Source organism: Propionibacterium sp. (assembly GCF_047719395.1).
Lineage (GTDB): Bacteria > Actinomycetota > Actinomycetes > Propionibacteriales > Propionibacteriaceae > Propionibacterium.
In genome coordinates this window covers 1-46,999 of sequence record NZ_JBDNTB010000016.1, presented here as the reverse complement: position 1 = coordinate 46,999, position 46,999 = coordinate 1, and the positions used below count along the sequence as shown (strand labels likewise).

The following is a 46,999-nucleotide window of genomic DNA, read 5'->3' as shown; positions in this document are numbered from 1 at the left end:
GGGGGTGCGCCCGGGCCCCTGTTGTGTGGGTGGGGGCGACGGAGCTGTGCGCGGGGCCCCTCAACCACGCGGGGGGGGCCCGCCCCCCCCCCCCCCCCCACCTCTTTGTCCGGCTCAACCATGTGACGGATGGTGCACACGCCTGGCGGCCGCCGGATCCGGTTCTGCGTACCGCTGACGCAGAGGTGGCCGCAACCCGCTCAACAGCTAGAATCTTCATGCAAGAGCCCATTTGCATGGCGCATCTCCAGATGCCCGCAACGGGCTTGATGTCTGTTCGGGCCCCTGTCGCCCGGCCAGCAGATCAGGGAGAGGTACATGCCAGGCATCGTCGTTGTTGGCGCCCAGTGGGGCGACGAGGGCAAGGGCAAGGTGACCGACCAGATCGGGGAGCAGGTTGATTATTGCGTCCGGTATTCCGGCGGCAACAATGCCGGCCACACAGTGGTGGTCAACGGCGACAAGTTCGTGCTGCACCTGCTGCCGTCCGGCATCCTGAACCCGAACTGCACCACGGTGATCGGCAATGGCGTGGTCGTCGACCTGGAGGTGCTCAGCCAGGAGCTCTCCGAGTTGGATGCCCGCGATGTGCAGGTGCCGCACCCGCTGCTGTCGGCCAACGCGCACATCATCACCCCTTACCACCGGGTCCTTGACAAGGTGACCGAGCGCTTCGCCGGCAAGCGCCGGATCGGCACCACCGGCCGCGGCATCGGCCCCGCCTACTCCGACAAGGTGAATCGCATCGGTCTGCGCATGCAGGACCTGCTCGACCCGACCGGGCTGCGCGAGAAGGTCGAGGCCAGCCTCGACCAGAAGAACCAGATCCTCATCAAGATCTACAACCATCGCCCGATCGACGCCGAGCAGGTCGCCGATCAACTGCTCAGCTACGCCGATCAGTTCAAGCCCTACATCGTCGACACCGCGCGCAAGCTCAACGAGGCGCTGGACGACAACAAGGTGGTGCTCTTCGAGGGCGCCCAGGCCAACCACCTCGACGTGGACCACGGCACTTACCCCTATGTGACGAGCTCGAATCCCACCTCCGGCGGCGCTTGCACCGGTTCCGGGGTGGGCCCCACCCGCATCGACCGGGTGGTCGGCATCGCGAAGGCCTACACCACACGAGTCGGAGAGGGCCCCTTCCCGACCGAGCTGCTGGACGCTGATGGCGAGCGGCTGCGCACCGACGGCGGCGAGTTCGGCGCCACCACCGGGCGTCCGCGTCGCTGCGGCTGGTTCGACACCCTCTCGGTGGAGGAGTCCACCCAGATCAACGGTCTCACCGACATCTTCCTCACCAAGCTCGACGTGCTCACCGGCTGGGATCGCATCCCGGTGTGCACCGCCTACGACGTGGACGGGGAGCGCACCTCGGTGTGGCCGATGACCGCCGAGCAGCTGGCTGTAGCCAAGCCCGTTTACGAGTACTTGCCTGGCTGGACCGAGGACCTCTCGGCGGCCCGCAGCTTCGACGAGCTGCCCGCCACCTGCCAGGCCTATGTGCACTTCCTCGAGGAGCGGGTGCGCTGCCAGATCAGCGGCATCGGGGTGGGCCCGGGTCGCGAGCAGACGATCGTGATCAACGAGTTGGTCTGAGGCAGAGCCGTCCGCACCGAGCCACTTTGTGGATGCCCGACAGGGCTGCTGTGAAGCTCCCTGCCGGGCTGATGGCTGGCCGGGGGGAGTTCTCTGTCGTTTCGGTGTCACAAGGGACGATGGGAGGTCCGCCGCCACCGGTGCTCAACAAGACCTGGGTCGATAGACTTCAGCCGTGACTTTTCACGCTCCTGAGGGCATGACCGTTCTCGTCCTCGGCGGTGGCGGGCGCGAGAACGCTCTCGCGCTGGCCATCTCCCATGATCCCGCCGTCAATGCCGTGCATGCGGCCCCTGGGAACCCGGGCACCGCGGGCTTCGCCACCAATCATTCGGTCGACATCAACGACGGCGCAGCCGTGACGGCGCTCGCCCGCGAGATCGGTGCTCACCTTGTGGTCATCGGACCGGAAGCACCACTGGTCGGTGGGGTTGCCGACGTCGTACGCCAGGCCGGAATCGCCTGCTTTGGTCCCAGTCGCGGGGCCGCACAGCTGGAGGGTTCCAAGGCTTTCGCGAAGTCGGTGATGGCCGCCGCTGGGGTACCCACTGCGCGGTTCCGGGCGTGCAGGAGCATCGCGCAAGCTGCCGCTGCCCTTGACGAGTTCGGCGCGCCCTATGTGGTCAAGGCGGACGGGCTGGCCGCTGGTAAGGGAGTTGTCGTCACCAACGACCGCGAGGCAGCGCTCGCCCATGCCGCACAGTGCGAGCGCGTGGTCATTGAGGAGTACCTCGACGGGCCGGAGATGAGCCTGTTCGTGGTGACCGACGGAACCGCCGCCGTGCCATTGATGCCGGCTCAGGACTTCAAGCGGGTCGGCGAGGGCGACGAGGGCCCCAACACCGGTGGCATGGGATCCTATGCACCGCTGCCGTGGCTGCCCGAGGGCACCGTCGACACCGTGATGGAACAGGTTGTGCACCCGACGCTGGCACGGATGCGCACACTGGACATCCCCTTTGCGGGGCTGCTCTACGTGGGTCTGGCGCTCACCTCCGCAGGCCCTCGCGTGGTCGAGTTCAACGCCCGTTTCGGTGACCCCGAGACCGAAGTGGTGCTGCCCTTGTCGGATGGGCCGATGGGCCAGCTGCTGTACGCCGCGGCCACAGGGCACCTGGACGAGATGCCGTCCTTCGGGCGGCTCCCCGGGGCCTGCGTCTGCGTGGTGATGGCCTCGGACGGCTATCCGGGCTCGCCGAAGAAGGGCTGTCCGATCGTGCTGCCGCCCGAGCCGGAATCGGTGCACGTGATCCATGCCGGGACCGCCCTCGATGACAAGGGCCAATTGGTTTCCGCCGGTGGCCGGGTGCTGGTCGTCGTCGCCCGTGGGGACGACCTGGAACAGGCTCGGGCAAGGGCATATGCCTACATCGACGAGGTTGACTTCGCTGACGGATTCTGCCGTCGCGACATCGCATCGCCGGATCGGTTGAAGATGATTTCTGCACGGCTGGGCTGAACTGGTCGTGCAGGTGCGCTACGTGACCTGAGACGAGGCCGCAGCGTGCCAGGACCGGTGCCACCACGAAGAACTACGAGGAGAACTCTCGATGACAGTGCCCAATGTGCTCGCCACCCGCTACGCCAGTGACCAGATGAAGCACATCTGGTCACCCGAACACAAGGTCGTGCAGGAGCGAAAACTGTGGATCGCCGTGCTGGAGGCCCAGCGCGATCTGGGCGTCGACTTCGGCGGGGACGATCCTGACAAGGTCATCGAGGACTACCGCCGGGTCATCGACAATGTCGACCTGGAGTCCATCGCAGCGCGCGAGCGGATCACCCGCCACGATGTGAAGGCCCGTATCGAGGAGTTCAACGCGCTGGCCGGGCACGAGCACATCCACAAGGGCATGACCAGCCGCGACCTCACCGAGAACATCGAGCAGCTGCAGGTGCTGCACTCCTTGCAGCTGGTGCGCGTCCGTACCGTGACGGCGTTGGCCAGGCTCACCGAGCTGGCCGCGCAGTACTCCGACCAGCCGATCGCCGGACGCTCGCACAATGTGGCCGCCCAGGTGACCACGCTCGGCAAGCGCTTCGCCACCTGCGCCGACGAGCTGCTCATCGCGCACGCGCGGCTCGACGATCTCATCGGGCGCTATCCGGCGCGCGGCATCAAGGGACCGATGGGCACCGCCCAGGACATGCTCGACCTGCTCGGCGGCGACGAGTCCAGGCTTGCCGTGTTCGAGAAGCGCATCGCCACTGGGCTGGGATTCCGGCATGTGCTGCGATCCACCGGCCAGGTGTATCCGCGCAGCCTCGACTTCGACGCGCTGAGCGCGCTCGTCCAGACCGCCGCGGCGCCCTCGAATATGGCCACCTCGATCCGGCTGATGGCCGGAAACGAGCTTGTCACCGAGGGCTTCAAGCCCGGCCAGGTGGGTTCCTCTGCGATGCCGCACAAGATGAACACCCGGTCCTGCGAGCGCATCAACGGGCTCTCGGTGGTGGTGCGCGGATATCTGTCGATGATCAGCGAGCTCGCCGGCGACCAGTGGAACGAGGGGGACGTGTCCTGCTCGGTGGTGCGTCGCGTGGCGTTGCCCGACGCCTTCTTCGCCATCGACGGGCTCTTCGAGACCTTCCTCACCGTGCTCGCCGACTTCGGTGCCTTCCCCGCGATGATCCAGGCCGAGCTCGATCACTACCTGCCCTTCCTCACCACCACCAAGATCCTCATGGCGGCGGTCCGCAAGGGCGTCGGACGCGAGGATGCCCACGAGGCGATCAAGGAGAACGCGGTGGCCGTGGCCCTGGAGCTGCGCGAGACCGGCGCCAAGGTCAATCCGTTGTTCGACCGGCTGGCCGCCGATTCCCGGCTGCCGCTGTCGCGCGACGAACTCGCGCATCTTGTCAGCGCACCCCTGGAATTGACCGGTGCCGCCCGCCATCAGGTGCAGCAGGTCATCGATGCAGTGGCACCACTGGTCGAGGCTGACCCGCAGGCAGCCGCCTACCGGCCGGGCGCGTTGCTCTGAGCCCGGAGACCCCGCGGACGCCGGGCATCCGGGCTGGCACTAGTTCCGGTTGAGCCCGAATTTCCTCTTCATGGCGACATTGCCGCCATGACCGTCGTGGGCATAGCTGGTCCAGCGGCCGAGGATCCTTTCGCCACCGTCCGCCTTGCCCACGTAGAGTTCCCCTTCCTCTGCGTCGGCGATCAGGTAGATGCCCTGCACGGCGCTGAGCGCGGTCTGCCAGCGGATCCAGCGGGAGTCGACGACCATCTTCTGGAGCTGACCGTAGCTGAGCAGCACGTTGTCGTAGCCCGGGAAATCGACGATCTGCGGGTCGGCGATTTCGATGACCGGGAAGTGCGTGGCCCTTGCGCCTCGCTTCGCCCAGTTCACCGTGTCCTGCGACCACTCGATGAGCAGCCGGCCCTGCAGGGGACCGATCAGGTCTGTCGGGTGCAGGTCGAAGTAGCGTTTTTCTGCTGTCCGGCTGGCGAGTATCTCTCCCCGGTTCTCGTACACCGTGAGCAGACGACAGCGTCGGCCGGACTCGGCCATGAAGATCAGCCACCAGCGAGGAGGCTTTGCGGGGATCTTGCTGCCGTGGACTCTCTGTTCCCGGGTGGGAATTGGGGCAGTACAGCCATCCGGTTCGCGTCAGGACAACTCGGGGGAGAAGTGTGCCCGATGACCTTGCGGTCCCGATCCGGCTGGCTCGCGTAGTCTGTGGCCGTGGTCGACGCACAGTACGCATCCCTGGGACTTCCGCTCATCAATGCCGGGAAGGTGCGCGAGATGTATGCGCTGCCCGACGACGACTCGAAGCTTCTCATGGTGGCCACCGACAACATCTCGGCCTTCGACCACGTGCTCGACTCGACGATTCCTGAGAAGGGCATCGTGCTCACCCAGCTGTCGTTGTGGTGGTTCGACAGGCTCGCCGGCATCGTTGAGAACCATGTCGTCGGCACCGAAGTTCCCGAAGCCGTGCGGGGCCGCGCGATCATCGCGGAGAAACTGGACATGCTCCCGGTCGAATGCGTGGCGCGTGGCTACCTCACAGGTTCGGGATGGGTCGAATACCAGGAGTCCGGCACGATCTGCGGCATCCCGCTGCCCGAGGGCCTGCACGACGGCTCACAGCTGCCCGAGCCGATCTTCACCCCGGCCACGAAGGCGCCGATGGGCGAGCACGACGAGAACGTGTCCTTCGAGACCATGTGCGAAACGACCGGCAAGCACGACGGCATCACCATCCGAGACCTCACGCTGCGCATCTATGCCGACGCGGAGCGGATCGCCCGCCGGCGCGGCATCGTGCTCGCCGACACCAAGTTCGAGTTCGGCAAGCGCGCCGACGGCACGGTGGTGCTGGCCGACGAGGTGCTCACCCCCGATTCCTCGCGCTTCTGGGACGCCAAGGCCTACGGCGAGGGCCGTCTGGAGAGCTTCGACAAGCAGTACTTGCGCAACTGGCTGCTCAACGACTCCGGCTGGGACCGAGCCTCGGGCGAGCGTCCCCCAGCGCTTCCACCGGAGATCGTGGACGCCACTCGCGCCCGATACCTGGAAGCCTTCGAGAAGATCACCGGGGCAACCCTCACGATCTGAGGGGAGGCAGCCAGCTCCGGTCCGGTGGCATGGGATGGGTGTGAACGCGCGAAAGCTGCGCCCTGCGAACAGCAGTTCTGCTCTGCACCAGCTGGCGGTATGGCTTGGGTCGTGCCGGCCCGATCGCGGGCACGAGCCCGGTTGTGCATGGCGCTCAGTATCACAGTGATCGGCGGTGTCAGAGCCCGCTGGGCCCATCTGAATGTGTGAGGAAGTCCCTATTGTTGGGCCCGTGAGCAGCAGCGAAACACCGGACGATCCACCTGAAGAAGGCCATGGCAAGGGGCCTCACCCTGAGCCTGCGGAGCGGGCAGAGTCCCGGATCCGCACCTTCACGCTGGTGGCCATGTGCCTCGCCCAGTTCATGATCATGCTCGACGTGACGATCGTGAACATCGCCCTGCCCTCGATGCAGCGCGAGCTGCACCTCGACAACAGCGGTTTGGAATGGATCATCTCCGCCTATGCGCTGAGCCTTGCCGCGCTCATCCCCTTCGGCGGTGCACTGGGTGACCGCTATGGCCGCAAGCGATGGTTTCTCATCGGCCTGGTGGTCTTCACCATCGGTTCCATCGGCTGCGCACTGTCCACCAGTTCCACCGCGCTGGTGCTGTGCCGGGCTGTGCAAGGCCTCGGTGGCGCGCTCATGGTCACGCTGACCCTGTCCATCGTCACGCTGGCGTTTCCTCCCACCCGGCGCGCCAAGGCCATTGGCGTCTGGGGCTCACTCGGCGGGTTGGGCTTCGGCATGGGGCCGCTGGCCGGCGGCCTGCTGCTCTCGCGCTTCAGCTGGGAGGCCGTGTTCTGGGTGAACGTGCCGATAGGCCTGGTGACGCTGTACTTCACGCTCCGCTTCGTCAGGGAGTCGCCGCGGGTCTTCGAGGGGTCCCTCGATGTGCCAGGCCTGGTGCTGACCGGGCTCGGCCTTGTGGGTATCGCCTACGGCCTCATCACTGCGTCCTCGCACTCGTGGACCTACCCTGTCGTGCTTCCCTCGCTGATCGTCGGAATACTCCTGCTTTTCGTCTTCGTGCGCTGGGAACGAGTCGCGCCATCCCCGATGATGCCGCTGGGACTGTTCAGATCACTGGGCTTCGTCACCGGCATCTTCGCCTATTTCTTCAACTTCCTGGCGCTCACCGGCGGCATGTTCTACATGACGCTGATGTATCAGAACGTCAAGGGCTGGGCCGTGCTGCCCACCGGTCTCACCTGGCTGTTCATGAACATCCCCTTCGTGGTCAGCGCGCAGTACGCCGATTGGCTGAACCGGCGTCTGCCCGCAGCCGGGATCATCACCATCGGCGCGGTCATCGAGGCGCTGGGCACGTTGCTGCTCAGCATGGTCACCGCCGGCACGCCGCTTCCCCTCACTTTGGCGGGTTTCTTCTGCCTTGGCCTGGGGCCCGGCATCATGATCCCCACTGCCACCCATCTGGCCATGTCGGATGCTCCTGCCGCCTTCGCGGGTTCGGCGTCCAGTGTGCTCAATGCCAGCCGGCAGATCGGCTCGTCGGTGGGCCTGGCCGTGCTCGGAGCCATCGGAGCGTTGGTGACCGGTCGGCACTGGGCCAGTACCGTGGGCGGCATGCCTGACGAGGTGCAGGCCGAGGCAAGTTCGCTGCTGCCCTCGGTGGTGGGCGGACGCATCTCGAACGTGGGGTCGGTCCTTGGTGATTCCGCACGCGGCGCCGCGGTGGATGCCTTCACCGCCGGCTCGCACGTGGCACTGCTGGTCGCCACCGCCTGCATGGTGGTCTGCACGCTCATTGCGCTGCACGCCCTGCGCCGCCGGAGGGTCTGAGGGTTCCGGGCCCGGATCCATTCCGCACCGAAAACGCTTGCCTCGGTGGTGGGCTCTGCCTCGTCCCTTGCCACGTGTCGCCCGGTCAGAGCGAGTTGTTGGTGCCCAGCCAAGACCAGGCGTCTTCGAGCGCCTGCACGAGTAGGGCCTCGTCGGGCCACACCGAGTGGTCGAGCCGTACGCTGATCCGCAGCTGCCCGGCGTAACTCAGCGCGGCGAAGACCAGGCAGACATTGCCGAGTGCCGGGCTGATCGGGGTGAGCGATGTGATCCGGAGCCCATCCACCGAGAGGGGTCCTGCAGGGCCGCGCAGATTCGTCACCAGCGTGGTGATCGCGTGCTGGCGCTCGAACAGCGGGCGGTACAGGCCGAGCCCGCCGAGGGCCGCCAGGCCCAGCGAGAACACCGGAGTTGCCCAGAAGCCGTGCACCAGTGCCTTGCGGCGCCTGGTCAGCTTGGCCAGCCGCGCCAGATATTGGGCGCTCGCCTCGCCCGGCTGCAGTTCCGGTACGGCAATGGCGAATGCGCCAACAGCATTGCGGGTGCCCTGCGAATCCAGGGGTGCCGGACGTGTCACTGGCACGCTCATCACCACCCTCCTCAAGTGCTCGCCCCGCGAGGCGGCGAGCTGGCGGATGGCCATGCCCACCATCGCGAGCAGCACGTCGTTCACCGTCGCACCTGCCCGGTGACCCACGTCGTGCACCTCCGCCAGCGGCAGGCCGAGAGTCACCAGGTGGAAACCCTGGCTGATGGGGGACAGCAGCGAGCTGGCCGATGCCCGGTGCGTGATCCCGGCCAGCAAACCCAGGGGCAGTCGAGGCAGGGGGAGCCGGCGGGGCGGTGCGGCTGCCGTGGAGCCGGGAGTTTCCGCCGGGGTGGGCAGCGGCGGCAACTCACCCGGTGCCACCGGATCGGTGAGCAGCCGCCCGAGCACTGGCTGGGCCACCGTCCCGTCCAGCAGCACGTGGTGCGCCAGGAAGAGCAGGTGGTCGCGCCGGGTGCCATGCAGTACCGTCACCCGCCACATCGGCCGGTCCTCGGGAAGACCCTCGGCGTAGAGCCGTTCGCAGGCCCGCAGCGCGGCAACCCCGTCCTCGGCCGCGTGCCCATCCGGCTCATGCAGATCCAGTTCGAGCACATGCTCCTCGACCGGGCAGTCCATGGTCTCCCAGCGGGCGGCCAGGGTGTTGCGCCCGCGCTGGACGAACCGGCGGCGCAGCACGGGCAGATCCACCAGCGCCGCGGCGAACCGGGCACGCAGCCGCTCGGTGTCGACCCGCCCGGCGGTTTCGGCGAGCACCCCGATGAGGCGCGGGTCGGGACCGACATCTCCGGCCAGCTCGGCGGCATCGCCGATGGTGAATCTCTCCACACTCACAGTCTGGTCCCCAACAGCCGGCCACGCAGCGCACCGCATGCTTTCGGCAGGGCCCCAGCGCCAATCCGAGTCGTTGCCGACGCGCGGTGCCCGATTCGGCATGGACAAGTGGCCAGCGGGCCATCGAGCTCCGAGAACTGCTCGGCATGGATGGCGGGACCCCCTGCCAGGGCGTCGCAGCCCCATGGACGGGAGCCCCTGACACGAGTTGACGCCGACACTTCTGACTCGCCTCCCCAGTCAACGCCGAACAGTCCTCGGTCACCGCGAACGGCCACCACCGACCGCTCCGATAAGCTGTCGCCCATGGCGCGTGTTGTAGTGGATGTCATGCCGAAGCCCGAGATCCTCGATCCCCAGGGCAAGGCCATCACCGGATCACTCATCCGGATGGGTTTCGGGGGGCTGAGCGTCCGCCAGGGCAAGCGCTTCGAGATCGAGGTGGAGGGCGGCGTCACCGACGAGCGCCTCGCCGAGATCAAGCAGGCAGCGGAGAAACTGCTTGCCAACACCGTCATCGAGAGTTTCTCCGTGCACATCGAGGAGAACTGAGGTGGCGCGAATCGGCGTCGTCACCTTCCCCGGCACCCTCGACGATCAAGACGCGCTGCGCGCCGTCAGACTGTGCGGCGCCGAGCCGGTGAGCCTGTGGCACGCCAGCGACTCGCTGGACGGCGTGGACGCCGTCATCCTGCCGGGCGGCTTCTCCTACGGCGACTATCTGCGCTGCGGTGCCATCGCCCGCTTCGCCCCCGTCATGGACGAGGTCATCGCCGCGGCCGGCAAGGGCATGCCCGTGCTCGGCATCTGCAACGGCTTCCAGGTGCTGTGCGAGTCCCACCTGCTGCCCGGTGCCCTTACCCGCAACGAGCACATGCGCTTCGTCTGTCGCGAGCAGCGTCTGCGGGTGGAGACGAACGACACCACGTGGACCTGCTCCTTCACCCGTGGGGCCGAGATCTCGATCATGGTGAAGCACGGTGAAGGCAACTACGTCTGCGACGACGAGACACTCCAGAAGCTCAACGACAACCAGCAGATCGTGTTCCGCTACGTGGGCAATCCCAATGGCTCGTGCGACGACATCGCCGGTATCACCAACGAGCGCGGCAATGTGGTCGGCCTCATGCCGCACCCCGAGCACAATGTCGATCCGCTGGTCTCCGGCTCCACCGATGGACGTCTGTTCTTCGAGTCGGTGAAGTCCTTCCTGTCCGCCCGGGTCTGAGAAACACGAACGGCCTGGGGCTTCGCAGGCTGACCACCGGGCTGGCGAGCCGGGGGAACAACCACCACGGCATTCCCACCACCAAGGCAGAGCCACCTACACGGTGGCCGTGGACACCCGCTGGTTCAGCGCTGATTTCGGTGACAGCTGGGTCATCGCATAGCAGCCGTCCAGTCCGTCGCCACGGCCCTCGGTGAGCTTCACCTGGGGGAAGCGTTCGGTGAGCAGTTTCTCGAAGTGCTTCTCGAGCACTGTGTTGCGGAAGACCTTGCCTACCACCCCGACCGTGGGGTCCGGCTTGTCCGCCTCATCGACCCTGGTGAGCCCGGAGGTCACCGAATGCACGAGCTCGGTCGCGGCATCCTGGCTGATCCGCAGCGCCGTCGCGTCAGATCCAGCGAGCGCCGAGACGATCTTGGCGTAGGAGGCGATCCGGCTGACCTTCATCTTGTCCGACTGGAGGTCCAGGTAGGCCGTTTCGATGTCGTCGAAGTCCTGCTCGATGTGCTCGCTGAGCTGGGTCGGTTCGCCACGTCCGTCGTGGGCGCGCATGACGGCATCCAGCGCGGCCCTGCCGATCCAGTAGCCCGAGCCGGCATCGCCGATGAGATATCCCCAGCCGTCGACGCGGGCCACCTTGGTGCGCCCGACCGCGAGGATGACCACGCCTGTGCCGGCGGCCACCACCACGCCGGGCTGGTCGCCAACGGTTGCCAGATAGCTCGTGGTGGAGTCGTGGGCGAGCAACACCTTGTGCACATCGGTGCCCTCGAGCAGCGTGAGCAGTTCGTTCGGGTCGGCATCATCCTTCAGCCCGGACGAACCGATGGACACCACAGGGCAGTCGACCTCGGTCTGGCGCAGCGCCTTCTTCACGTGCTCTGCGAGCTGCGGCACAGTGGGGCGGTCGTTGAACACTCCGACGTATTCGAACAGATCCACCTGCACACCGTCGACGCGTGGCTGGGCGCGGGTGCCGGTCTGGCCTGCGTCGACGCACAGCACAGGTCCACTGGAAGCACCATTGGTATCCATGGGGGCAAGAATACCGGGCGCATCTGCCGCGAAACGTCGCTCCAACGACATCCACCGCGGCAGAAACACCCGGCATCTCAGATGCAATTACTGCTGTGCCAATTCCTCGGCGTCCTCGGGAATCAGTCCGTCCAAGTGCTCGAGCACGAAGTCCGGCCGGGCAGACGGCTCGCACGTCTCCAGATCACCGAGCGTGCTGTCACCTGTCAGGACCATCGCCGTGGCCATGCCGGCCTGCTTGCCCATCGCGATGTCGGTGTGTAGGCGGTCCCCGACCATTATGACCCGGGAAGGGTCGACATTGATGCCGCGCATGGCCTCCTCGGCCATGATGGCGCTCGGCTTCCCGAAGTTCACCGAGCACTTGACACCGGTGCAAGCCTCGATGGCCGCAGTGATCGCAGCACAGTCTGGCTCACCTCGACCATTGGGGAATGGGCAGTAGCGGTCCGGATTCGTCTGGACGAGGATGGCCTTCTCGTTGTGCTGCAGCGTGTCGAAGGCAATCTGTAACTTAGCGTAGGTGAAGGTGCGGTCATAGGAGGCAATGACAATGTCGATCTCGTCGGCATTGTTACTGATCCGAAAACCCGCCTCGACCAGGGCCGAGATGAGCGGCTGCTCCGCGATCGGGAACAACACGGCATCCGGACGATGTTTCTTCAACCAACTCACGGTCGTGACGACGGTGTTCGCAATGTCGCCGAGAGGCGTGGTCAGCCCGAGCGCATCCAACTTGTCTGCATACTGCTGAGGATCCTTGGTCGGATTGTTCGACAGGAAGCGAGTGGCAAGGCCCCTCGCCCGCAGGGTGTTGATCGTGCGTTCGACTCTCGGGAGCAGATTCCTCCCGAGATAAATGGTGCCATCCTGGTCGAAGATGTAGGCATCGTAGAAGCCGCTGGGACGCCGGAGTTGAGCCGGTGCTTTGCTCACGTCCACAGACCCCCGGCCTCGAAGACCTCGCCGACGAGTGAGTCGAACCAGCCGGCCTCACGGGCAACGTCGAGGACGGTGTAGCGCGAGCGATAGTACATGGCCAGGGGGAAGGTCTCCTGGACTCGCTTCGCGTCGATGCCGATGTCCTCGGGCACCGCCGGGGCGCCGGCCTCCCGCAGCATAGACTGCAGCTCGCGTGCGGGCAGCAGCTGGGCCTCGACCTTGGTGCGTAGCTCCGGCCAGACCCCGATGAAGGTCTCGAGGCGCTTGCGCAGGCCCTCGGGATCCACGTACTTGACCTTGGTCTGCTTCACCGCGTTGTCGGCGAGCGCGCCGCTGAAGCGGTTGCGGATGTCGGTCTCCACGACGTCCCAGGGAGCCCACTTCGAAACAGCCTCGTCGACGTCGAGGGTGGTCAGGTCACGAGCCAGGAAGCGCTCATAGAAGGCGCTCATGGCCAGCGTGCCGATCGCCACCTTGAAGCCGTGCGACAGCGGCGGATCGAGCTCCACGCCGAGGTGGGACAGCTCCCAGATGTGGCTGAAGTAGTGCTCCGCACCACTGGCCGGACGAGTGCCGCGGTAGACCTGCATCGCAAGACCCGAGCGCAGCAACCCGGAGACCAAGCCCCGGTAGGCGTCGGGTTGGCCGGCCGCGAGCTCCTTGGGGTTCGACAGTGCGTCACGAACACCGCCCTGGACGAGTTCCCAGGCGAGCGGATCGATGGGATCGATGCCAATGGCATCGGAGAGTATCCAGTCGGCTCCACCGGGGATCTTGGCGGACAGGTCACCGTAGCCCGAGGCGGTCATGACCTTGGGTGCCTTGGCGGCCACGTCCAGATCGAAGACAACCGCAGCAGGTGCCGGACACGGCATGGTGGTCTTCACGCCGTTCTGGCTCATCGGGGCGCCGAAGCCGGTGTAACCGTCCATCGAGGCGGCCGTGCCGACGACGGCGTAGGGACGCTTGAGCTCGCCCGAGGCGAGCTTGGTCAGGTCGTTGAGTGTGCCGGAACCGATGGCCACCCCGCGTGCTCCGTTGGTGGTGAGAGTCTCGCGGATCGCCACGCAGTGTTCGTAGGAGGCGTAGAGGGCGGGGGTGCCCGGGAAGATCATCGGATCGAGCACAGTGACACCGGCCGTCGCGAGTTCCTTGTTGACCCGCTCGCCCGCAGCCGCCCAGGTGCGCTCGTCGGCGACGAGCATGGCTGGGGTCCCGTCGGAGAACAAGGCGTCCTTCAGGAGCTGGCCAGTGTGGGCGAGAACTCCTCGTCCCACCTCGACCATCTTTGTGTCGGAGGCTTTTGCAAGTCCCTGTTCAATTGCATCATTTGACATCGTTGATATGCCTTACTGTTCAATGGAATTGGTGAATTTTCGAATCGAGCCGTCAATCAGAGGGTCGGCTGATTCTGGTCGTGACGGACGCAAGGGCGATTCGCTCATCGACCCCGTCCGCCCAGACTTCGATCTCTGCACCACTCGGGATCCCCATGGCCAGCAGGTCGATGGGGTGCCGCAGGCTGCAGGTGCGGAGCTCGTGGCGCAGGTAGAGGCTGCTGGAGAAGCTAGCCGCCAGCGCCGCGAGCTCCTGCGCGAGCAGGGCATGTAGCCCGAGCGGGTCATTGACCACGGCCCTCTGATGGATCACGGTTCCTCAATGGAGAACTGACTGCCCACCTCGGGTGCAGGCGGATTGTCGGTGACTTCAATGTGGATGTTCCCCTCCATCTTCGGAGCCGTGGCACCGTCGAAAGCGATCGTCACGTGACCCAGCGAATTCAGGTTTCGCTTGGCCACGTCACCCACTGCTGTGATGGGGTAGGCGTTACCGTCGATGGTCAGGGTCTGGCCGGCCTTGATGTCGCCGGTCACAGGCTTGACGTCGACAATGAAGCAGAACTCCACCAACGATGCTGGAGCCTCGGGACCGAATGTCACGAACATGCGCTCGCTGAGGAAATCCTCGGCGCCAGCGCCCGCCTTGGTGACCGTGGTGTGGTAGATCTCGGACACAATGTTTCCTGCTTTCGGTTGGGGACGGAGTATTGCGTGGTTCAGCTGTACAGGCCGATGCTGGCCAGCCAGGCAACGGCCACGCGCGGAACACCGTTGATGAAGCGCGAGTAGAGCACCGACGGAACACCGACCTCGACCGTTTCGGCTTCGGCTTCGGCCAAGCCGAGGCCGACGGGGATGAAGTCACAGCCGTTCTGGGTGTTGATGGCGAACAGTGCCGGGAGTGCCAGGTGCGGCGGGATGTGCCCCTGGCCGATCTGCACGCCGATGAGAGTACCGATGATCTGACCGATGACGGCTCCCGGCCCCAGCAGCGGGGACAGCAGCGGCAGCGAGCAGATGAGGCCGAGACCCATCAGGCCCCAGCCATTGCCGGCCAGTGGGCTGAGGATCTGGGAGAACCACTTGCCGAAGCCGGAGGCGTTGATGATGCCGATGAGCATGGCCACGAAGGCCATGAACGGAATGACCGTGTTCAGCATCGTCTGCACACCGTCGCGACCGGCCTGGAAGAAGATCGACACGACGCGACCGGCGCCCAGGCCGATCTTCTCCAGGATCGTCTTCTGCCTCTTGGCAGCAATGGTCTCGGAGATCTTTTTGTCTGTACTCCAGTCGCCCTGTGCCGAGGAGGCCTCGTCGGTCTTGTCCTGGGCGACCGTGGTCGGGGCGGTGGCCGACTCGGCGCCGCCGACAGATGCCATCTGGGCCACAGCCGGAGCGGCGGATCCGTCGGCAAGGTGCACCTGTGGAGAGTCCACGGCGGAGACGTAGATGCTCTCATGGATGTATTTGGCGAGCGGTCCGGTCTTGCCGGTGGGCATCACGTTGATCGTCGGGATGCCCTTCTTCGGGTAGATGCCGCAGCGTAAGGTTCCGCCACAGTCGATCACCACAGCGAAGGTCTGGTCGTCAGGCACCGTGGTGGCGAAGCCGTTCACGGGTTCGGCGCCTGACAGCTGGGCGATCTCGTCGATGACATCGGGGCGCATTCCGCCGCCCACGATGTAGACCAGCTTGTTCTTCTCGGGAGTGGGGGTGATGGTCAATGGGCCACCGTAACCGCCAGATCCGTGTTCCACGGTGATGGTATGGAATTCAGCCATGTGTTATCAGCCCTTGAGTGTTGAGACTTTGCTCAGGGTCACGTTCTGCTGCTTACTGACCCATGCGGTGGTGAGGTCGGTGGTCCAGCCACCGAGGCAGTTCATGATCAGGCCGACGAGGAAGTATCGAATAGCCAGCGGACCGGTGTTTAGTCCGAGCGCGGTGATTCCCTGTGCGATACCGAGCCAGATGAACAACTCGGCGGGGTTGATGTGCGGGAAGATTCCGTTGCTGGTGTGGCAGAACTGTGCGGCACTCGCGTAATAGCTTGGCTTGTAGCGCTCGGGCAGGAACCGGCCGAGGCTGTGCACCATGGGATTGGCCAGCATGAACGAGCCGAGGAAGGGGAGCAAGAGATAGCGGCTGATCGGGTTTCCGGCAGCCTTGCCAGCGAATGAGTTGATGCGGTCTTCGCCGATCAACTGGATGAGTGAATTCATCGCGATGATCAGCATCAGGACGAGCGGGACGATGCTGGTCATCCAACCCATGAAGGTTGTGCCGCCTGCTTTGAACAGTCCTATGAACCATTCAGCGGCATGGACAAGGATGTCCATGTGATTTCCTTTCGAAAATACTTCTGATATTGCGGATGAGATGAAGCGGGTTTATTTCATCTCATTGGTCTGGGTGTTTCCGGCCACCGGGGTCATGCCGCCGCGACATTGCGGTGGAACAAGCCCTTGATGCGGTGGCCGATCTGATTCAGCGGCGCGGCGGGCTCAGTGGGAACTCCACCCGCGTGGACCACTGCGTAGTTCTCGCGGGCATTGGCCACCGCTTGGCGCAGCGCCTTGGTGAAGCGCTTGTCGGTGAGCGGGTTGATGTTGACGATGCTCTGGTGGTCATAGGCATCGAACTCACGGAAGCGTGCCAGCACGGTCACTCCGCTGAGCCGGGCGCCTTCGCGGATGTTGCCCTCATCGTCGAGCAGGAAGAGGACGATGGCGCCGGCGGTGAACAGCCCCTTCTTCTTCCCGATCGCAACCGGACCCAGGCGACGGAGCCTGGTGAAGTTGGCCATGAAGTTCTTCGCTTGGAAGAGGGCAGTCACGGTTTGAACTGCATAGATGACGGCGAAGCCGATGGCAATGGTCCAGAACATGGTGTCCCCTAATTGACTGACTCTTGGGAAGCGCTTTCCATCAGGTAGAAAAGCTGTTCGTAACTGGTACAGCGGGAGATCTTGTTGAGGATGGCCGGCTTGTCGGAGAGCCGGATCACCTCGTCGTAGACGCGGATGAGGATTGAGTCGTCGTAGTTCTGCTTATCCGGCACCGCCATCAGGAAGATGAGACGCAGCCCTGGCTCCTCGTCACCGCGGGGCACGAGCCCCAGTGCACAGACGAGCTCAGTGGCATCCGGGGCGACACAGTGGGGGAAGGCAACACCGTCCGCGATGATCATGCTGGAGCGCTGCTCGCGTTCGGCGAGAGCCTTTCGGAAGCTCGGGGCCACCAGGCCGCGGTCCTCAAGTTCGGAGACGAGCAGGTCCACGGCATCGGAGTAGCGGGTGTCCGCGGGCAGCGTGACGAGACGATCATCGTCGATGAATGACAACAGGGTGCTCGCCGGAGATGCGGTGGGGCGCGACAGCGCGCTGGGGGAGGTCAGGCGCATGGCGTCGAGCTTGCGGAGCAGACCTTCTTGGGCGAAGACCTCGGACAATTCGATGGACGGGGCAGTGGTGACGACATGCAGCCCCGGAGTGCTCACGACGAGGTCGTAATGGTCTAGTTCGGGGGAGTGCCCCATCGAAGGCCACAGAGTGAAGCGCGTCCCCACCGGCAGCACCTTGCTCAGTTGGAGGTGGAGCAGGTGGGCCGCGCCGGGGCCACGGTCGGTGACGATCGCGACCCGCAGGTCCTCGTGACGACGCTCCGCGAGATCCTCGAGGAAGACCTGGAAATAGGTGCTGGCGAGGGCCAGCTCGGTGTCGTCCATGACCAGACCGGTCTCTTCGGCGATGACTGCGGCAGCGATGCGGGCCATTCGGAAGGCAACTGGGAATTGTTCCTTGATCTGGTCGGTGGCGACGGCATTGTCGATGTGCAGTGAGTAGCGCATTCGATTGATCATGAATGCGACGTGGTGGGTGAATTCCTCGACCAGGTCAGAGGGATCGATCTGGACATCCATGGTCTGCCGGATCCGCTCGAACAAGTGCTCGACCAATTCGTTGGTGCCCGCTGTTGACGGCAGATCCGGAGTGGCTTCCTCGCTAGTGGGAGTGCGCATTCCTGACACCGGGACGGCGAGGAACAGGATTTCCGAATCCGGGAGCTTCTCACCGATGAAGGGCTCAATGCTTTGGGCGATCGCGAGGGCCACTTCGTGGGCATGGCCACCGGTCAGGGAATGGTACTGGACTGGCAGCTCGCCGAGCGGATGTTCGTTGAGATATCGATCGAGCATGATCGTGGTCCAGCGGTGCAGGGTTCCCTGGAGCTCATGACTGAGCTGGTAGGAGTTCAGTGCCTGCAGAATTGCACGCTCGAGTTCGGCGCCCAGCTGGTAGTGCTGATAGGCGTGCGCAAAGGCGAAGCGCAGGACCGCCATCCGGATGCCGAGTTCAGGGCCGGTCAGCTGCAGCCCGACATGGGTACGCCCCTCGATATGGACGTCGTACTCGGTCAGCCGTTTGCGCAGTCTGCTGAGGTCGGAGACCGCGGTGGTGCGTCCGACATTCATGCTGAGTGCAAACTGCTCGATCGAGATCGGCTCCTCCGAGCGCATGAGGCGGGCGAGTATGTATACCTCACGAAGATCCCTGTCGCTCAGGGTTGGCGTGTCGTTGACAATCCTGTCGCGGATCGTGAGGAAAGCGTCAGCATCGAGCACCAGGAGCCGGTACCGATCACGCTGCAGCCTTATTGATGCGGCGCTTCCCAGGGTCCGGTTGAGCTGGGCAATGTTGGTGGCGATTGTCTTGATGCTCACTCCGAAGCGCTGGGCAAGGGCCTGGGGGTCTGCGGACAAAGAGGTCTCGAGCTGAGTCAAGATGATTGCAGACCTGTTCACTTGCCCTCCCCCCATGGGATCGCGTTGATCCACGCCGATCTTCGATGAACTCTAGAGGGGGCGTCCGGTCGGGTGTAGGCATGAATAGGTCGGCCTTGGGGCGGCAGATTGCTGAGGTCCGGCCTAATGGGCGTGTCGTGCCCAATGGTGTACGGCGCCCTACTGGCCCGCGGTTCGGTGAGTGTCCACTCTGCCCGCTCCGGGGGTTTCCCAGGCGTGGAAACGAAGGGTTCGTGGCGTACATCTCACCACCTGTGTGTCGTCACGGACCTGTGGATGTTGACTGGAGGGCGGCGTCGGGCAAGCCCTGGACGCGGTTCAGTCCTCGCCGTGGAACTCGTGATAGGCGCGCAGGGACCCGCCCCAGCGGGTGGAGATCTGCGGACCGCCGTGTGCCTCGGCGGCCAGCAACCGGTGGCGCAGCTCGAGCAGGGCCGCGAGCACAATGACCAGAGCCAGCAGTGCAAGGGCCCAGCCCAGGGCCGGTCTGCCGGTCAGCTCCATCGCGACGGTCACCACGAAGATGGCCGCCGCGAAGAAGCCGATGAAGCCGACAGCCATGTCAAGTACCTCGATGGCCTTCCAGTTGAAGATCGCCCTCAGGTTGAACATCGCAATCAGCCCTTCACACCACCGGCGGTCAGGCCGGCCACGATGCGCCGCTGGAACAGCAGCACCACGATGACCAGCGGCACTGTCACGATCGTGCCGGCGGCCATCACCGCGGTGTAGGGCTCCTGGTGGGGCAGCGTGCCGGTGAACGACGCGATGGCCACTGTCACCGGTTGGGTCGAATCATTGGAGAGCTGACTGGAGATCAGGTACTCGTTCCAGGAGGAGATGAACGCCAGGATCGCCGTGGTGAAGATGGCCGGTGCGGCCAGCGGCAGCAGGATCTTGCGGAATGCCTGTGCCGGGGTGCACCCGTCAATCCGGGCGGCCTCCTCCAGATCCCATGGCATCTCTCGCAGGAACGAGACCAACGTGTACACAGTCAGCGGCAGCACGAAAGAGATCTCCGGGATGATCAGCGCCTGGTAGGTGCCCATCCAGCCGATCGTGGTGAACAGCTGGAACAGCGGGGTCAGCAGCGCCACGCCGGGGAACATCGAGGCTCCCATGATGGCTCCCATTACGATCGCCTTGCCCCGAAACTCGAAGCGGCTCAGCGCATAGGAGGCGAACACGCCCACCATGAGCGCCACCAGGGTGACGCAGACGCCAATGATGAGGCTGTTCAGCAAGGCGTGCCCCAGATGATTGCCCCAGTGGGTGGACAGAGCAGTGCTGAAATTGTCCAGTGTCACATGGGTGGGCCAGGGTGTGGTGTCGAAGGTGTAGTCGACTTTGCGAAATGCCGTGACGACCATCCAATAGAACGGCAGCAGGCACCACACCATGATGATGATGGCGCTGACCCAGGTGCGGGTGGACTGTGAACGACGCTTTCTTTCTGCCAACTTGCTCATTTCACACCTGCCTTCTGCCGTTCGTGACCCTGTGACTCGGCACGGGGATCCTTCGGGGCGAATGTGGCGGAGTGGGCCGGCCCCGAGATCAAGGGCGGCTCCTTGGGGACTTCTTCCTCCGTCAGCGGGCCTCCGGGCTTGCCCCGGCCCTTCTGCCGCCCGCGACCGAGCAGATCGGCACCGAGGAAGCGCACGAAGATGAAGGCGATGAAGAAGATGAACAGGAAGACGATCGTTGACAGCGCCGACGCGACATTGGGTCCCTGTCTCATCTGCTGCACCACGAGTATCGACCAGGTGGCTGTCGCATTGCCGCCGCCGAAGATGGCTGGCAGGTCATAGATCCTCAGCACATCGAGGATCCTGAACAGCACCGCCACGATCAGTGCCGGGCGCACCAGCGGGATGGTGATGGACCAGAAGATCCTCCACGTCGACGCGCCGTCCACCCGAGCCGCCTCATAGACGTCTTCGGAGATCAGCTGCAGCCCTGCCAGGATCAGCAGCGCCATGAAGGGCGTCGCCTTCCAGGTGTCGATGACCACGATCGCGAAGCGGGATGCCCACGCGTCGCTGGTCCACAGGATCTGCTTTCCTAGCAGAACATTGATGATTCCAGCCACGGCAAAGAGGAAGTACCACAGCTTCGCTGTGACTGCAGTGGGGATGGCCCAGGGCACCAGGATCGCCGTGCGCACCATGCCCCGGCCCTTGAAGGCCCGATTCATGATGATGGCGAACCAGAAGCCCAATACCGTCTCCAGCGGCACAGTGACCACGGTGAAGAAGAGCGTGGTGAAGGTGGATGGCCAGAACTGCGAGCCGAGTGAGCCGGGCGGGCAGGGGACGTTGCCCGATGCCGAGGAGCACTGCTGGAGCAGCCAGTGCGAGTAATTGCTTATCCCGGCGAAACCGCCGTCGGCGAAGAATCCGGTGGCAGGATCGAGGCCAGGATCCTTCTGCAGCGACATGATCACGGCGTTGACGATCGGATAGCCGATCACCACGACCAGCAGGAAAAGGGTCGGGGCAATGAGGAGCCAGGCATTGCGAACCTGGCGTCGGTGCATATCTTGCAGGCCGATCCGTTCCGGCTCACCCCTGCGGGGTGCGCCGCCAGGACGCACCCCGCCAGGTGTCTTCGCAGATGTGGACATGGTGGCCTCGTCAGCTTCCCGACGCGGCTTTAATCGCATTGCCCATGTCGGTGAGGGCCTGGTCAACGCTCTTCGAACCCTTCAGGGCGTCGGTCGAGTTGTCCTGGATCGCCTTTGTGACTGCCGGATAGTAGGGCGTCACGGGGCGGGGCATGGCGGTCTGGATCGAGGTCTTCAGGGTGGACAGGTAAGGCAGCTGCTTGTTCAGATCCGGATCGTCGTAGAGCTTCTCCATGACCGGTGCATTGGAGGCCTGGGTCACGAAGAAACGCTGAATCTCCTCGGACTCGATGAATTTCATGAAGTCCAGCGCGGTGCCCTTGTGCTTGGAGTAGGCACTCATCCCGAGGTTGTGACCACCCAGGCTCGAGACGCCCACACCATTGTTCACACCGACCACACCTGGCAGCGGTGCCACCCCGAACTTGTCCTTCACCACCGAGGAGCCATCTGTGGAGGCCAGCGAGTAGACATAGGGCCAATTGCGCATGAACATGAGCTTGCCGGCCTCGAAGGACTGGCGGCCCTGCTCCTCCTGATAGGTCAGCGCGGCCTGGGGGATGTTGCCGTCATTGAACCCGGTGACCAACCTCTGTAGACCGGCTTTCGCCTGGGGGGGTGTCCAGGGTCGGCGTCGTGCTGTTGGGGGCGATGATCGTGCCGCCATTGGTGTTGATCGCCTCGGCCACATTCACGGTCAGGCCCTCATACTGGGCGAACTGGCCTGCATAGCAGTCCATGTTGTTCTGCTTGGCGATATTGCACTCCGACATCATCTCGTCCCAGGTGCCGGGAGGAGTCGGAACAAGATCCTTGCGGTAGAACAGCAGGCCGCCATCGGAGACCATCGGTGCCGCATAGAGCGTGTTGTTGTATGTGGCGCCCTCGACGGTGGGCTTCATCAGGCCGGACGTGTCGATGGCGAACTGGTCCTTGAGGGGTTGCAGCCAGCCCTTCGCGGCGAACTCAGCGGTCCAGATCAGATCGATCGACGCCACATCGTAGTTGGGATCCTTGGCCTGGAAATGCTGCACCAGATCATCGTGCTGCTGGTCGGCATTGTCCGACTGCTCCTTGAACGTGACCTGCTCGTTCGGGTGCGCGTCGTTCCACTTCTGCAGGATGGGGCGGACGACATTGTTGTTGTCCTTGCCCTGCACATAGGTGATGGGGCCGCGGTCGGCGGCGCCGCCGGATGACCCTGAGCCAGAATTCCCCGAACAGCCCGACAACGCCAAGGCACCCACCGAAATCAGGGTCAAGCCGTGGAATCAAAATGATCGAAACCGTGATCGCATGATGCTCCTTGTGGATTCATGACCTAAGAGTTAAAACTTATGCCACGTTGCATAAGTAACTTTCGGTCTTCTCACGATATGCGCTGTCCGGGACTCCTGCAAGGGATTTTGAGAAAGCGGCGGTTCAGCGGGAAATTATGATTTCTGAAGACAATCAAAGAAATTTTTCATTTTTCTCGAAGGGTGGATGGAACCCAAAACGGGCGAAATTCGAAATTTTACTCGCCTTTCTGGATTTCGTCCACGATGTGCACATCGCTGCCATCTCTGGTTTGGTCAGGGTCAGCTCGGAGGATGTCCGGAGTGCTGAGTCAGGGTCAATCACCGGCGGCCCCCGGCTGCGCCACAATGATCTGACCGGAGCGTTCGGGCACTGACGGCACACACGGTCTATGGGGTATACGAGGATTGGCTGGACGAGGGGGACCATGAGCGCACGACACGACACCGGCGGTGGCGCCACCATCTGGGCACGCAATGGTGACCTGCTGGTGTTCGCCGTCAATGGCATGGCCACAGCGAGCTGGACGTCAAGGATCCCCGACATCAAGCAGCACCTGGGGTTCAGCCCCGGCCAGCTGAGCATTCTGCTGCTGGGCGTATCCTTCGGCTCGTTGTGCGGCCTGCCGATCGCCGGGCGCATCGCGCGGGCCATCGGCACTCGCAACACCGTGCGGCTCGGGCTGTTCCTCATGCTGCCAGGTCTGCTGATGGCCGCGGTCGCCATCACCGTGAGGGCGCCGCTGCCGGTGATGATCCTCACGATGTTCCTCACCGGGCTGGGCATCGGCATCTGGGATGTCGCCCAGAATCTGGAGGGCACCTTCATCGAGGTGGAGACCGGACACGCCATCATGCCCTGGTTCCATGCTGCGTTCAGCGGCGGAACGGTGGTCGCTGCCCTCGTCTCGGCAGGTTTGATCTGGTTGCACGTACCATTGCTCGCGCACATCGCCGGGATGGTCGTGGTCGTCGGCATCGCCGCATGGTGGGGCAGTGGGCGATACCTGCCCGATGGCATGGTGACGCGCGCCGAAACCACGGCTGGAGACCAGGTTGCCGTCGTGGCGCCGGCGGCGCGATCGGCCTGGACCGAGCCGAGGACCCTGCTCATCGGCGTCATGGTACTCGCGGCTGCGTTCACCGAGGGCGCAGCCAATGACTGGATGGCAGTGGCCTTCGTGGAGGGTCATCACCTGCCCACCGCTCTCGGCGTGGTGGCGCTGTCGGTCTTCCTGGTGTTCATGACCTGTGGTCGCATTCTCGGTACCGCCATGCTCGATCGCTATGGTCGGGTGGCGGTGCTGCGGGTGCTCTTCAGTGCTGCGGTGGTGGGCTGCCTGCTGGTGGTCCTCGGCCCGCCCTGGCTGGCCTTCGTCGGCGCCGCCATCTGGGGTGTCGGCGCGAGCCTTGGATTCCCGGTCGGCATGTCGGCTGCTGGGGATGATCCGTTGCGGACGTCCTACCGGATCTCGGTGGTGTCCACCATCGGCTACGGCGCCTTTCTGGGTGGCCCGTCGCTGCTGGGCTTCCTGGGTGACCACTTCGGAGTGCTGCACGCGCTGCTGGCTGTCGGCATCATGGCGATATTCGCGCTGATCGTGGTGCCAGCCGCAAGGCCGTTGACGACCGCGTCGGGGGAGTCGGCTGTCTCGTCGGGGTGATGTTCGGGACTCACCCGCAGTGCGTGCAGGGCCGGGCAACGTTCTCCGGGATGGCGTGACTCCGTGCAGGTCGACGGAGACGGATTCGCCGGGAGTATCGGCAGAGTGACGTCGATCCACCACTCGTTGCCTGCCGCTGCTCCCAGCAGCGGGGTCTCTGCTCCAGCAGAGCCTTCTTTCCCGAAGCCCTGGAGATCACTGCAGAAATCAAGTACCAGAAAATCGGTGTTGTCCTGGCCCGATCCACAGAGATCGAGGCACAGTCGGGTGTCGCGTCCGATCATTTGCCAGAACTTGGTCCTTGGGTGCACTTTCTTGAGGAACACCAGGTTGACTACCTCGTGCACATCAATTCCAGTGTCGGGCATGTCGACGGAAATTGCGCCATGCGGAGCCTTCTCCTCGACCGAGAAGTCGTCGATCAGCGACTGGCGTAGTCAGTGGCATGGGTGACCACCTGGGCGAATTTCCCGGCGTATTCGGGATGGGCAATGCCGAAACGCTGCCGGATGAATTCAGGGTGACGCTGGTTCTTGACGAAGATGATCGTCGTGCCAGGCCGGTCCGCGCCCGCCACTTTGCGGCCTCGGACATCAGCGTCGCCGGTCTGTACGGGCTCCTCGCGCCCGAGGCGCCGTGTGGCTTGACGCTTCGCTGGCGCAGCTGTCAGACATCCTCGTCGAACGAGGAACCGGCGAGGGTGCAAACGAACGCCGCGCCACCGCACTCGGCATCCCGGCCACCCGAGCCAGGGCGCTCGCACCCATCCAGGAACACGTGGTGATGAGCACTCCGCCATCTGCTTTGCCGCTGAGTGTCCCGACGAGGCTGCTCAGCCGACTTTGCCGAGGTCCTTGCTCGAGCCGATGGCCGGTGCGGCAGGCAGTTGCCATTGGCAGATGCGGTGAGCGCATTGAGAGCTGATCGTGCTCGTCATTGACGTCTGAAGTTTGTCGAGCGCAGCTGTGCCTGGCCCCGGCGAACAGCCGGAACCGGGCACAGTGGTCAGAACCTGGTCCAGCTCGTCAGGCGAGACCGTAGTCGAGATCGGGGTGCTCGGCCTCGATCTCCATGAGCCGGTTGTATTTGGCGACGCGCTCGCCGCGGGCAGGCGCCCCGGTCTTGATGTGGCCGCAGCCGGTGGCCACGGCGAGATCCGCGATGAATGTATCGGGGGTCTCGCCCGAGCGGTGGGACATGAACTGGCGATATCCGGCCTTCGCGCACACGTTCATGGCCTCCAGAGTCTCACTCACCGTGCCAATCTGGTTCAGCTTGATCAGCGAGGCGTTCGCGACGTGCTGCTCGATGCCCTTCTTGATGATGGCCGGATTTGTGCAGAAGATGTCATCGCCGACCAGCTCAAGTCTGTCACCGAGGGTGGCCGTGAGCTTTTCCCAACCGGCCCAGTCATTCTCCGCCAGGCCGTCCTCGAGCAACCAAACCGGGAAGTTTGCCGTGATGTCTGCATAGCGCTTGATCATGTCGTCGCTACTGATGTGCTTCCCGTTGACAAGATAGCCACCGTCAGTTTGGTGGAATTCCGAGGAGGCCGGATCCATCGCGATCGCCACGCCCCCGGGCCCCAGCACATGGCCTGCCCCGTCGATTGCCCGGACCAGGGCCTCCAGCGCCTGCTCTGGTTCGCTGAAGTCAGGCGCGAAACCTCCCTCGTCGCCCAGGCCCACAGGGTGTCCCGCGGCCTTCAGCTGGTCGCGCAAGGTGGCATAGATTTCGGCACCCGCCCGCACCGCCTCGCGCATCGAAGTGGCTCCGATTGGGCTGATCATGAACTCCTGGAAGTCCAGCGGGTTCGCCGCATGGACACCGCCATTCAGCACATTGAAACAGGGCACTGGCAGGCGCGGGGGCTGGCTGGCGATCCCCGGCAGGAACTGGAAGAGTTCCTTCCCCTCCACGGCGGCGAGCGCGCGGGTGTAGGCCATCGAGACGCCCAGAATGGCATTGGCCCCGAGGCGGGACTTGTTCGGCGTGCCGTCGAGGGCGATGAGTTCTTTGTCCAGCTCCTGGAAAGAGTCGAAAGAACGCCCGCAGAGGGTTCTGGCGATCTCACCGGTGACATTGTGCACGGCCTTCAGGACGCCGAGTCCGTGAAAACGTGCACCCTCGTGGTCACGCAGCTCAACGGCCTCACGGCTGCCCGTGGAAGCTCCGGACGGCACCATTGCCTCCGCATGGGTGCCCCCAGACAGCGACAGCCCAACCTTGATGGTCGGGCGTCCTCGGGAATCGAGGATCTCCAGGGCAGTGACTGATGAAATAGCGGGCACAGACATAACGCACTCCTCATGTTCAGCACACGGGGGAGGGCACCACAGCCTCTGCCCGTGCATTCACGGGTAGGGACTGTCAGCCAAAACGGCGGTTTGGGCTTTGAGCCCGGGCGGGTTCCATCGCCGATGTCATTCTATGCCGCTCTTCGGCGCGGATCGGCCGAAAAATGTGCCCGGCTCCGGCGAACAGCCGGAACCGGGCACAGATCACGCAACTGAAGTTGTGCAGCTCACACAGACGCAGAGGCCAGTGCAGACACCTGGACCGACGGATTCGACAGGGTGCCGATACCCTCGATCGTGATGTCGGTGCGCTGACCAGGGCTGATGGTCGCCCAGGTGGACGGCGACCCGGTGAGCAGGGCATCGCCCGGCCCCAGCGTGAGATAGCGCGTCAGGCAGACCAGCTGCTCGGTGATGTTCCAGGCCAGTCCATCTGTGTTGGCCGAGGCGACGGATTGGCCGTCCAGGCTGACGTCGATGCGCAGATGATCGGGGTCGAGATCGGTCTCGATCCACGGGCCGAGTGGGGTGTATCCGTCGCCGTTCTTCACCTGCGTCATCTTCTCGTCCAGATCAGCCTGGGTGACATTGGTGACATCATTGCCGATGCAGTAGCCCAGGATCGACTCCGGCACCTCTTCGGGAGTGAGACGGCGGCTGGTCTTGCGCATGATCACCACGAGCTCGCCCTCGATGTTGATCTGGCCCAGCGTGGGGTCCAGTTCCACCGGAGCGCCCGGCCCCACAACGCTGCGGGCCGATTTGCTGAACGCCTGCGGCGGGAGCTTACGATCCTCGGGCCCGGAATTGTGCGCCATGCCGAGCACCACGAGCGGCTGTGTGGGTGCCAGCAGCGTGGCGCCCTGCACAGGGAAGACCTCCCCGGTGCGCTCCAGCTCGAGCGCGAAGAGATCCTTCACGACCGCCCAGTTCTCACCGTCCTGAACCACCTGGCGAGGCCCTTGGGGGGTCTGGATTCGTGCCAATCTCATGCTTGCTCCTTGTTCAACAGTTGACTTCCCCGGGAGGTGCGGAGCATCAGCGACGATGCCCCGCACATCACACAGGACTCAGGAAATGATCCTTTTGGATGCTTTGATCTCGGTAGTTCCGAGGACGTCCGTGGTGACGTCGATCGGAGTGGTGTCGAGGGTCAGGCGGCTGGAGTCGTCCTCGGACAGGGGTGCCAGCTGTTCTGCTTCCTGGGCGGGCTCCTTCTCACCGGCATCGGTCAGCAGGGTGAGGTCGCGGCCCTTGGTCTCTGGAACCAGGAAGGTAGTCACAAAGGTGATGCCGCCGAGCACGAAAGCGTAGATCGCCAGCGGCCACCACGCCTTGTGCGTGATGTTGAGCAGCCAGGCGCCGAGGATCGGGGCAAGACCACCGGCCAGCACTGCGGAGATCTCACGGGCAGACGCGACACCGATGTAGCGACGCCGGTTGCCGAACAGCTCGGGCATCATCGCGCACTGCGCACCCAGCATGATGCAGACGCCGAAGCTGATGGCCACGGTGATGACCATGATGGCCAGAGCGACATTGCCCTTCGACAGCAGGTACCAGCCCGGGAAGGCGACCACCATGATGACCGCGGCGCCTGTGCGATAGACGGGCTTGCGGCCGACCCGGTCGGAGATCTTGCCAGCCAGCGGAACGGTGAAAATGCCGATGACGGAACTGATGGCGACCGCGAGCGAACCCCACGACTTGGTGACGCCCCACATGACAGCGAAGGAGACGGCCAGGGTCTGGAAGAGGTATGAACCGCCGTTCTCAGCCATCCGCAGGCCGATGCCGCGAAGCACATTGCCGCGGGAGTGCTGCATGAGGTCCTTCAGCGGGTGATCCACAACCTCGTCCTGGGCCTCCAGTGTGATGAAGGTGGGGCTCTCGCGAAGGTGGGACCTGATCCACACCGCCACGGCGATCAGAGCCACGGAGAGCAGGAAGGGCACGCGCCACACCCACGAGAAGAGCAGGTGATCGGGAACCATGGTGACAAGGGCGAACACACCGGACGCCAGCAGCGTGCCGAGGTAGATGCCGATGAAGGGAAGTGCGGCGAAGAAGCCGCGTCGTTCTGGCGGTGCATACTCGGCCATCAGCGTGGTGGAGCCGGCCTGCTCGGCGCCGGCGCCGAAGCCCTGGCACAGCCGCAGGAAGATCAACAGCACCGGAGCCCACATGCCGATCTGCTCACCTGTGGGCAGCACGCCGACGAGGGTGCTGGCGCCGCCCATCAGGGCGATGGTGATCAGCAGCACGGTCTTGCGTCCGAGCCGGTCGCCCATTGCGCCGAAGAAGAAGCCGCCGATCGGCCGGGCCAGGAACCCGACTCCGAAGGTGGCCAGGGACGCTATCAGTGCTGTTCCCTCGCCCAGGGCGGGAAAGAACAGCTTGCCGAAGATCAGCGCTGAGGCCAAGCCGTACAGCGCGAAATCGTAATATTCCAACGCGCTCCCCACCGAGCTGGCGAGGGTTGCCCGTTGCAAATTCTCGGCGTACTCGGGGTCGTCATGGCCTCGAGATGTCTCCGCCACCTCATGCGCGAAATGTGCATTCATCACTGCTCCCTTGCAGAACACGAATGAGCTCCAGCGAGTACCGGTGCCCAATGATTGCCGCTTCAATGCGGTTGTTTCGCTTCGCTGCGTTGCACCCCAGCATATCCAGCATTCTGAACGGTGTCCATAGTAATGAACGAATTGGGATGATCAATTGGAAATCTGCCGGGCCTTGCGGGGGTGTCCGGCGAGTGCACGTGCACACCGGCAGTGACAGCCGGGCGAACCCGTAGGGCGATGCCTGAGCCGTGACTGCCGTGTCTGTGGGTGGATTCCCGAGAGTGATCTGCCGGATCTGGCTCAGGGAGCCATCAGCGCATCGCGCGACATCGGATTGGTCAGCTGGCGCACAGCCTCGCGCAGCGCCTCTGCCACCCGCATCATGCGCTCCTCGGGCACCTGGAAGTCATCTGTGGAGCCGATGAAGGACACCCCGATGGCCAGGGCATTCTCACCCGGATGGCGGGCGGGCACCGGCATTGCGATTCCGTTCACGTTGGGGAAGGTTTCAGAGCGGTCCAACGAGTATCCGCGCTCCCGGGAAGCCTCGAGTTTCGCCTGGAGCTCCTCGAACGTCTTCGTCGAATGAGACGTGTAGCTGGGGAAGTCGCCGACAGCCGCATAACGTGCTTCCACATCATGGGGGTCCAGCGCCATCAGAAGGGCATTGCCCACGGCAGTGATGGAGGCGGGGAAGCGGTCACCGACACCTGCCGACAGCCTCAGCGGCGCGGCTCCTTCGTGACGCGCGAGATAGACCACGTCGGTTCCGTCGAGCACTGCCAGGTGTACCAGTTCCTCCCGCAGTGCTGGCGAGGACGAGCAGGCGCGGTAGAACTCCCGCACCTGGTCGAATCCGGTCAGATAGGCGCCACCCAGCTCCACATTGCGTCGCCCGAGCACATATCCGTATTCCCTTTTGGAAATCAGCTGGGCCTGTTCGAGCACCACGCAGATATTGAAGGCCGACGACTTGGGTGCACCGATCGCCCTGGCCAGATCGGCCAGCGAGAGCTCTGTGCCCCGCCCCTCGGCCAGGGTGGACAGGATCATCACCGCGCGGCTGACGGCAGGAGCTGGACTGGAGGTACCCGTCTGCGCTGACGGATCGGTGACAGTCATGGTGTCTTCCCTTTGTTGGGCCCCCGTGGGGTGGGGGTCAGTAGAACTCGACGGTGTTCACGACATTGCGCAGCGGCTTGCCGTCCAGGAAGCGCGTTGCGTTGTCGGCGAACAACTCTGCGATGAGCCGTTCTTCCTTGGGGCTGTTCGCCGCGGTGTGCGGGCTGACGACCACATTGGGCAGAGTCCACAGCGGGCTGTTCTGGGGCAGCGGTTCGGTGGCGAAGACGTCGAGCACAGCCTGCCCGATGCGGCCGTCCTTCAGGGCCTCGACCAGCGCGGTTTCGTCGATGACGGTGCCGCGTCCGACCGAGGTGATGGTGGCGCCGGGTTTCACGGCCGCCAGTACTTCCGCACTGACAAGGTTCTTCGTGGCATCGGTGCCGGGCAGGGTGTTGACGATGGCATCGACGCGTCCCACCACTGAGACCAGCTCGGCGGGGGAGACGATCTCGTCCACATTGGGCAGTTGCAGGTCGGTGTGCCGGCTGGTGCCGATCACCCTGGCGCCGAGGGCATGGAGTTTGGCGGCCACTTCGCGGCCGATGTGGCCCAGGCCGAGCACGAGCACCGTGCTCTCGTCCATCTCGCGCATCTCCCACCTGCCGGTCCACAGCTTGTCGCGCTGCTGAGCCTGAAGGCGGGCCAAATCCTTGAACCCGGCCAGGATGCCGAAGATGGCGAATTCTGCCAGCGGGCCGGCATGCGGGCCGGAGCCCGTGGTGAACACGACCCGGTCGAGTTCCTCGCGGGTCAGGTGTGCACCCTTGACCTGGCCGCCGCCGCCAGCCGCGGGCAGCTGGACCCAGCGCAGCTTGGGATTGTCCCGCACTGCGCGGGTGATGCCACCAGAAGCAGCATCGGGCTTGCCGAAGAGTACGTCCGCCGAGTCGAGCAGGGCCCGCAGCTCGACGTCTTGGGCTTCGGTGCGGTGAAATGCCGGGTCACCGGAAAAATCGGCTGCCCAGCGCATCGGTGCGATCAGCGAATCGTCCTTCACCACTTCGACACGGGGTTCGCGCTCCTCGATGAGCGCAACGGAGTCGTCGTGGAGGGGTGCGGCCACAGCGATTCGAAGCTTCTTGTCTTCACTCATGCATCATCACAACCTCGGGATGGGTGTCCTCGATCGACACCGGCACAGATGACTATACCGGTGTTCATTGAGGTGAATGCCGTTCTCCTGGCTGAATTATGCGGATAGTCTTGGTTCATGCCTGGTCACAGCGGACCGGAAATCGCATCCCGTGCCGCTGTCCGGGACACACACCCAACAGTCTCATCCGTGGCGACGACGCCAGCAGAAGAAGAGAGCACCATGCCAGCAGATATCAACGTGTTGTCAGAACCCCAGACGTCAACGGAGACGGTGGGCATCATCGGTCTCGGCTCCATGGGCGGGCCGATGTCGCAGCATCTGTGCAGTGCGCTGCCCGGCGGGGTGCACGTCACCGCACGTCATGCCATGGATGTCGCGCGGAAGGTGGGTGCCGCGGGCGTGTGGCACGATTCCGCCGAAGACCTTGCCAGGGCATGCTCGGTGGTCATCCTCATGGTGCCCGACATGCCCGATGTGCGCGAGGTGCTTTTCAAGGACGACGGTCTTGTCGCCGGCTTCAACGGGGCTGCCCGCGAGGCCCTCGTAGTGGTCTCCTCAACTGTGGACCCACAAGGCGTGATCGCCCTCGGCGAGGAGTTGCGGGACGCCACGCAGGGCCGCGTGCACCTGGTGGATGCCCCGGTCTCCGGTGGCGAGGAGGGCGCCAAGGAGGCGACGTTGGCAATCATGGTCGGCGGTTCGGACGAGGATGTGAGCCGAGTGATGCCGATCCTGAATTCGCTCGGCAATCCTGTGCACCTGGGGCCGCTCGGTTGCGGTGAGACTGCCAAGGCCTGCAACCAGCTGATCGTCGCCGCCACCGTGAGCGCACTGGGCGAGGCGTCGCTGCTGGCGGAGCGCAGCGGCATGGACGTGGCGGCCATGTTCACCCTGCTGCAGGGTGGATTCGCGGGCAGCCGGTTGCTCACCGTGAACAAGGATCGCCTGGTGAATCACGACCATCATCCCTCGGGGGCGGCGAAGTTCATGGTCAAGGACCTCGGCTTCGTGCAGGGCATTGCGGAGGCCACGACCACCGCCACGCCGCTGACCGATGCCCTGAGGCAGGTGTTCATCGGGCTCACCGAGGATGGCTTGGGCGACGAGAACGTCACCGTGGTGCAGCAGTACCTCGCCGGCCAAGCCCGTGATGGGCAGTGACCATGACGCAGAATGCGTGCCTGGTGACGTCCCAGAATGGACCCATGTCTGAGAACGCGGCGTGCGACATCGTGGTGATGGGGGTCTCCGGCACCGGCAAGACCACCGTCGGCTCGCGGCTGGCTGAGCGTCTGGGACTGCCCTTCGCCGAAGGCGACGACTTCCACAGTGACGAGGCGCGCCGGAAGATGGCGTCGGGTACGCCGTTGACAGATGACGACCGCTGGCCATGGTTGCGCCGACTCCGCGGCTGGATGGACATCCAGAACTCCTCGGGAGGTCACGGCTGCGTGGTCTCGTGCTCGGCTCTGAGACGGGCCTATCGCGATGTGCTGCGAGTCTCGCCCGGATCGGTGTACTTCTGCGATCTGGAAGCCGATGAGCAGACGCTGCGCTCCCGCATGACGCACCGCCCCGGCCACTACATGCCGGTTTCCCTGCTCAAGTCCCAACTGGCCACCCTGGAACCCCTGCAGGCCGGTGAACTCGGCCTGTCAGTCCCGGCGACCGGCGCACCGCAGGAGACCGTCGCCGCGTTGTATGACTGGCTGGCCGCTCATCGCGCCATCCCGCAGGAGATGCCTGAGCCGGCTCAGATCACCCCGCGGGCCTGAAGCACCGGGATGACGCAGTTCACCAGCAGCGGCGCCTGGCGCGGATCGTCGCGGCAGTTGAGCAGATCGGTCCATTCGTAGTCGGCGATCTCATTGTCCGGCGCCGGATGCCCGCTGCGCGGCCATGGGGCCGTGAAGACCGTGCAGTGGATCTCGTCGGCGTCGCCATTGGCGGCGTCGGCGGTGAAGCGGCCCAGCGGGGTGAGATCGTCCTTGTGAACCAGCAGTTGGAGCTCCTCGTGGGTCTCCCGCACGGCGCAGTCGATGGCGGATTCGCCCGGCTCGATCTTGCCGCCGGGCAGGATCACGTGATGGGTGCCGATCTTGCGCACATTGAGTACCTCGCGGCCGCGCAGGAAGGCCACAGCAGCCAACTCGAAGACTTTCACGCATTCTCCCCTCGCACGCTGAAGGTTAACTCCCGATCCGATTCCCGAAGACCGGAGCGGCGAGGCGGCGGTGCATGCCGGCACGATAGATTGTCGCCGTGGTTGACACCGTTGAGAATGCCCGCACGACCCCTGAAGTCGACCAGCCCTGGTCGGAGCTCGGGCTGAAGGCCAGTGAGTACGACCTGATCCGCGAGCTGCTGGGACGTCGTCCCACTGGCGCCGAGCTGGCGATGTATTCGGTGATGTGGTCCGAGCACTGCTCCTACAAGTCGAGCAAGCTGCACCTCAAGCGCTTCGCGGTGCTCCCGCAGACCACCCCGCGCGGGCCGCTGCTGGCCGGCATCGGCGACAACGCCGGGGCCGTGGACATCGGCCAGGGATATGCGGTCACCTTCAAGGCCGAGTCCCACAATCACCCCAGCTATGTGGAGCCCTACCAGGGCGCGGCAACCGGCGTGGGCGGCATCGTGCGCGACATCATGGCGATGGGTGCGCGCCCGATCGCATGCATGGATTCACTGCGTTTCGGCCCTCTGGACGCCCCTGACACCGCACGCGTGCTGCCCGGCATCGTCGCCGGAGTGGGTGGCTACGGCAACTGCCTCGGGCTGCCCAATATCGGCGGCGAACTCGGCTTCGACGCCAGCTATTACGGGAATCCCCTGGTCAACGCGCTGTGCGTGGGTGTCATGCGGCACGACGACCTGCACTTCGCCAAGGCCACCGGCGAGGGAAACAAGGTGATCCTGTTCGGCGCCGCGACCGGCGCGGACGGCATCGGCGGCGCCTCGGTGCTGGCCTCTGAGACTTTCGAGGCCGACGGCCCCGGCAAGCGTCCCAGCGTGCAGGTGGGCGACCCCTTCATGGAGAAGCTGCTCATCGAGTGCACCCTGGAGCTGCACCATGCCGGTGTGGTCACCGCACTGCAGGACTTCGGCGCTGCCGGCATCTCGTGCGCCACAAGCGAGCTGGCCTCGGCGGGTGACGGCGGGATGCACTGCGAGCTCGATCTGGTGCCGCTGCGCGATCCCACCATGACTCCCGAAGAGATCCTCATGAGCGAGTCGCAGGAACGCATGATGGCGGTCGTCGAGCCTGCCGATGTCGACCGCTTCATGGAGATCTGCGCCAAGTGGGAGGTGCAGGCCACCATCATCGGTGAGGTCACCGAGGACGACCGGCTGATCATCGACTGGCACGGCGAGAAGATCGTCGACGTCGACCCCGGCACCGTCGCCCAGGACTCGCCCACCTACGACCGTCCGCAGCGCCGCCCGGACTGGATCGACCGGGTGAATGCGGACCACGCCAACAACCTGCCGCGATCCAGCGAGGGCGGTTACCTGGCCGATGCGCTGCTGAAGATCGTCGGTTCCCCGAACATCGCCGACAAGGCATGGGTCACCGACCAGTATGACCGCGTGGTGCGCGGCAATTCGGTGCTCGCCCAACCCGAGGATTCCGGCATGGTCCGCATCGACGAGAAGACCGGGCTCGGCATCGCGCTGTCCACCGATGCGAACGGCCGTTACACCTTGCTGGATCCCTACAAGGGCGCGCAGCTGGCGCTGTCTGAGAGCTACCGCAATGTGGCGACCACGGGTGCCGAACCGGTGGCGATCACCGACTGCCTCAACTTCGGCTCCCCGGAGGATCCGGAGGTCATGTGGCAATTCCTCGAGGCCATCAAGGGTCTGGTGGACGGCTGCGCCGAGCTGGGTGTGCCGGTGACCGGCGGCAATGTGAGCTTCTACAACCAGACCGATGGCGCGAATATTGTCCCCACCCCGCTGGTGGGCATGCTGGGCGTGATCGACGACGTGAGCCTTCGCATTCGCCAGGGCTTCTCCGAGACCGGCGACAAGATCGTGCTGCTGGGCGTCACGAAGCAGGAGCTGGGCGGCTCGGTGTGGGAGGACGTCTTGCACGACCACCACCTCGGAGGTCTGCCGCCCTTCCCCGAACTCGCTGCCGAGAAGAAGCTCGCCACCGTGATGCAGGCGGCATCCCGCAACGAGCTGCTGGCCAGTGCCCATGACCTGTCCGAGGGCGGCCTGGCGGTGGCGCTGGTGGAGTCCTGCCTGCGCAATGCCAAGGGTGCCCGGGTGTCGCTGACCGGCTGCCTGGATGCCTGCGCCGAACTGTTCAGCGAAACCCCGGCGCGGGTGCTGGTCTCGCTCTTGCCGGACAAGCTGGATGAGTTCGTCGCACTGTGCGAGACCAATGACGTGCCTCAGGCCTGCATCGGTGAGGTCACCGAGACCGCCGACCTGGAGGTCAGTGAGTTGTTCCGCCTTCCCCTGGACACGATCAAGGACGCCTGGACCGTGCCCATCCCGGCTGCCATGGGCGAGTGAGCTAAACAGGGGACAGCACAATCGGATGGCAGGAAACTGGCAACAGAGAGGCCCACGATGAGCAGTGATCGCGATCAGGACGTCATCGACGCCGTATATGGCGTATTGCCCACAACCCTGGACGATCTACGCGATCTGGTGGCGATCCCTTCGGTGAGTTCGCAGGCCGAGCATGCCGGGGACGTCGTGCGCGTGGCCGACACCCTGGTCGGCCTGGTGAAGCTGATCGGCTGGGACGACGTGCGGGTCATCGAGGCCGGCGGCAAGCCTGCTGTGCTAGCGCACTGGCCCGCCCCCGAGGGCAAGCCCACCGTCTGCCTGTACTCCCACTACGACGTGCAGCCCACCGGCGATCGCGACCTGTGGAGCACCGAGCCCTTCGTGGCCGTCGAGCGTGATGGCCGGCTGTACGGTCGCGGAACCGCTGACGACAAGGGTGGCGTCGCGGTGCACCTGGCCGCTGTCCGGGCCTTCGGGGGCAAGCCTCCGGTGGGTGTCACCCTGCTGCTGGAGGGCGAGGAGGAGATCGGCTCGCCGTCGCTGGATGCACTGCTCAAGGCCAACCAGGACGAGCTGGAGGCAGATGCCTATGTCATTGCCGACTGCGGGAACTGGGAGGTCGGCCAGCCGGCCTTCACCACTTCGCTGCGCGGTGTCGCTGACTGCATCGTGGAGGTGCGCACTCTCACCCACCCGGTCCATTCCGGCGAGTACGGCGGTGTCGTGCCCGATGCGCTCACCGCGCTGTGCCGGCTGCTGGCCACCCTGCACGACGACAAGGGCAATGTCGCCATCGAGGGTCTGGTGTCAGGCCACGCCGCCGAGCAGCTGGACTATCCCGAGGAGCGCCTGCGGGCCGAGACCGGGCTGCTGCCCGGTGTGCAGTTCATCGGCGATGACTCGGCGGTCGACCGGATGTGGGCCAAGCCCTCGGTGAGTGTCATCGGCCTGGACACCACACCGATCAAGATCTCCTCGAATGTGCTCATCCCCGCGGCCAGGGCACGCATCAGCCTGCGGATCGCTCCCGGGGACACCACCCAGAACGCCGTGGAGAAGCTCGTCGCGCACCTGGAATCCCATGTCCCCTGGGGCGCCCGGGTGAGCTGTTCCAATGCCGAGGCCGGGGCACCCTCGATCGTCCCCTTCGAGGGCCCGATCGCCGAGCAGGCGAAACAGGCCTTCACCCGGGCATGGGGTGTCGAGCCGGTGCTCACCGGCACGGGCGGTTCGATCGGGATGATCTCCAGCTTCCAGGAGGCTTTCCCCGAGGCCACGGTGCTGTGCACCGCGGTCGCCGATCCGGATTGCCGGATGCACGGAATCGATGAGTCGCTGCACCTGGGCGACTGGCGCAAGGCCGCGGTGTCCGAGGCGCTGCTGCTCGACCGGCTCGCCCGCTGAAATCGCGCGACACGAACATCGCGCGACACGAACTGGGCAATTACGGGGAGGGCAATGGAGGAACGCCACTTCGAGAGCTATCCGGATCGTAAGGTCCGCGAGGCGATCGAGCGCGGCGATTTCGACCACAATCCACTGTCTGGCAAGCCCGTTCACCTGGGACGCCCAGGAGCGGAGAAACCCTGGATCGTCTCCCGGCTGGAACGGGAGGATCTCAGTGGCGTGCTGCCCGCACCGCTCCAGGTCAGGCGTGCCAAGGAGCACATCCAGGACGCCCTGCGCGGCGTCCACGACGAGCATCAGGCCCGCGAGATCATTGAGGCGCTCAATGCCCGGATCGTGGAATCGAATCTCGACGCCACCACCGCCCCGCGCATCATCACCGCTCCGCTCGACATCGGCGAGGTGCTCACACAGTGGCGCGCGTTTCGTGGCGACGGCGAGTCTGGGAAACAATGACTGCGGCCCGAAGCCATCCATCGACCAGTGCAAGTCCAGGAGAGAATCGCCATGAAGTCCGACGCCGAAATCGCCCGGGACGCGAGCCTGCTGCCCATCTCCCGGATCGCCTCGGATCTCGGGATCGACGAGGACGAATACGAGCCTTACGGCCGTGACAAGGCAAAACTCTCGTTGAGACTGCTCGATCGGCTGGCCGGTCGTCCCGATGGCAAGCTCATCCTGGTCACCGCGATCAACCCCACCCCGGCAGGGGAGGGCAAGACCACCACAAATGTCGGACTGTCGATGGCGCTCAACAGGATCGGGCACAAGGCCGTCTGCACCCTGCGCGAGCCCTCACTGGGGCCATGCTTCGGCATGAAGGGCGGCGCTGCGGGCGGCGGCTATTCCCAGGTGCTGCCGATGGACGACATCAACCTGCACTTCACCGGCGACTTCCACGCCATCGGCGCGGCGCACAATCTGCTCGCTGCGATGCTCGACAACTCCATGTTCCGCGACAACCCGTTGGGAATCGACTCTCACCGCATCGTGCTGCGCCGGGTGCTCGACATGAACGACCGTGAACTGCGCTCGGTGGTCATCGGCCTGGGACGCCGCTCCGACGGCGTGCCGCGCCAGGGCGGCTTCGAGATCACGGTGGCCAGCGAGGTGATGGCCATCTTGTGCATGACCAGCGGCATGGACGACCTGAAGGCCCGGCTCGGGCGGATGATCCCCGCCTACACCTTCGATCGCGAGCCGGTCACCGCCGCCGACCTGGAGGCCACCGGTGCGATGGCGATGCTGCTCAAGGACGCCATCAAACCCAATCTGGTGCAGACCACCGAGAACACCCCGGCGATCATCCATGGCGGGCCCTTCGCCAACATCGCGCACGGCTGCAACTCGGTGCTGGCCACCCGGATGGGTCTCAAGCTGGCCGACTACACGGTCACGGAGGCCGGTTTCGGTGCTGACCTGGGAGCCGAGAAATTCCTCGACATCGTCTGCCCGACTGCAGGATTCGCGCCGGACGCGGTGGTGCTGGTGGCCACGGTGCGTGCCCTGAAGTACAACGCTGGAGTGTCCCGAAACGAACTCGGTGAGGAAAATCTGGCGGCACTGGGGAAGGGCATCGCCAATTTGGAACAGCATCTGGGCAATCTGCGTGGCTTCGGCGTCAATGTCGTGGTGGCGCTCAATCGCTTCCCCGAGGACACGGCCGCCGAGCTGGCACTGGTGGCCGAGCGCTGCGCTGCGCTCGGTGCGCAGGTGTGCACCTCGGAGGCCTTCGTCAGGGGCTCCGAGGGGGCGGTGGAGCTTGCCGGGGCCGTCGTGGAGACCTGTAACCAGCCGAACAGCTTCCACCCTCGCTACACCCCTGACCAGGGGTTACGCGAGAAGATCGAGACCGTGGCCCGGGAGATCTACCACGCCGATGGTGTGAAGTTCTCTGCGCGCGCAGAGCGTCAGCTGGCCAATCTCACCCGGCTCGGCTTCGGTGAGCTGCCGGTGTGCCTGGCGAAGACCCAGTACTCGTTCAGCGATGATCCGCACAAGCTGGGTGCGCCCCGTGGATTCACGATCACTGTGCGTCAAGTGGCGGTGCGCGCGGGTGCTGGTTTCGTGGTGGCGCTCACCGGCGACATCCTCACCATGCCGGGGCTGCCGAAGGTGCCCGCCGCGGCGGGCATGGATGTGGATGCCCAGGGCCGCGTCAGCGGCCTCTCCTGACCGGTTGGGCCGGGTTCAGGCGGACAGCGCGGACCTGCTGGCTCGCCGTGCCGCGGGGCGGCTGATCTCCACCCGCTCCGCGTCCTGTGATGCCCCGAAGCAGCTGATGAGGGTCTGGACCTGTTCGAGATTCACCTCGTGGGCGGTGTCGATCGCGAGCCGCGGCTCGGTTCCCCAGGGCTCGGTTTCCGCATTGCGCTGCTGCACGCCATCCCAGTCAGGTTCGACCAGCCCGGGCATTTTCCGGTAGGGCTTGCCGAGACGACGGCGGTGTTCAGCGGAATCGGAGCAGACGCTCAGCAGGAAGACCATGTCGGTCCCCGTCCCGTCGGCAAGATCCATCCACAGCCGACGCTGCCGGTCCAGATGATTGGTTGCGTCGACGATGACATCGCGTCCCAACACCAGATTCTGCCGTGCCATCGATTCGATGGCGAAGTAGGCGGCCTGACCAGTGGCTTCGTTGTGCCACATGCCGGCCTTCACCATGGCGGATTCGGCCAGGTCCACAGACAGCAGCACGGCATCGAGACGGCGGGCCAGCAGACCAGCGAGGTAGGACTTGCCGGTGCCGGGCAAACCAGCCATCGCGATGAGCATGTGCACAGTGTGCCAGTGCAGACCGTCTTCGCGCTCGTCCAAGGTCGAGGGTTGGATCAGAGTCGGGTCCGGGTCGGCCCTCGCACCATCAGGTGCGGAAGCTGTGCACCGGCGCAGGCAGGCGTCCACCCCGGCGAGTCAGCCGTTCGGCGCTCGACGGGTTCACCGCCATCACGGGGGCAGAACCCAGCAGCCCGCCGAAGTCGATCTCGTCACCCACCGATTTGCCGGGCACCGGGACGACCCGCACGGCGGTGGTCTTGTTGTTCATCATTCCGATGGCAGCCTCGTCGGCGATCATGGCCGCAATGGTGGACGCCGGCGTGTCGCCGGGGATGGCGATCATGTCCAGGCCCACTGAGCAGATGGCCGTCATCGCCTCCAGCTTGTCCAGGGTGAGCGAGCCATTGCGGGCCGCCTCAACCATGGCGGCGTCCTCGCTGACCGGGATGAACGAGCCCGACAGCCCGCCCACGTGCGAGCAGGCCATCAGCCCACCCTTCTTCACAGCGTCGTTGAGCAGGGCCAGCGCGGCGGTGGTGCCATGGCCGCCCACCCGATCCACGCCCATGGTCTGCAGGATCTCGGCCACCGAGTCGCCGATGGCGGCGGTGGGGGCCAGCGAGAGGTCGACGATGCCGAAGGGCACTCCGAGCCGCTCGGCGGCCATCGTGCCCACCAACTGGCCCATCCGGGTGACCTTGAAGGCCGCCTTCTTGATGGTCTCGGCCATCTGACCGAAACTGGCGTCCGGTAGCTTGTCCAGCGCGCGTTTGACCACGCCCGGTCCGGACACGCCGACGTTGATGCAGCAGTCGCCCTCCTCGATGCCGTGGAAACCGCCGGCCATGAAGGGGTTGTCTCCCACTGCATTGCAGAAGACCACCAGTTTGGCGCACCCCATACCCCCGGTGCGCGCGGCGACCTCGCGAATGGTCTCGCCCATCTGGGCCACCGCGCTCATGTTGATACCGGCCTTGGACGAGCCGATGTTCACCGAGGCGCATACCAGCTCAGTGCTCTCCATCGCATGCGGCAGCGAGTTGATGAGCTTCAGATCCGAGCTGGTGCGAGACTTCTGCACCAGCGCCGAGAAGCCGCCCACGAAATCCACCCCGATGGTGGCAGCGGCGCGGTCCAGTACCTGCGCGAAGCAGGTGTAGTCCTCGGTGTGCGAGGCGGCGGCCACCAGCGCGATGGGGGTGACGGTGACCCGCTTGTTGATGATCGGGATGCCCAGCTCGGTCTCGATGCCGTGCGCGACGGGCACCAACTCGCCGCCCAGGCCGACGATGCGGTCGTAGATCTTCTGGCAGGCCACCGCCGGATCGGGGTCTGCGCAGTCCAGCAGGGAGATTCCCATGGTCACTGTGCGAATGTCGAGGCGGTACTCCTCGATCATCTCGATGGTCTCAAGAATGTCGTGTGCGGTGTCCATGGCTCACAGCTCGTGCATCGCGCGGAAGATGGCCTCGGATTGCAGGCGCACCACGACCCGCTGCTGCTCACCGACGGCGCGCAGCTGGGCCTGGAGTTCCTCGATCCGGTGCTGGGTCTCGTCGAACTCGCACTGGGCGATCATCGTGAAATAGCTCCCCATGATCGTCTGGGAGATGTTGACGATGTTGATGTCGAGCTCGCTCATGCGCGCACTGACGGCGGCGACGATGCCTGTGTGGTCAAGGCCCGTCACGGTGACGATCGCGATCATGGCGTCAACCCTAGTGGTCTGTCCTCTCTGAGAGGATTCTGTGGTTCTCAGTTATGGTCTGCGCCCAATTGCTCGGCACAATGGGGACGGCTGACAGCGCTGTCCGGGATGTGGTGGCGGGAGCCTGCCTCGACCGGTCAACGGCCTCGGCCGATCGTTGGTGGAAATCTGCGATGCGGTGCATCCGATTGATCAGGGGGTTTGCATGAAGTTTCCAGTGTCATTCGCGAAGTCAGACGAGCCTTATGAGCCCGGCCAGGGACCGAAGGTGGCCATCGTGGGCGGTGGTTTCGGTGGCCTGCACGCGGCGCGCGCGCTCGGCAGGGCCGGCTGCCGGGTGGTGGTGATCGACAAGAATCCGTACACCAGCTTCCAGCCGTTGCTCTACCAGGTGGCCACCGGTGGCCTGAATCCCGGTGACGTCACCTACCGGCTGCGCTCCTTCGCGGCGCGCATCCCGGGCACCCGATTCCGATTGGGATCGGTCACCGGTTTCGACCTTGAGAAGCGCCGGGTATTCGTCGACGAGGGAACCCCGGTCGACTACGACTACCTGGTCCTCGCCCAGGGTGTCGGCGCGAACTTCTTCGGCCTCGAAGGCGCCGAGGAGCACTCGAACACCATCTACACCCGGACCGCCGCGGTGAAGGCCCGCGACTACATCCTCAGCAATCTGGAGCTGCTGGACACCCAGCCCAAGAAGAACTTCGATGTCGTCATCGTCGGCGGCGGTCCCACCGGCGTTGAGATGGCCGGCACACTCGCCGAGATGAAGTCCATCGGCATCCCGGCGATCTTCCCCGATGTCTCCACCGATCGGGTGCATGTCACGCTCGTCGAGATGGGCGAGCACCTGCTCGGGCCCTTCAAGCCCGGCTTGCGCCACTACACACGCCAGCAGTTGCAGCGCCGCGGTGTCGATGTGCGCACCACTACCGCGATCGCCGAGGTGCGTGACGACTCCGTGCTGCTCAAGGACGGCTCGACGCTCCCCGCCGACATGGTGATCTGGGCTGCCGGTGTGGGCGCCCACAAGGGCGTTCTCGACTGGGGCTTCGAACTCGGCCGCGGCGGGCGCATCCTCACCGGTGCGGACCTGCGAGTGCACGGCCAGGATCGTGTCTTCGGCATCGGCGACGGCTCGATCATCGACAGCGATCCGCTGCCCCAGCTTGCCCAGCCGGCCATGCAGGAGGGCGACTTCGTCGCCCGGCAGATCCTCAGTCTGGAGGCGGGCGGCCCGATCGAGGAGTTCGAATACTTCGACAAGGGCACCATGGCAACCATCGGGCGCAATGCCGCCGTCGTGCAGCTGAAGGTCGGCAAGAACAAGCGCGATGTCGCCTACACCGGGATCGCTGCCTGGTCGTCGTGGGTGGCCCTGCACCTGTACTTCCTGCTGGGCGGGCGCAACCGGATGCAGTCCATGATCAATCTGGGCGTGCGCTACCTGACCTTCTCCAAGGAAGGTGCAGGCATCATCGGTGATCTCGTGGACGAGAACGCCAAGACGCAGCACTAGGTGTGTCGTCCTGCCGGGCCCTGGATTCCTGAGGCCCTACGGGTCAGGGCACCCGGATGAGATGTCAGGGCGCCTCTTGGTGCCACGGTAGACTGGGGGAGTGTTGTTGCGTCGCGATGGCCAGATCGGACATGATCCTGACGATGATCGGCCGCACGATGAATGCGGTGTCTTCGGTGTCTTCGCTCCTGGTGAAGAGGTAGCCAAACTCGTCTATTACGGACTCTATGGCCTGCAGCACCGGGGCCAGGAGTCGGCAGGCATGGCGGTGAGCAATGGCTCACGGATCATGGTTTTCAAGGACATGGGCCTTGTCAGCCAGGTCTTCGACGAGGCAACCCTGAACTCCTTGAAGGGCCATCTGGCCATCGGGCACACCCGTTACTCCACCACTGGTGCCAGCGTCTGGCAGAACGCCCAGCCCACCTTCCGGGCCACACCAGAGGGCGGCTTGGCCCTGGTTCACAACGGGAATCTCACCAATACCGACGAGCTCGAGGCTGAGCTTCGCCGGCGGTCCTGCGACGAGCACGAGATCCCGCACAAGGACTCGATGGATTCCACCAATGACACCTCGTTGATCACCGAATTGATGAGCACCCACGACGGTTCGCTGGAAGATGTCGCGATGGCGGTGCTTCCGCAGCTGGTGGGCGCCTTCAGCCTGGTGTTCATGAATGAGACCACGCTGTTCGCCGCGCGCGATCCGCAGGGTGTGCGCCCGCTGGTGCTCGGGCGCCTGCAGTCCGGCTGGGTGGTGGCCTCCGAGACGGCCGCCATCGACATCGTCGGCGGCACCTTCCTGCGCGAGATCGAGCCGGGCGAGATGGTCGCCATCGATGCCGCGGGGCTGCGCACCCGTCGCTTCGCGCCTGCCCGTCCGAAGGGATGCATTTTCGAGTACGTCTACGTGGCAAGGCCGGACACCATCATCGCAGGGCGCCGCATTCACAATGTGCGCGTGAAGGTGGGCAAGATCCTCGCCCAGGAGGCTCCCGCCGAGGCTGATCTGGTGATCCCGGTGCCGGAGTCGGGTGTGCCAGGGGCCATCGGTTATGCCGACGAGTCCGGCATCCCCTACGGCATGGGACTGGTCAAGAACTCCTATGTGGGGCGCACCTTCATCCAGCCCTCCCAGACGCTTCGGAACATGGGCATCAGGCTCAAGCTCAACCCGCTGCGCGATGTCATCGAGGGGCGCCGTCTTGTGGTCGTGGACGACTCGATCGTGCGCGGCAACACCCAGCGGCAGCTGGTGCGGATGCTCCGCGAGGCGGGTGCTGCGGAGGTGCACGTGCGGATCTCCTCACCGCCGGTGCAGTGGCCCTGCTTCTACGGCATCGACTTCGCCACGCGTGCTCAGCTCATCGCACCGGGCCTGTCCACCGACGAGATCTGCCGTGCCATCGGCGCCGACACGCTGGGTTATGTGAGTCTGGACGGCCTCATCGCGGCTACGCACGTCGCGAAGGACGAACTGTGCCGGGCCTGCTTCGACGGCGTCTATCCCATTCCGGTGCCGCCGGGTCAAGCCGGCCAGATGGGCCTGGACGCCACGGAGGCGCCGGCCTGCGGCAGCTATCCCAACGCAGACGATGACCGGACGGAAGAACTCGATGTTGCAGATCGGGCCGGCGAGCTGCTCGCCGCCCTGGATCCTGCGACGCTGAGCGGATCCGCCCCCGACCACCAGGAGCATCAGTGAGGCAAAGCGCCTACGCGCGAGCAGGCGTCGACATCCACGCCGGGGACACCGCGGTGGAACTCATGAAGGCACACGTGGCGCGCACCCGGCGTCCCGAGGTGATGGGCGGTATCGGCGGCTTCGCCGGGCTGTTCGATGCCTCGGCCCTGGCGCGCTACCGGCACCCGTTACTGGCCACCAGCACCGACGGAGTGGGCACCAAGGTGGCCTTGGCTCGCGATCTGGGTGTCTACGACACGGTGGGCTGGGACCTGGTCGGCATGCTCGTGGACGATCTGGTGGTCTGCGGTGCGGAGCCTTTGTTCCTCACCGACTACATCGCCTGCGGCAAGGTGCACCCCGAGCGAATCGCCGCCATCGTCAAGGGCATCGCCGATGCCTGCGTGTCGGCGGGTTGCGCCCTGGTGGGTGGCGAGACGGCCGAGCACCCGGGCCTGATGGCCCCTGATGACTTCGACATGGCCGGTGCCACTACGGGGGTTGTGGAGGCCGACGGACTGCTCGGCCCCGAGCGCGTGCGCGACGGCGATGTCGCGCTGGCGATGGCGTCCAGCGGTCTGCACTCCAATGGCTATTCGCTGGTCAGGCGGGTGTTGCTGGATGATGCCGGTCTGGCGCTGGATGCCACGCCCGAGGGTTTGTCGCGTTCGCTCGGGGAGGAACTCCTGGAGCCCACCCATGTCTACGCCGGCGAGATCATGGCTCTGCTGCGCGAGGTCGAGGTGCACGCGATGAGTCATGTCACCGGCGGTGGCCTGGCGAACAATCTGGTGCGGGTACTGCCAGAGGGCATGCACGCCGAAATCGACCGCGCGAGCTGGCATCCGGGGCCGATCTTCGAGCTCGTGCAGCGTACCGGTGGTCTTTCCCAGCCTGACATCGAGGAGACGCTCAACATGGGCGTCGGCATGGTGGCGTTGCTGGATGCCGCCCAGGTGGACGTTGCACAGCGTGTGCTCGACGGCCTGGGGCTGGCCAACTGGGTGTGCGGCCGGGTCGTTGCGGTGCCGGGAGAAACGGCGGGAGTGTATCTGGTGGGGGAGCATGCAGTGGCCTGAAATGGCCCTGGTTGGTCCCGGCCACCCAGATTGGGTAGCCTTGCACACACGAATAGACCGATAAAACCGCGGCTCAGCCGCGAGTGACAGAGCGAGGGGGTCGACCTACATGGGGCGCGGCCGACAAAAGGCAAAGCAGACCAAAGTAGCCCGCGATCTCAAGTACCGCTCAGTGGATACTGATTTCGCGTCTTTGGAGCGGGAGCTTCGAGCCAAGAGCGTTCACGACGATGACGATCTTGCCTACGAGGAAATTCCTGACAACTATGCGGACCTCGCAAAGCGTTATGACCAGGATGACGTAGACACTGGCCTTTCCGACGAGCAGGACGAGCGTCGCTGAACGCAGTGGCCGGTCATGACCACCTGGCTTCCCGACACCCTGTTGGCAGGGCATGTCACCCACACCTGGGTTCTCGAGGGTGCCGAGCATGTTGCAGATGAACCGGACATCCCGCTCACCGCAACACTGGTGCGCCGGGGAGCGGTCACGCATGATCGTGCGCTGATCTATCTGCACGGCTGGAACGACTACTTCTTCCAGACCCATGTGTCAGCGTGGTTCGAGACGCAGGGCTTCGACTTCTACGCCTTGGAACTGCGCCGTTACGGCCGCAATCTGCAAGACGGTCTTGTACCGGGCTACATCTCAGATCTCGCCGAGTACGAAGTCGAGTTGGATGAGGCGATCGAGGTAGTGCGTCAGGATCATCCTGGTGTGCCCATCACCGTGGCCGGCCACTCCACCGGTGGGCTGGTGGGGGGGGGGGGGGGGGGGCCCGCGGGGGGGGGGGGGGGGGGGGGGGGGCGCCCCCCCCCCGCGGGGGGGGGGGGGGGGGGGGGGGGGGGCCGCGGGTCAGCACGAGGGAGGGGGGTGGCCGGGCCGCCGGTAGGCCGCCAGAAGAATTGATCAAACAG

44 protein-coding genes, 2 pseudogenes and 1 riboswitch are annotated in these 46,999 nt (G+C 64.9%); of the genes and pseudogenes, 20 read left to right on the top strand and 26 right to left on the bottom strand.

Going from position 1 to position 46,999, the window contains the following annotated elements; genetic code table 11:
* Positions 1-318: 318 nt before the first annotated feature.
* The 3 genes from ABF648_RS04500 to purB all read left to right on the top strand — a co-directional run bounded on the left by ABF648_RS04500 (position 319) and on the right by purB (position 4,586).
* On the top strand, positions 319-1,602 hold the full coding sequence (locus tag ABF648_RS04500; protein WP_415631095.1) for an adenylosuccinate synthase: 1,284 nt from the start codon (positions 319-321) through the stop codon (positions 1,600-1,602).
* A gap of 199 nt (positions 1,603-1,801) precedes the next feature.
* Positions 1,802-3,061 (top strand): phosphoribosylamine--glycine ligase, encoded by a 1,260-nt coding sequence (gene purD, locus ABF648_RS04495; protein ID WP_415631097.1) that lies wholly within the window; start codon positions 1,802-1,804, stop codon positions 3,059-3,061.
* A gap of 91 nt (positions 3,062-3,152) precedes the next feature.
* Positions 3,153-4,586 carry an adenylosuccinate lyase gene (gene purB / locus ABF648_RS04490; protein WP_415631094.1) on the top strand — a complete coding sequence of 478 codons (1,434 nt, stop codon included), beginning with the start codon at positions 3,153-3,155 and terminating at the stop codon, positions 4,584-4,586.
* Between the two features lie 39 nt (positions 4,587-4,625).
* Here purB and ABF648_RS04485 read toward each other — a convergent pair whose 3' ends face one another.
* Positions 4,626-5,120, bottom strand: a complete 495-nt coding sequence (locus tag ABF648_RS04485; RefSeq protein ID WP_415631093.1) for a hypothetical protein — start codon at positions 5,118-5,120, stop codon at positions 4,626-4,628.
* Between the two features lie 198 nt (positions 5,121-5,318).
* Between ABF648_RS04485 and ABF648_RS04480 the strand changes: the two are divergent.
* Both ABF648_RS04480 and ABF648_RS04475 read left to right on the top strand, forming a co-directional pair.
* Positions 5,319-6,155: pseudogene (locus ABF648_RS04480) on the top strand (phosphoribosylaminoimidazolesuccinocarboxamide synthase); the annotation flags it as partial.
* 250 nt (positions 6,156-6,405) lie between these two features.
* Positions 6,406-7,977: an MFS transporter gene (locus ABF648_RS04475; protein ID WP_415631092.1), complete on the top strand. Its 1,572-nt coding sequence runs from the start codon at positions 6,406-6,408 to the stop codon at positions 7,975-7,977.
* A gap of 85 nt (positions 7,978-8,062) precedes the next feature.
* Here the strand turns inward: ABF648_RS04475 and ABF648_RS04470 are convergent, their stop codons facing one another.
* Positions 8,063-9,352, bottom strand: coding sequence for a wax ester/triacylglycerol synthase domain-containing protein (locus ABF648_RS04470; RefSeq protein WP_415631091.1), 1,290 nt, complete (start codon positions 9,350-9,352; stop codon positions 8,063-8,065).
* Positions 9,353-9,649: 297 nt separating this feature from the next.
* On the opposite strand from ABF648_RS04470, the pseudogene purS reads away from it, so the two are divergent.
* Positions 9,650-9,910 (top strand): annotated as a pseudogene (gene purS / locus ABF648_RS04465) (phosphoribosylformylglycinamidine synthase subunit PurS); the annotation flags it as partial.
* A gap of 1 nt (position 9,911) precedes the next feature.
* On the top strand, positions 9,912-10,586 hold the full coding sequence (purQ, locus tag ABF648_RS04460; protein WP_415631090.1) for a phosphoribosylformylglycinamidine synthase subunit PurQ: 675 nt from the start codon (positions 9,912-9,914) through the stop codon (positions 10,584-10,586).
* 96 nt (positions 10,587-10,682) lie between these two features.
* On the opposite strand, the gene ABF648_RS04455 is transcribed toward purQ, so the two are convergent.
* The 14 genes from ABF648_RS04455 to ABF648_RS04390 form a co-directional block, all read right to left on the bottom strand.
* Positions 10,683-11,621, bottom strand: coding sequence for an N-acetylglucosamine kinase (locus ABF648_RS04455; RefSeq protein WP_415631089.1), 939 nt, complete (start codon positions 11,619-11,621; stop codon positions 10,683-10,685).
* Positions 11,622-11,708: 87 nt separating this feature from the next.
* A complete protein-coding gene (locus ABF648_RS04450; RefSeq protein ID WP_415631088.1) occupies positions 11,709-12,557 on the bottom strand; it encodes an HAD-IIA family hydrolase in 849 nt (282 codons plus the stop codon).
* Positions 12,554-13,900, bottom strand: coding sequence for a sn-glycerol-1-phosphate dehydrogenase (locus ABF648_RS04445; protein WP_415631087.1), 1,347 nt, complete (start codon positions 13,898-13,900; stop codon positions 12,554-12,556). Before ABF648_RS04445 ends, ABF648_RS04450 begins: the two co-directional genes overlap by 4 nt.
* 52 nt (positions 13,901-13,952) lie before the next feature.
* Positions 13,953-14,213 (bottom strand): HPr family phosphocarrier protein, encoded by a 261-nt coding sequence (locus ABF648_RS04440; protein WP_415631086.1) that lies wholly within the window; start codon positions 14,211-14,213, stop codon positions 13,953-13,955.
* Positions 14,210-14,578 carry a PTS glucitol/sorbitol transporter subunit IIA gene (locus ABF648_RS04435; RefSeq protein WP_415631085.1) on the bottom strand — a complete coding sequence of 123 codons (369 nt, stop codon included), beginning with the start codon at positions 14,576-14,578 and terminating at the stop codon, positions 14,210-14,212. The genes ABF648_RS04440 and ABF648_RS04435 overlap by 4 nt, the downstream gene beginning before the upstream one ends.
* 41 nt (positions 14,579-14,619) lie before the next feature.
* The gene (locus ABF648_RS04430) at positions 14,620-15,687 is read right to left on the bottom strand and encodes a PTS glucitol/sorbitol transporter subunit IIB (protein WP_415631084.1); all 1,068 of its coding nucleotides are present in this window, start codon (positions 15,685-15,687) and stop codon (positions 14,620-14,622) included.
* Positions 15,688-15,693: 6 nt separating this feature from the next.
* Positions 15,694-16,245, bottom strand: coding sequence for a PTS glucitol/sorbitol transporter subunit IIC (locus tag ABF648_RS04425; RefSeq protein WP_415631083.1), 552 nt, complete (start codon positions 16,243-16,245; stop codon positions 15,694-15,696).
* 92 nt (positions 16,246-16,337) lie between these two features.
* Entirely contained in the window at positions 16,338-16,793 is a 456-nt protein-coding gene (locus tag ABF648_RS04420) for a transcriptional regulator GutM (RefSeq protein ID WP_415631082.1), read from the bottom strand.
* 8 nt (positions 16,794-16,801) lie between these two features.
* Positions 16,802-18,709: a BglG family transcription antiterminator gene (locus ABF648_RS04415; RefSeq protein ID WP_415631081.1), complete on the bottom strand. Its 1,908-nt coding sequence runs from the start codon at positions 18,707-18,709 to the stop codon at positions 16,802-16,804.
* Between the two features lie 318 nt (positions 18,710-19,027).
* Positions 19,028-19,321, bottom strand: a complete 294-nt coding sequence (locus ABF648_RS04410) for a hypothetical protein (protein WP_415631080.1) — start codon at positions 19,319-19,321, stop codon at positions 19,028-19,030.
* A gap of 5 nt (positions 19,322-19,326) precedes the next feature.
* A complete protein-coding gene (locus tag ABF648_RS04405) occupies positions 19,327-20,178 on the bottom strand; it encodes a carbohydrate ABC transporter permease (protein WP_415631079.1) in 852 nt (283 codons plus the stop codon).
* Positions 20,175-21,335 (bottom strand): carbohydrate ABC transporter permease, encoded by a 1,161-nt coding sequence (locus ABF648_RS04400; RefSeq protein ID WP_415631078.1) that lies wholly within the window; start codon positions 21,333-21,335, stop codon positions 20,175-20,177. Before ABF648_RS04400 ends, ABF648_RS04405 begins: the two co-directional genes overlap by 4 nt.
* A 10-nt stretch (positions 21,336-21,345) precedes the next feature.
* On the bottom strand, positions 21,346-21,924 hold the full coding sequence (locus ABF648_RS04395) for an extracellular solute-binding protein (protein ID WP_415631077.1): 579 nt from the start codon (positions 21,922-21,924) through the stop codon (positions 21,346-21,348).
* A complete protein-coding gene (locus ABF648_RS04390) occupies positions 21,905-22,597 on the bottom strand; it encodes an extracellular solute-binding protein (protein ID WP_415631076.1) in 693 nt (230 codons plus the stop codon). Before ABF648_RS04390 ends, ABF648_RS04395 begins: the two co-directional genes overlap by 20 nt.
* 173 nt (positions 22,598-22,770) lie before the next feature.
* Here ABF648_RS04390 and ABF648_RS04385 point away from each other — a divergent pair, with 173 nt between their 5' ends.
* The gene (locus ABF648_RS04385) at positions 22,771-23,010 is read left to right on the top strand and encodes a hypothetical protein (protein ID WP_415631075.1); all 240 of its coding nucleotides are present in this window, start codon (positions 22,771-22,773) and stop codon (positions 23,008-23,010) included.
* 51 nt (positions 23,011-23,061) lie between these two features.
* A complete protein-coding gene (locus ABF648_RS04380; protein ID WP_415631074.1) occupies positions 23,062-24,297 on the top strand; it encodes an MFS transporter in 1,236 nt (411 codons plus the stop codon).
* A 421-nt stretch (positions 24,298-24,718) separates the two neighbouring features.
* Here the strand turns inward: ABF648_RS04380 and ABF648_RS04375 are convergent, their stop codons facing one another.
* The 6 genes from ABF648_RS04375 to ABF648_RS04350 form a co-directional block, all read right to left on the bottom strand.
* Positions 24,719-24,874, bottom strand: coding sequence for a hypothetical protein (locus ABF648_RS04375; protein WP_415631073.1), 156 nt, complete (start codon positions 24,872-24,874; stop codon positions 24,719-24,721).
* Positions 24,875-25,322: 448 nt separating this feature from the next.
* Entirely contained in the window at positions 25,323-26,594 is a 1,272-nt protein-coding gene (eno, locus tag ABF648_RS04370) for a phosphopyruvate hydratase (protein WP_415631072.1), read from the bottom strand.
* Between the two features lie 57 nt (positions 26,595-26,651).
* Positions 26,652-26,725, bottom strand: a riboswitch (Fluoride riboswitch).
* Positions 26,726-26,821: 96 nt separating this feature from the next.
* The gene (locus ABF648_RS04365) at positions 26,822-27,586 is read right to left on the bottom strand and encodes a fumarylacetoacetate hydrolase family protein (protein WP_415631071.1); all 765 of its coding nucleotides are present in this window, start codon (positions 27,584-27,586) and stop codon (positions 26,822-26,824) included.
* 78 nt (positions 27,587-27,664) lie between these two features.
* Complete coding sequence (locus tag ABF648_RS04360; protein ID WP_415631070.1) at positions 27,665-29,158, bottom strand: MFS transporter; 1,494 nt, start codon at positions 29,156-29,158, stop codon at positions 27,665-27,667.
* Positions 29,159-29,458: 300 nt separating this feature from the next.
* A complete protein-coding gene (locus ABF648_RS04355) occupies positions 29,459-30,280 on the bottom strand; it encodes an IclR family transcriptional regulator (protein WP_415631069.1) in 822 nt (273 codons plus the stop codon).
* Between the two features lie 37 nt (positions 30,281-30,317).
* Positions 30,318-31,376 (bottom strand): D-2-hydroxyacid dehydrogenase, encoded by a 1,059-nt coding sequence (locus tag ABF648_RS04350; protein ID WP_415631068.1) that lies wholly within the window; start codon positions 31,374-31,376, stop codon positions 30,318-30,320.
* A 189-nt stretch (positions 31,377-31,565) separates the two neighbouring features.
* Here ABF648_RS04350 and ABF648_RS04345 point away from each other — a divergent pair, with 189 nt between their 5' ends.
* Both ABF648_RS04345 and ABF648_RS04340 read left to right on the top strand, forming a co-directional pair.
* Positions 31,566-32,540 carry an NAD(P)-dependent oxidoreductase gene (locus ABF648_RS04345; RefSeq protein WP_415631067.1) on the top strand — a complete coding sequence of 325 codons (975 nt, stop codon included), beginning with the start codon at positions 31,566-31,568 and terminating at the stop codon, positions 32,538-32,540.
* Positions 32,541-32,584: 44 nt separating this feature from the next.
* On the top strand, positions 32,585-33,154 hold the full coding sequence (locus ABF648_RS04340; RefSeq protein ID WP_415631066.1) for a gluconokinase: 570 nt from the start codon (positions 32,585-32,587) through the stop codon (positions 33,152-33,154).
* Here ABF648_RS04340 and ABF648_RS04335 read toward each other — a convergent pair.
* Positions 33,133-33,543, bottom strand: coding sequence for an NUDIX hydrolase (locus ABF648_RS04335; RefSeq protein ID WP_415631065.1), 411 nt, complete (start codon positions 33,541-33,543; stop codon positions 33,133-33,135). The genes ABF648_RS04340 and ABF648_RS04335 overlap by 22 nt on opposite strands.
* Before the next feature lie 98 nt (positions 33,544-33,641).
* Here ABF648_RS04335 and purL point away from each other — a divergent pair, with 98 nt between their 5' ends.
* Genes purL through ABF648_RS04315 form a run of 4 tightly spaced genes read left to right on the top strand, consistent with a single transcriptional unit; the run spans position 33,642 to position 39,485 of the window.
* Positions 33,642-35,903 carry a phosphoribosylformylglycinamidine synthase subunit PurL gene (purL, locus tag ABF648_RS04330; RefSeq protein ID WP_415631064.1) on the top strand — a complete coding sequence of 754 codons (2,262 nt, stop codon included), beginning with the start codon at positions 33,642-33,644 and terminating at the stop codon, positions 35,901-35,903.
* 57 nt (positions 35,904-35,960) lie between these two features.
* On the top strand, positions 35,961-37,307 hold the full coding sequence (locus ABF648_RS04325) for a dipeptidase (RefSeq protein ID WP_415631063.1): 1,347 nt from the start codon (positions 35,961-35,963) through the stop codon (positions 37,305-37,307).
* A gap of 54 nt (positions 37,308-37,361) precedes the next feature.
* A complete protein-coding gene (locus ABF648_RS04320; RefSeq protein WP_415631062.1) occupies positions 37,362-37,766 on the top strand; it encodes a DUF1992 domain-containing protein in 405 nt (134 codons plus the stop codon).
* A 51-nt stretch (positions 37,767-37,817) separates the two neighbouring features.
* The gene (locus tag ABF648_RS04315) at positions 37,818-39,485 is read left to right on the top strand and encodes a formate--tetrahydrofolate ligase (RefSeq protein WP_415631061.1); all 1,668 of its coding nucleotides are present in this window, start codon (positions 37,818-37,820) and stop codon (positions 39,483-39,485) included.
* A 15-nt stretch (positions 39,486-39,500) separates the two neighbouring features.
* On the opposite strand, the gene ABF648_RS04310 is transcribed toward ABF648_RS04315, so the two are convergent.
* Genes ABF648_RS04310 through ABF648_RS04300 form a run of 3 tightly spaced genes read right to left on the bottom strand, consistent with a single transcriptional unit; the run spans position 39,501 to position 41,796 of the window.
* Entirely contained in the window at positions 39,501-40,127 is a 627-nt protein-coding gene (locus ABF648_RS04310) for an AAA family ATPase (RefSeq protein WP_415631060.1), read from the bottom strand.
* Between the two features lie 46 nt (positions 40,128-40,173).
* Entirely contained in the window at positions 40,174-41,523 is a 1,350-nt protein-coding gene (locus tag ABF648_RS04305; protein ID WP_415631059.1) for a PFL family protein, read from the bottom strand.
* A gap of 3 nt (positions 41,524-41,526) precedes the next feature.
* Positions 41,527-41,796 (bottom strand): ACT domain-containing protein, encoded by a 270-nt coding sequence (locus tag ABF648_RS04300; protein WP_415631058.1) that lies wholly within the window; start codon positions 41,794-41,796, stop codon positions 41,527-41,529.
* 205 nt (positions 41,797-42,001) lie between these two features.
* Here ABF648_RS04300 and ABF648_RS04295 point away from each other — a divergent pair, with 205 nt between their 5' ends.
* The 5 genes from ABF648_RS04295 to ABF648_RS04275 all read left to right on the top strand — a co-directional run bounded on the left by ABF648_RS04295 (position 42,002) and on the right by ABF648_RS04275 (position 46,991).
* Positions 42,002-43,318: an NAD(P)/FAD-dependent oxidoreductase gene (locus ABF648_RS04295; protein WP_415631057.1), complete on the top strand. Its 1,317-nt coding sequence runs from the start codon at positions 42,002-42,004 to the stop codon at positions 43,316-43,318.
* Positions 43,319-43,421: 103 nt separating this feature from the next.
* The gene (gene purF, locus ABF648_RS04290; RefSeq protein ID WP_415631096.1) at positions 43,422-45,023 is read left to right on the top strand and encodes an amidophosphoribosyltransferase; all 1,602 of its coding nucleotides are present in this window, start codon (positions 43,422-43,424) and stop codon (positions 45,021-45,023) included.
* On the top strand, positions 45,020-46,081 hold the full coding sequence (gene purM, locus ABF648_RS04285) for a phosphoribosylformylglycinamidine cyclo-ligase (protein WP_415631056.1): 1,062 nt from the start codon (positions 45,020-45,022) through the stop codon (positions 46,079-46,081). The genes purF and purM overlap by 4 nt, the downstream gene beginning before the upstream one ends.
* 109 nt (positions 46,082-46,190) lie before the next feature.
* Positions 46,191-46,424: a DUF3073 domain-containing protein gene (locus tag ABF648_RS04280; RefSeq protein ID WP_415631055.1), complete on the top strand. Its 234-nt coding sequence runs from the start codon at positions 46,191-46,193 to the stop codon at positions 46,422-46,424.
* Between the two features lie 15 nt (positions 46,425-46,439).
* Entirely contained in the window at positions 46,440-46,991 is a 552-nt protein-coding gene (locus tag ABF648_RS04275; RefSeq protein ID WP_415631054.1) for a serine aminopeptidase domain-containing protein, read from the top strand.
* Positions 46,992-46,999: the final 8 nt, after the last annotated feature.

What these genes read in the sequence shown, in the direction of transcription:
- ABF648_RS04500 (WP_415631095.1), top strand. Translation starts at nt 319, where the DNA reads ATGCCAGGCATCGTCGTTGTTGGCGCCCAGTGGGGCGACGAGGGCAAG.
- purD (WP_415631097.1), top strand. Translation starts at nt 1,802, where the DNA reads ATGACCGTTCTCGTCCTCGGCGGTGGCGGGCGCGAGAACGCTCTCGCG.
- purB (WP_415631094.1), top strand. Translation starts at nt 3,153, where the DNA reads ATGACAGTGCCCAATGTGCTCGCCACCCGCTACGCCAGTGACCAGATG.
- ABF648_RS04485 (WP_415631093.1), bottom strand. Translation starts at nt 5,120, where the DNA reads ATGGCCGAGTCCGGCCGACGCTGTCGTCTGCTCACGGTGTACGAGAAC.
- ABF648_RS04455 (WP_415631089.1), bottom strand. Translation starts at nt 11,621, where the DNA reads ATGGATACCAATGGTGCTTCCAGTGGACCTGTGCTGTGCGTCGACGCA.
- ABF648_RS04445 (WP_415631087.1), bottom strand. Translation starts at nt 13,900, where the DNA reads ATGTCAAATGATGCAATTGAACAGGGACTTGCAAAAGCCTCCGACACA.
- ABF648_RS04430 (WP_415631084.1), bottom strand. Translation starts at nt 15,687, where the DNA reads ATGGCTGAATTCCATACCATCACCGTGGAACACGGATCTGGCGGTTAC.
- ABF648_RS04425 (WP_415631083.1), bottom strand. Translation starts at nt 16,245, where the DNA reads ATGGACATCCTTGTCCATGCCGCTGAATGGTTCATAGGACTGTTCAAA.
- ABF648_RS04420 (WP_415631082.1), bottom strand. Translation starts at nt 16,793, where the DNA reads ATGTTCTGGACCATTGCCATCGGCTTCGCCGTCATCTATGCAGTTCAA.
- ABF648_RS04410 (WP_415631080.1), bottom strand. Translation starts at nt 19,321, where the DNA reads ATGTTCAACCTGAGGGCGATCTTCAACTGGAAGGCCATCGAGGTACTT.
- ABF648_RS04405 (WP_415631079.1), bottom strand. Translation starts at nt 20,178, where the DNA reads ATGAGCAAGTTGGCAGAAAGAAAGCGTCGTTCACAGTCCACCCGCACC.
- ABF648_RS04400 (WP_415631078.1), bottom strand. Translation starts at nt 21,335, where the DNA reads ATGTCCACATCTGCGAAGACACCTGGCGGGGTGCGTCCTGGCGGCGCA.
- ABF648_RS04385 (WP_415631075.1), top strand. Translation starts at nt 22,771, where the DNA reads ATGATTTCTGAAGACAATCAAAGAAATTTTTCATTTTTCTCGAAGGGT.
- ABF648_RS04380 (WP_415631074.1), top strand. Translation starts at nt 23,062, where the DNA reads ATGAGCGCACGACACGACACCGGCGGTGGCGCCACCATCTGGGCACGC.
- eno (WP_415631072.1), bottom strand. Translation starts at nt 26,594, where the DNA reads ATGTCTGTGCCCGCTATTTCATCAGTCACTGCCCTGGAGATCCTCGAT.
- ABF648_RS04365 (WP_415631071.1), bottom strand. Translation starts at nt 27,586, where the DNA reads ATGAGATTGGCACGAATCCAGACCCCCCAAGGGCCTCGCCAGGTGGTT.
- ABF648_RS04360 (WP_415631070.1), bottom strand. Translation starts at nt 29,158, where the DNA reads ATGAATGCACATTTCGCGCATGAGGTGGCGGAGACATCTCGAGGCCAT.
- ABF648_RS04355 (WP_415631069.1), bottom strand. Translation starts at nt 30,280, where the DNA reads ATGACTGTCACCGATCCGTCAGCGCAGACGGGTACCTCCAGTCCAGCT.
- ABF648_RS04350 (WP_415631068.1), bottom strand. Translation starts at nt 31,376, where the DNA reads ATGAGTGAAGACAAGAAGCTTCGAATCGCTGTGGCCGCACCCCTCCAC.
- ABF648_RS04340 (WP_415631066.1), top strand. Translation starts at nt 32,585, where the DNA reads ATGTCTGAGAACGCGGCGTGCGACATCGTGGTGATGGGGGTCTCCGGC.
- ABF648_RS04325 (WP_415631063.1), top strand. Translation starts at nt 35,961, where the DNA reads ATGAGCAGTGATCGCGATCAGGACGTCATCGACGCCGTATATGGCGTA.
- ABF648_RS04320 (WP_415631062.1), top strand. Translation starts at nt 37,362, where the DNA reads ATGGAGGAACGCCACTTCGAGAGCTATCCGGATCGTAAGGTCCGCGAG.
- ABF648_RS04315 (WP_415631061.1), top strand. Translation starts at nt 37,818, where the DNA reads ATGAAGTCCGACGCCGAAATCGCCCGGGACGCGAGCCTGCTGCCCATC.
- ABF648_RS04305 (WP_415631059.1), bottom strand. Translation starts at nt 41,523, where the DNA reads ATGGACACCGCACACGACATTCTTGAGACCATCGAGATGATCGAGGAG.
- ABF648_RS04300 (WP_415631058.1), bottom strand. Translation starts at nt 41,796, where the DNA reads ATGATCGCGATCGTCACCGTGACGGGCCTTGACCACACAGGCATCGTC.
- ABF648_RS04295 (WP_415631057.1), top strand. Translation starts at nt 42,002, where the DNA reads ATGAAGTTTCCAGTGTCATTCGCGAAGTCAGACGAGCCTTATGAGCCC.
- ABF648_RS04280 (WP_415631055.1), top strand. Translation starts at nt 46,191, where the DNA reads ATGGGGCGCGGCCGACAAAAGGCAAAGCAGACCAAAGTAGCCCGCGAT.
- ABF648_RS04275 (WP_415631054.1), top strand. Translation starts at nt 46,440, where the DNA reads ATGACCACCTGGCTTCCCGACACCCTGTTGGCAGGGCATGTCACCCAC.